General features: G+C 34.6%; 43 protein-coding genes and 3 tRNA genes (1 of these 46 running past the window's edge). 26 read left to right on the forward strand and 20 right to left on the reverse strand.

Annotation, left to right across the window (positions count from 1 at the left end):
* Window positions 1-294: 294 nt before the first annotated feature.
* The 8 genes from PMI10_RS10325 to PMI10_RS10360 form a co-directional block, all read right to left on the reverse strand.
* Window positions 295-1,170 (reverse strand): macro domain-containing protein, encoded by an 876-nt coding sequence (locus PMI10_RS10325; RefSeq protein WP_007807461.1) that lies wholly within the window; start codon window positions 1,168-1,170, stop codon window positions 295-297.
* A gap of 3 nt (window positions 1,171-1,173) precedes the next feature.
* Window positions 1,174-1,674, reverse strand: a complete 501-nt coding sequence (locus PMI10_RS10330) for a TIR domain-containing protein (protein WP_007807462.1) — start codon at window positions 1,672-1,674, stop codon at window positions 1,174-1,176.
* 106 nt (window positions 1,675-1,780) lie between these two features.
* Window positions 1,781-3,541, reverse strand: a complete 1,761-nt coding sequence (locus PMI10_RS10335; protein WP_007807463.1) for a UvrD-helicase domain-containing protein — start codon at window positions 3,539-3,541, stop codon at window positions 1,781-1,783.
* Window positions 3,542-3,545: 4 nt separating this feature from the next.
* Window positions 3,546-5,588 (reverse strand): ATP-dependent nuclease, encoded by a 2,043-nt coding sequence (locus PMI10_RS10340; protein WP_007807464.1) that lies wholly within the window; start codon window positions 5,586-5,588, stop codon window positions 3,546-3,548.
* Between the two features lie 131 nt (window positions 5,589-5,719).
* Window positions 5,720-7,429 (reverse strand): DNA recombination protein RmuC, encoded by a 1,710-nt coding sequence (gene rmuC, locus PMI10_RS21960; RefSeq protein ID WP_007807465.1) that lies wholly within the window; start codon window positions 7,427-7,429, stop codon window positions 5,720-5,722.
* Between the two features lie 582 nt (window positions 7,430-8,011).
* Window positions 8,012-8,085: transfer RNA gene (locus PMI10_RS10350), tRNA-Arg, on the reverse strand.
* 29 nt (window positions 8,086-8,114) lie between these two features.
* Window positions 8,115-8,192: transfer RNA gene (locus tag PMI10_RS10355), tRNA-Pro, on the reverse strand.
* Between the two features lie 15 nt (window positions 8,193-8,207).
* Window positions 8,208-8,294 (reverse strand) — tRNA-Ser (locus PMI10_RS10360).
* A gap of 241 nt (window positions 8,295-8,535) precedes the next feature.
* Here PMI10_RS10360 and PMI10_RS10365 point away from each other — a divergent pair.
* From PMI10_RS10365 to PMI10_RS10375, 3 genes are all read left to right on the forward strand, one after another.
* Window positions 8,536-9,714, forward strand: coding sequence for an acetyl-CoA C-acyltransferase (locus PMI10_RS10365; protein ID WP_007807467.1), 1,179 nt, complete (start codon window positions 8,536-8,538; stop codon window positions 9,712-9,714).
* A 67-nt stretch (window positions 9,715-9,781) separates the two neighbouring features.
* Entirely contained in the window at window positions 9,782-10,543 is a 762-nt protein-coding gene (locus PMI10_RS10370; RefSeq protein WP_007807469.1) for a C40 family peptidase, read from the forward strand.
* A gap of 144 nt (window positions 10,544-10,687) precedes the next feature.
* Window positions 10,688-10,966 carry a putative quinol monooxygenase gene (locus PMI10_RS10375; RefSeq protein ID WP_007807473.1) on the forward strand — a complete coding sequence of 93 codons (279 nt, stop codon included), beginning with the start codon at window positions 10,688-10,690 and terminating at the stop codon, window positions 10,964-10,966.
* A gap of 97 nt (window positions 10,967-11,063) precedes the next feature.
* On the opposite strand, the gene PMI10_RS10380 is transcribed toward PMI10_RS10375, so the two are convergent.
* Window positions 11,064-11,771, reverse strand: coding sequence for a class I SAM-dependent methyltransferase (locus PMI10_RS10380; RefSeq protein ID WP_007807474.1), 708 nt, complete (start codon window positions 11,769-11,771; stop codon window positions 11,064-11,066).
* 206 nt (window positions 11,772-11,977) lie between these two features.
* On the opposite strand from PMI10_RS10380, the gene PMI10_RS10385 reads away from it, so the two are divergent.
* The 3 genes from PMI10_RS10385 to PMI10_RS10395 all read left to right on the forward strand — a co-directional run bounded on the left by PMI10_RS10385 (window position 11,978) and on the right by PMI10_RS10395 (window position 15,308).
* Window positions 11,978-12,862, forward strand: a complete 885-nt coding sequence (locus PMI10_RS10385; RefSeq protein WP_007807476.1) for a LysR family transcriptional regulator — start codon at window positions 11,978-11,980, stop codon at window positions 12,860-12,862.
* A gap of 210 nt (window positions 12,863-13,072) precedes the next feature.
* A complete protein-coding gene (locus PMI10_RS10390) occupies window positions 13,073-14,350 on the forward strand; it encodes a DUF2130 domain-containing protein (RefSeq protein ID WP_007807478.1) in 1,278 nt (425 codons plus the stop codon).
* Between the two features lie 361 nt (window positions 14,351-14,711).
* Window positions 14,712-15,308, forward strand: a complete 597-nt coding sequence (locus PMI10_RS10395) for a hypothetical protein (protein WP_007807480.1) — start codon at window positions 14,712-14,714, stop codon at window positions 15,306-15,308.
* Between the two features lie 158 nt (window positions 15,309-15,466).
* Here PMI10_RS10395 and moaA read toward each other — a convergent pair whose 3' ends face one another.
* From moaA to glp, 9 genes are all read right to left on the reverse strand, one after another.
* Window positions 15,467-16,474: a GTP 3',8-cyclase MoaA gene (gene moaA, locus PMI10_RS10400; RefSeq protein ID WP_007807482.1), complete on the reverse strand. Its 1,008-nt coding sequence runs from the start codon at window positions 16,472-16,474 to the stop codon at window positions 15,467-15,469.
* Window positions 16,461-17,375 carry a bifunctional molybdenum cofactor biosynthesis protein MoaC/MoaB gene (gene moaCB, locus PMI10_RS10405; protein ID WP_007807484.1) on the reverse strand — a complete coding sequence of 305 codons (915 nt, stop codon included), beginning with the start codon at window positions 17,373-17,375 and terminating at the stop codon, window positions 16,461-16,463. The genes moaA and moaCB overlap by 14 nt, the downstream gene beginning before the upstream one ends.
* A gap of 1 nt (window position 17,376) precedes the next feature.
* The gene (locus PMI10_RS10410) at window positions 17,377-17,808 is read right to left on the reverse strand and encodes a molybdenum cofactor biosynthesis protein MoaE (RefSeq protein WP_007807486.1); all 432 of its coding nucleotides are present in this window, start codon (window positions 17,806-17,808) and stop codon (window positions 17,377-17,379) included.
* A gap of 237 nt (window positions 17,809-18,045) precedes the next feature.
* Window positions 18,046-19,119 (reverse strand): HesA/MoeB/ThiF family protein, encoded by a 1,074-nt coding sequence (gene moeB, locus PMI10_RS10415; RefSeq protein ID WP_035631706.1) that lies wholly within the window; start codon window positions 19,117-19,119, stop codon window positions 18,046-18,048.
* Window positions 19,120-19,129: 10 nt separating this feature from the next.
* Window positions 19,130-19,366, reverse strand: coding sequence for a MoaD/ThiS family protein (locus tag PMI10_RS10420; protein ID WP_007807489.1), 237 nt, complete (start codon window positions 19,364-19,366; stop codon window positions 19,130-19,132).
* Window positions 19,367-19,633: 267 nt separating this feature from the next.
* A complete protein-coding gene (cobA, locus tag PMI10_RS10425) occupies window positions 19,634-20,422 on the reverse strand; it encodes a uroporphyrinogen-III C-methyltransferase (RefSeq protein ID WP_007807490.1) in 789 nt (262 codons plus the stop codon).
* Between the two features lie 6 nt (window positions 20,423-20,428).
* Window positions 20,429-21,001, reverse strand: coding sequence for a molybdenum cofactor guanylyltransferase (locus tag PMI10_RS10430; protein WP_007807492.1), 573 nt, complete (start codon window positions 20,999-21,001; stop codon window positions 20,429-20,431).
* A 175-nt stretch (window positions 21,002-21,176) separates the two neighbouring features.
* Window positions 21,177-21,923, reverse strand: a complete 747-nt coding sequence (locus tag PMI10_RS10435; RefSeq protein WP_007807494.1) for a sulfite exporter TauE/SafE family protein — start codon at window positions 21,921-21,923, stop codon at window positions 21,177-21,179.
* Between the two features lie 168 nt (window positions 21,924-22,091).
* On the reverse strand, window positions 22,092-23,264 hold the full coding sequence (glp, locus tag PMI10_RS10440; protein WP_007807495.1) for a molybdopterin molybdotransferase MoeA: 1,173 nt from the start codon (window positions 23,262-23,264) through the stop codon (window positions 22,092-22,094).
* Window positions 23,265-24,198: 934 nt separating this feature from the next.
* On the opposite strand from glp, the gene PMI10_RS10450 reads away from it, so the two are divergent.
* The 14 genes from PMI10_RS10450 to PMI10_RS10515 all read left to right on the forward strand — a co-directional run bounded on the left by PMI10_RS10450 (window position 24,199) and on the right by PMI10_RS10515 (window position 48,311).
* Window positions 24,199-27,324: a SusC/RagA family TonB-linked outer membrane protein gene (locus tag PMI10_RS10450; protein ID WP_007807496.1), complete on the forward strand. Its 3,126-nt coding sequence runs from the start codon at window positions 24,199-24,201 to the stop codon at window positions 27,322-27,324.
* A gap of 18 nt (window positions 27,325-27,342) precedes the next feature.
* Complete coding sequence (locus tag PMI10_RS10455; RefSeq protein WP_007807497.1) at window positions 27,343-28,815, forward strand: RagB/SusD family nutrient uptake outer membrane protein; 1,473 nt, start codon at window positions 27,343-27,345, stop codon at window positions 28,813-28,815.
* Window positions 28,816-28,842: 27 nt separating this feature from the next.
* Window positions 28,843-30,411, forward strand: coding sequence for an arylsulfatase (locus tag PMI10_RS10460; RefSeq protein WP_007807498.1), 1,569 nt, complete (start codon window positions 28,843-28,845; stop codon window positions 30,409-30,411).
* A 136-nt stretch (window positions 30,412-30,547) separates the two neighbouring features.
* Entirely contained in the window at window positions 30,548-32,464 is a 1,917-nt protein-coding gene (locus PMI10_RS10465; RefSeq protein WP_007807499.1) for an arylsulfatase, read from the forward strand.
* Between the two features lie 320 nt (window positions 32,465-32,784).
* On the forward strand, window positions 32,785-33,858 hold the full coding sequence (locus PMI10_RS10470; protein WP_007807501.1) for a sterol desaturase family protein: 1,074 nt from the start codon (window positions 32,785-32,787) through the stop codon (window positions 33,856-33,858).
* A 6-nt stretch (window positions 33,859-33,864) separates the two neighbouring features.
* Window positions 33,865-34,584 carry a thioredoxin domain-containing protein gene (locus PMI10_RS10475; protein ID WP_007807502.1) on the forward strand — a complete coding sequence of 240 codons (720 nt, stop codon included), beginning with the start codon at window positions 33,865-33,867 and terminating at the stop codon, window positions 34,582-34,584.
* Window positions 34,585-34,846: 262 nt separating this feature from the next.
* A complete protein-coding gene (locus PMI10_RS10480; protein ID WP_007807503.1) occupies window positions 34,847-36,109 on the forward strand; it encodes a YeiH family protein in 1,263 nt (420 codons plus the stop codon).
* A gap of 599 nt (window positions 36,110-36,708) precedes the next feature.
* Window positions 36,709-38,349, forward strand: coding sequence for an arylsulfatase (locus PMI10_RS10485; RefSeq protein ID WP_007807504.1), 1,641 nt, complete (start codon window positions 36,709-36,711; stop codon window positions 38,347-38,349).
* 219 nt (window positions 38,350-38,568) lie between these two features.
* Window positions 38,569-39,393 (forward strand): serine O-acetyltransferase EpsC, encoded by an 825-nt coding sequence (gene epsC, locus PMI10_RS10490; RefSeq protein WP_007807506.1) that lies wholly within the window; start codon window positions 38,569-38,571, stop codon window positions 39,391-39,393.
* A 298-nt stretch (window positions 39,394-39,691) separates the two neighbouring features.
* Entirely contained in the window at window positions 39,692-40,600 is a 909-nt protein-coding gene (cysK, locus tag PMI10_RS10495; RefSeq protein WP_007807507.1) for a cysteine synthase A, read from the forward strand.
* Between the two features lie 175 nt (window positions 40,601-40,775).
* On the forward strand, window positions 40,776-41,696 hold the full coding sequence (locus PMI10_RS10500) for a family 2A encapsulin nanocompartment shell protein (RefSeq protein WP_007807509.1): 921 nt from the start codon (window positions 40,776-40,778) through the stop codon (window positions 41,694-41,696).
* Window positions 41,680-43,581: a family 2A encapsulin nanocompartment cargo protein cysteine desulfurase gene (locus PMI10_RS10505; protein WP_007807511.1), complete on the forward strand. Its 1,902-nt coding sequence runs from the start codon at window positions 41,680-41,682 to the stop codon at window positions 43,579-43,581. The genes PMI10_RS10500 and PMI10_RS10505 overlap by 17 nt, the downstream gene beginning before the upstream one ends.
* 342 nt (window positions 43,582-43,923) lie before the next feature.
* On the forward strand, window positions 43,924-46,908 hold the full coding sequence (locus tag PMI10_RS10510) for a SusC/RagA family TonB-linked outer membrane protein (RefSeq protein WP_007807514.1): 2,985 nt from the start codon (window positions 43,924-43,926) through the stop codon (window positions 46,906-46,908).
* An 11-nt stretch (window positions 46,909-46,919) separates the two neighbouring features.
* A complete protein-coding gene (locus tag PMI10_RS10515; RefSeq protein ID WP_007807516.1) occupies window positions 46,920-48,311 on the forward strand; it encodes a RagB/SusD family nutrient uptake outer membrane protein in 1,392 nt (463 codons plus the stop codon).
* A gap of 300 nt (window positions 48,312-48,611) precedes the next feature.
* On the opposite strand, the gene rocD is transcribed toward PMI10_RS10515, so the two are convergent.
* Complete coding sequence (gene rocD / locus PMI10_RS10520) at window positions 48,612-49,865, reverse strand: ornithine--oxo-acid transaminase (RefSeq protein ID WP_007807518.1); 1,254 nt, start codon at window positions 49,863-49,865, stop codon at window positions 48,612-48,614.
* 200 nt (window positions 49,866-50,065) lie between these two features.
* On the opposite strand from rocD, the gene PMI10_RS10525 reads away from it, so the two are divergent.
* From PMI10_RS10525 to PMI10_RS10550, 6 genes are all read left to right on the forward strand, one after another.
* Entirely contained in the window at window positions 50,066-50,518 is a 453-nt protein-coding gene (locus tag PMI10_RS10525) for an Lrp/AsnC family transcriptional regulator (RefSeq protein WP_007807520.1), read from the forward strand.
* Window positions 50,519-50,552: 34 nt separating this feature from the next.
* Complete coding sequence (locus PMI10_RS10530) at window positions 50,553-51,416, forward strand: cyanophycinase (protein WP_007807521.1); 864 nt, start codon at window positions 50,553-50,555, stop codon at window positions 51,414-51,416.
* A 2-nt stretch (window positions 51,417-51,418) separates the two neighbouring features.
* On the forward strand, window positions 51,419-53,620 hold the full coding sequence (locus PMI10_RS10535; RefSeq protein ID WP_007807523.1) for a penicillin acylase family protein: 2,202 nt from the start codon (window positions 51,419-51,421) through the stop codon (window positions 53,618-53,620).
* Between the two features lie 102 nt (window positions 53,621-53,722).
* A complete protein-coding gene (locus PMI10_RS10540; RefSeq protein WP_007807525.1) occupies window positions 53,723-54,496 on the forward strand; it encodes a dienelactone hydrolase family protein in 774 nt (257 codons plus the stop codon).
* Window positions 54,497-54,536: 40 nt separating this feature from the next.
* Window positions 54,537-55,508, forward strand: a complete 972-nt coding sequence (locus PMI10_RS10545; protein ID WP_007807527.1) for a DUF3667 domain-containing protein — start codon at window positions 54,537-54,539, stop codon at window positions 55,506-55,508.
* 7 nt (window positions 55,509-55,515) lie between these two features.
* On the forward strand, window positions 55,516-56,532 hold the full coding sequence (locus tag PMI10_RS10550) for a M28 family peptidase (protein WP_007807529.1): 1,017 nt from the start codon (window positions 55,516-55,518) through the stop codon (window positions 56,530-56,532).
* A gap of 147 nt (window positions 56,533-56,679) precedes the next feature.
* Here the strand turns inward: PMI10_RS10550 and rho are convergent, their stop codons facing one another.
* On the reverse strand, window positions 56,680-57,671 hold the 3' portion of the coding sequence (gene rho / locus PMI10_RS10555; protein ID WP_007807531.1) for a transcription termination factor Rho. It continues 802 nt past the right edge of the window; the window shows 992 of its 1,794 coding nt (coding positions 803-1,794); its start codon lies beyond the right edge, outside the window — the gene reads right to left on this strand; its stop codon occupies window positions 56,680-56,682.

A 57,671-nucleotide genomic window follows, 5' to 3' on the forward strand; every position in this document is an offset into this window, starting at 1 on the left:
ATAACCCGAAACTGAGACCAATAAAAAAGGGGATAATCAAAATTGATCATCCCCTTAAGTGAACGCAGAAGGAGCGAATATGAACCTTTATTCGAAGATTTAAAACTTTTAGCCGACTCTTTTGAGGAGGCTTTGTAATTCAAAAGTATTATACCACTTTCCATTTATCAATATTAGGTAAAAACATGTTTGAATATGCAAATAAAAAATGGAGTAAAAGTTAAGACAATTTTTCCTCCTTTCTAAGCCTGTATTTTTGTTTGCATATCCAACTAACCGCTGAATAAAAATTCGCTATGGCAGATAATGATTAAGTAAATCTTTAACTTCAAATAGATTTAAATTTGCTTTATCAACATCACTTGGGTGAATTACAATTATAAGCTTGTTTGAAAAAATATTATCTTCAGATGCATTTAGAAATGATTGTGCAATAATCGCTATCAATTTTTTACGTCCTATTGAAAGTCTCCCAAGTCCCGAGCCTATTAAGGGAATTACAATATCCTGTTTTTCACCCTTAGTCTCAATAAACTCCCAAAGACCATCTAATGCCTGATGAACATTTTTCAAAGTTGTTTTAGCATTATTACTATAATTTAAATCAGACATGGCAAACCAATAAAAAAATTGGTCTGCATATCGTAATTTAACAGTGGTTCCAAAATCATATCGTTTTGTCTTACCTGCCTGTTTCTGTATAGCTGTAAATGAATAACCTGCTAAACCGTCCTCAATTTCTTTATCCAATTTAGGAACGTCCCCCGGATAATATTTTTGCGTGAATTGACCCTGCAAACTTTTTTTAGAAATAATTCCGCTTGCCATATCTGTATCAAAGGTCGTGTTTGTACTAATTACTTTCTGACCATTGACTGTAAACAAATCATCTATACATACTTCTATGGTTAGATCTTGTCCTGGATATTTATATTTTATTTTTTTTACCGGTCTTCTTGTAAAAATAACAACTATTAAGCCTGATAAAAAAAGACATACTAAAAACCAAAATGGTAATTTTTCCTTATTGACAAAATGCCAAGAACTTAAAATATCCACCAATGACCAGGCTCCGCCCACTACTGCAATAAAAGTTGTCATTGAATCAATACTTAAGAGTGCATAAATCCAGTAAGATTTTGTCCGAAGTGATTTTAAATAATAATTCATAATTTAATAGCCAAGCTGTGAGTAAACTGAGTCATTATAACGATAACTGCCCGAAATACGCTGGGATTTGTAATCTCTATGGGAATACGGCCAGTTAGTAATTGCATAATTTACTATATCCGGGCTGAAGGGAACATGAACCGCTAAGGCATCTCTTAAAATCGGAGGACATAAATCATTATTTATTGTTCTCCTGCCATCTAAGTTTATTGCAATTATTGGCAAATTCATATCAATTGCAACTTCAATTTCCCATCGCACAAATTTGTAAAGATATTTGGTACTTTTCCCAATTAAAACCACAAAGACATCACTTGCGTTTAACCGTCTTCGTAAGCTGCGCTTAATTGTCTCTTCAGTACTAGTATCACGCACCTGTTCTAAATCATGAACATTGTCGAACGTAAAATTAAATTTTCCATTTTTATGCCATGCTTTCATTAAATTATAGCAATTCATATCAGTATCACCGTCAAAACAAGTATAACAAGCAGTATAAGCCATTTTTTATTTTTTTTAAAGGTTAATTTTTCTTTATAAAATGATATTTAGTTTTGGTTCTTTGTTTCTAAGATTAATTCAGCAACAATAATTCATATTTGTTTCTTGTTTAGGTACATGCTTCCTTAACAACATTTCCAAACAGCTTATTCAGACTTTGAAATGCATTTTCGGTAAGCTCCTGAGTAAAAAGCAGGCATAATCTCTTTTGCGGCCTTGAACATGCTACATAAAATAGATTTCTATTCCGTTCAAATGAATCCTGCTTATCAGCTGGAACCTTTACTGAATCCATCCATTCTAAAAATTGATTCCAATTATATTGATTCCACCCTCTACCTAAAACTATAATTACATTTTCAAATTCAGCACCTTTTACACCATGCTTTGTTGAATACAACGTTTTGTCATCAATGTAGTTTGATACATTTGCAATTTCAGAATATGGAATTGATCTTATTGATTTGATTTTCGAAGCAAAACTCTTATCTTCTTCCTCCCTATCTTTTTCCTCAACAGCTTCAATTTGTGTAAAACGCTGTTCTTTCTCTTCAATTTTCCTTGGTATTTTTGGTTTATTTGTTGTCTTTAATAAATCTAATACTTCCCCAACAGTTCCGACTTGGCAAAGTGCGAGAAGTTTAGTCATGTCATCAAACCAGACTTTTTTATCTGCATGCTTTCGGATCTTGGGTGCTCCCACATTAAAAGCTTGAATCATTTCTCCATATTTTTTATTTAGGAATGCTTCACAGCCTATTTCTACCGTATCCATAAGAAATGCCATATAATCATTATTCTTTTTTAGATAATCGTCATTATCAGAAAATGTATTTGCAACATTCTGATATCCTTGCTCAGAAGCCAGGACATTATTGGTAAGCATTAGAATTTTTGTAGTTTCGGTACTAATATCCCAATGGTTCTTATTTAATTCTTCCTTAGTCCATTCTAAATAATCATGTGCAACAGCTTCTGGAAGATCACCATTCCAATGAGCACCAGTTCTTCGCTCACCTTTCCAGTTGTTACTGTGAAAAACTACTATTTCACCTGCAGATTCAGGATCGTACTCAAACTGCTCTAATTCGGGTCTCATCTTATTTAAAACTGAGACAATATTTTTATCAGAACGAAAATTGGCCTGTTTACCAATAATTTCCATCTTTCCCTCAGTCGTCTCAATAAAACCGCAAGACTCCGTACCATAAATTTTCTGCCAGTGATCCCCAAAAAAACCTAAAATTATATTGGATTTTTCCTCAATAAAATTAGCGACTAATGCATCCGCCAAACCTCTATTTGTGTCTTGATATTCATCAATTAGAATTATCGGATACCTGATTGTAAATATCTTTTTAAACTTATTATCATATAGAAGAGATGTAAACAATTTTATAACATCATTGTGATGTAAAAATATTTCTTCGGCTGTTATTTTCGGATATCCTAAACTATATATGACCTTTTGTGATCTAATTCCCCCGGCCTCCGCAATCCTTTCCTGCCATCTATCACCCAATTCTATCATCCGATCACGAAGTCCTTTTTGAAAATTCTGTATCGCTTCCCATGCAAAAGCATGTATGGTGTCAGCCAATACAATAGGATGATTATCTGTTCTTGATCGAATTTCATCTTTTGCCACATTTGTATATGTAATGCAAGCAATTTTTCTGCTCGTTTTAAAATACTCAGCATCATATTTATCTATTAAATGTTTTAAAGCTTTAATTAATGTATAAGTTTTTCCTGCGCCTGCACCGGCTTCAACAAGAAAGTGTTTTTTTTCATCAATAGCTTTAAATACTTTTTCTAAACATTCAATCGATGCATTTTCTGCAGGACTTATTTCTAAATTTTCCGCCATGACTCTATTCTGTTGGTTCTTTAACATCTTCTACAGGATCTATAACTGCCGGTACAGGCTTGATTGCTAACCATTCAAGGCCTTCAAGGATATATTTTGGAACATTCCATTTGGTTTCTTCAAGGGAATATTTCAAAGCAAATTCAGTTTTTTTCTTATTCTCAGGAGCATGAGTTTCAGCGCTTGCTTCGACATCATCCTCTTCAATTTCTGAAATTCCAAAATGTTCTCTATTCGCCAATATAAATGCTTCTTCAAAGCTTCTACCAATTGCCACCTTACCATCTTCGGCAATTTGAAAAGCAATTCTTCTAGACCCGGAAACTTTATTGTCAGCTGTAAGAACAAGACAATCTGCCAGCGGATAATGCCCGACAGAATCTTTGGCAAACCAGTTTTTTATTCCCGCATTTGAAGTATGCGAACCATTTTTTACAAATGAACCTGGATAAGTAATCTTTTCTCCTTTTGTCATAAGTACCGAATCTAAATCCGTAATAACCAAACATTGTAATTCAAGAAAATCTAAAAATTTGTAAAAATGATGTGCATATGCACCGCCTACCTCGATTGTTGTTACATATTGCAAGCCGAGCTGCGCTTTAGTTAAATCTAACTCATCTCGTTTTGCTATAAGCAACGGCATCATTAATCTTTCGGCCGGGCCTTCAATAAGTATGGCTTTATCAGCAAAATATAGGTCACACTTCGTTAGAGTCAAATACTTATGCAAAAATTCTTTATCTTGTTTCAGATCAGCAGCCTTGAATTCTTTTCTCAAATCCTTTACTATAGTTTCTCTTGCCACCCCATTTGAAGTTAAAAAATATCGAATTGCTTCAAACTCGGCTTCATTAGCCATGTGTGTAGAATGTGTTGTAACAACAAATTGAACAGGCCAGGCCTTACCATCATTTAAAGTCTTTGAAAACTCATTAGCAATCTCATACAATTTTCGAATAAAAATCTGCTGCATTTGCGGATGCAGATGCGCTTCGGGTTCTTCTATAAAAATAATATCCAAACTATTCGAAACCTGCCTGCTTTGATATCTGCGAAAAAACTCAAAAAGCTGGAACAAAATATAAATCAAATTTCTTGACCCTAATCCATTATATGTTTCCGGCAGAAAAAGATTATTTCCTTGTCCATATCTAATTTTTGTATGACTCTCTAAAATATTAGATATATCTATTGTGGTTTCAGTACTCAAGTTAGGATCTGAAAGTCCCGGATAACCAAACAAACCAAGAGCAGGTAAAAGTTTATTTAATTGAGTATTAAAATCAGTATCTACCTTGCTTTGAATATCATCAACAACAACCTTCAAAGCTGCTGAACTGCTTTTCATATCATCAGGCGCAGCATTTGACTGGGATGTTTTAAAAAGCTGTGCCAATACTTTTCCTAACACATCTTTTTCAGAATGCGTAACATCATCAAGTCCTCTTTGCGCATTTATAAAACTGGCTCCCAATACAGACCTGAATTTTGAATATTCAATTAGCGCAGTATTTTCAGGATCTGTGGGGTCGACAGCTGTTATATGAGTTTCAAAAAGACTAGGAATTCTTTCTTTAAGTGACTTCATAAAGCTCTTTATGCTCTCTTCCCCCATATCAGCTACACCCTCAAAAAGAGAATCAATTCTACCATTTTTTAAAGAGTATTTAACAGCTATGATCACTATATTGCTTGCAGGGTCAAGATCTATTATAAAATCTCCTAATATTCCCAGATCCTCAAGATCAACTGGATATTCAATGGTGATTCGAATTTCAATATAAGGAATTTCTTCTCTTATATCATCATCCTTACCTTCCAATTTAGAATGCAATGCCTTAATAAAACCATCCATTGCAGAAATGCTAAAATCATAAATTGAAAATGATGGGTTTTTATCCCCAATAAGCCTACGAAAAATTTCAGTTAATGAGGTTTTACCTGAATTATTTCTTCCAACGATAACTGTTGTGTGGTCTTCCAAAGAAAGGACTACATGTTTTAATAATCTAAAATTTGTTATTTCAAGAGTTTTAATTTTCATTTCGGTTTGATTTTAATTACTATCGTTGAAAATATTTTAGTGATGGAATCACTAAAAATTATTCCGTCTATAAATGGAAGCGGAATAAATCCGCTTTTTTATTTCAAAATATATAAAAGCTTAATATTACTCTAATCGCCTTCATTAAATGAATTATCTTTCGCTTCTTCTAAAATATCTTCAATATCCAATTTAAGAGCATCGCCAATTAATTCAACTGCTTCGTTCTGCGGCAATAATTCTACTTTTCTTAAATGTCTTTCTATTGCTCTTGATCTAGTTCCTGCTGAATCGATTGTATTCGTTGCTTCCTGTAATTTCTTTTTAGTCTTATCCAGCATAGTTCCAAATTTTCCAAACTCAGTTTTTACTGCTCCTAAGATCTGCCAAACTTCGCTTGATCTTTTCTGAATTGCTAAAGTCCTGAAGCCCATATTTAAGCTGCTTAAAAAAGCAACAAGATTTGTCGGACCAACAACAATTATTTTAAATTCCCTTTGCAGTTTTTCGAATAAACCAGTTCTTCTTAGTACTTCTGCATACAACCCTTCGGTGGGAACAAACATAATTGCAAAATCAGTTGTGACTGGAGGATTAATATATTTATCACTTATATCTTTTGCATTCTTTTTAATAGCATTTTCAAACTGTCTGTTTATAATTTCAAGATCCTTTGCATCAATTGTTCCTACACTATCATATGCTTCTAATAATCTCTGATAATCTTCATTTGGAAATTTTGAATCAATAGGTAAATATAAAGGCGTATTGTCTTCATTTTGACCTGGTAATTTAACAACGTATTCAACTCTTTCCTGAGTGCCATTTTTCACAATTTTATTATGTTCAAACTGCTCTGGCGATAAAATTTGTTCTAATATCGCTCCCAATTGGATCTCACCGAAATTACCTCTGGTTTTAACATTGGTAAGCACTTTTTTCAAGTCCCCCACGCCAACTGCAAGTGTCTGCATTTCCCCTAGTCCTTTATGTACTAACTCCAGCCTATCACTAATAATTTTAAATGATGCATCAAATCTTTTTTCAACAGTAACCTGCAGTTTCTCATCAACAGTATTACGCATTTCTTCAAGTTTTTTCCCGTTTTCATCCTGAAGTGTTTGAAGTTTTTGTTCAACAGTTTCTCTTATCTTTTCTAACTTTAATTCTGTTTCTGATTTTAATTGCTCTTGTTTTATAATTAGTTCATCAAACTTTTGCTTTTGCAATTCATTAAAATCTTTTACGTTTTGAGTAAATTTTTCCTCAAAAGATTTCAATGATTTGACCTGTTCATCTCTATTTTCTTTTGCAGAAGCATTAAGCTGATCATTAAGTTCTTTAGTTTTTTGATCAAAAGATACAAGCAGTTTATCTGTTTTTTCTTCGTTGGTTTTCAATGACGCTGCCAATTCCTCTTTTGTTGTCTTTGAAGACTTTATAAATTGTTCCGTAAACTCGGTCTGTTTTTTCTCATTTGATAAAATCAGTTTTTCAATTCTATCTTCGTTATTTTTTGTTAAAGCTTGAAGCTGTTCAGAGAAGTTTCCAAACTGATCCTTCTGCAGAGTAGAGAGATCCGTAATATTTTTTGTTAAAGTTTCTCCAAATGTTTTAAATGAGTTTGCCAACTCTTCCCTAGTTTCTCTAGAATTTTTCTGTGCTTCATCTCTATTCGTTGAAAATTCAGAACGAATAAGCTGATCAATCTTACCAAATTCCAGAGCATACTTTGCTAATTCATCTTTGAAGTCATTATTTTGATTGGGCTTCTTAAATACTGCTAAAGAAATATTAATGATTAGTAAGACTATAATTATTATTAAGAGTGCTAAATTCATTTTTATATTGTTTTAAATTATTTGTTGTATCGATATATTTTATTACCAGCAAATAACATTAATAATTCCAGAATTTCATTACGGAAAACCATAACAAATAAATGATTTTCAATTTTATAAACAATACGTATTTATACTCCTTTTTTGGATTTCAGAAATTTTTTAGTTTTAATAAAAAAATCATAAGTTTAGATTAAATCTAATTTACAAAGCTATGAACTAAGAAGACTAAAGAGCAGATCTATAAGTTATAGTTTTTGTTTGCATATCCAGAAATCAGCAATATTCATATAACTATCTAATATCCAATTAACAATTATATAAAAATTACTGTTTTAGTAAATTCATAATAAGCAATTGAGATATCTATAAACACTCTTTGCTAAAAAAATCTAAAAGAAATCACTATATTTTTTTGCTATGGAAAATGCTTATTTATTATGTCAGAGTAAGTACTGACTAACAAAAAAAAGTTTTCTTCTCTGATTGAACAGGAATATCCCACTCAATCCAGCTCAGTCTGCACTCAAAAACCAATTTAATACAAAACAAAAAAGCCACTCGATTGAGTGGCTTTTGATGTGAACGCAGAAGGATTCGAACCTTCGACCGCCTGCTTAGAAGGCAGGTGCTCTATCCAGCTGAGCTATGCGTCCATTTGTTTTAAAACTTTATGGCAAAGTTTTGGTCGGGGTGGCAGGATTCGAACCTGCGGCCTCCTGCTCCCAAAGCAGGCGCGATAACCGGGCTACGCTACACCCCGTAAGCAAATTGGAAGCGGAGAGTAAGGGATTCGAACCCTTGGTACAGTTCCCCATACGCTTGTTTAGCAAACAAGTCCTTTCGGCCACTCAGGCAACTCTCCAAGCTCAAGGAACATGCCCTATTTTGCGGTTGCAAATGTAACACAACATTATATTTCTCACAACTATTTTTGTGCTTTTTTTAATCTTTTTGCAATCTTTTTTTTAAAACACTTCACAATCAAATGAATAGAATTAACAAAAAATTGATCTTAAATTTAAAATTCAATCGAATTGATTCAAAATTTGAATTTGTACAAATAAAGATTAAATTTGCTTGAATAACTAATAGTATACAGAACAATGAACAAAAGAGTTGTTATCGTTTCTGCCGTTAGAACACCTATCGGAAGTTTCATGGGAGGTTTATCTACCGTACCCGCACCAAAATTAGGTGCTGCTGCCATAAAAGGAGCACTTCAAAAAATTAACCTCGATCCTAAATTAGTTGATGAAGTTTTCATGGGCAATGTAGTGCAGGCAGGAGTTGGTCAGGCACCGGCACGCCAGGCAGCACTTTTTGCCGGATTATCTGAAAACGTTGCATGTACAACCGTAAACAAAGTCTGCGCTTCCGGGATGAAAGCTGTAATGTTCGCTGCTCAGGCTATTGCCTGCGGAGATGCAGAAATTGTAGTTGCCGGAGGAATGGAAAACATGAGCCTTATTCCGCATTACGTACAAATGCGTAACGGAAACAAATTTGGTCCTGCAACAATGTTGGACGGAATGCAAAAAGATGGTTTAACAGATGCTTACGATAACAACGCAATGGGAGTTTGCGCTGATTTATGTGCATCAGAGTATAAAATTACTCGCGAAGAACAGGATAATTTTGCCATTCAATCCTACGAAAGAAGTGCAAAAGCATGGGATGCCGGAAAATTCGACAACGAAATCATCCCTGTTGAAGTACCACAAAGACGCGGTGAACCAATTATCTTTTCAAAAGATGAGGAATACACAAACGTTAAACTGGACAAAATTCCTTCATTAGCTGCCGTCTTCACAAAAGACGGAACTGTTACTGCAGCAAATGCCTCAACTATTAATGATGGAGCTGCAGCTTTAGTTCTAATGTCAGAAGAAAAAGCAGCCGCACTTGGATTAAAACCTTTAGCCTACATAAAAAGTTATGCTGATGCTGCTCAGGAACCAAAATGGTTTACAACGAGCCCGGCAAAAGCATTACCAAAAGCTCTTGATAAGGCAGGAATTGCAATTGGTGATGTTGATTATTTTGAATTCAACGAAGCTTTTGCTGTTGTTGGATTAGCCAATTCAAAAATCCTTGGGCTTGATAATGATAAAGTAAATGTAAATGGCGGAGCAGTTTCATTAGGACATCCACTTGGTTGTTCGGGAGCGAGAATTATCGTAACTTTATTAAATGTCTTAGAACAAAACAATGCTAAAACCGGTGCTGCAGCAATTTGCAACGGTGGTGGCGGTGCTTCGGCAATTGTTATCGAAAGAGCTTAAAAATATTACATTAGGAGTTATTTCATTTGTAAATAACTCCTAATTTTAAACTTATAAATTACCCTAAATGTTCGGAATTTGCAATCTTGCCATAGTACCCGTTCGATCTGAACCGAGTGACAGAAGTGAAATCGTTACACAGCTTTTGTTTGGCGAGCACATCGAGATATTAGAACGCCAAAATCAATGGTCCCGAATAAAAATTCAATTTGATGATTACGAAGGTTGGGTAGATTCAAAACAATACCAGGAAATTTCAGAAGCAAATTTCAATCAGTTAAGCAATGAAGCTATTATTTTAAATGCCGATCTGATTGATTATATCACGTCTCCAGACAATTTATTGCTGCCGATTCCTCTTGGAGCTTCTTTATCATTTTTAAATAATAACGAAATAAACATTTCAAACTTTGATTTCGAAGGAACAAGAACCAGCGGTATAAAACCTAAAAGCGCTTTAATAAATACAGCTTTTATGTATTTGAACGCTCCCTATCTTTGGGGCGGAAAAACGCCTTTTGGAATCGATTGTTCCGGTTTTACACAAATGGTTTATAAATTAAATGGTTACAAAATACATCGCGATGCATCGCAACAAGCTCATGAAGGAGAGCCTTTGAGTTTTATAGAAGAAAGCGAAGCAGGAGATTTGGCTTTTTTTGATAATGAAGAAGGAAACATCATTCACGTAGGTATAATTATGGACAACAATTACATCATTCACGCCAGTGGAAAAGTCCGTATTGACCGTCTGGACCATTTAGGAATTTACAATCCTGAATTGAACAAGCACACACATAAACTACGTGTAATTAAGAAGATTATATAAAGTAACACAAATTTCACAGATTAGCACAAATTAAAAATCTATTTAATCCATTAATCTGTGGCTAAAAAATGACTTTCATCGGTAAACCAAATTCAGATGCAGATTACACAACTCATTTAAAAAAAAAATTAAAACTTTATAATCATGATATCCATTACCGCTATTATCAAAAGTAAACAGGAAAATATAGAACAAGTTCGAAACATGGTACATCATTTGGTTACCGAAACCAGAAAAGAAGATGCCTGTATACGTTATGACCTTCATACAGCAGAAAATGTATTCATCATTTGGGAAGAATGGAAAGATCAGGCCGGTCTTGATATACACAATAATCAATCGTACTTACAGGATTTTATTACTAAAAGTGAAACTTTAACCGCCTCTCCTATTCAGGTTTATAAAACGATTCAGTCATTGTAAGGACATTTTTTCACCCCGAACGATAGTGAACTGGCAGCAATTTCACGAATAAAAAATCAGTGCAAATTAGTGTAATTCGTGGCGAACTTTTTTTAAATCATTTAATCCCGCCAAAAGCACCAAAACACATGTTTTTGTGTAAAATCTCGACACTTAAAAAACCAACTTTTTTCATTAAATCCAATTGATAATTCATTGATCTGGGTGAATCTTCTTTTTCAATATAGTCCAAAACTTTTTGACGATATTCCGCACCGCCAATTCCTTCTAAATATTCCCCATAACGCTGCCAGGTATATTCGTTTAATAATTCCGTATCCTGCGTAATCAAGTCCGAAACCATGAAGCAACCGCCCGGTTTTAATAATTTAAATATTTTAGCAAAAGTCGTTTCCCAATCTTCATCATCCCTTAAATGATGTAAAACGGCTCCGGCCAAAATAATATCAAAGTGATTTTCCGGCAAATCAACTTCACGAATATCACCTTGCTTGACTTCTACTTTTCCGTTTGTTTCTTTTGATACCCTTTCAAAAGCCCTTTCCAACATCGGTAAACTCAAATCGACCAAAGTGCAATTTAAATTTGGCAACTTAGACAACATTTTCAAAGCGTAATTTCCGGCACCACAGCCAATATCCAAAACATTTACAGCATTTGGAACAATTCGTTTAGAAGCTTCCGTAATTAATTCCAAAGAAATGGTAGCATCTATTGTTGCAACTTGCCCGGTTTCTAAATTTGAAAATCGTTCAACATCATTGTCAAAACGTTCCCTGATTTCTTTTGTAGTTGATTTTTTCATAGTTTTTTTTGTTTTTCACGCAGATTTAGCAGATAAGGCAGATTATCTATGCTGGAAATAAAATCAGTATAATCTTTTTAATCTGTGATAAAAAAATCTGCCTTATCTGCTAAATCTGCGTGAAACTTTTTTTTTGTAAAAGTATCTCTTTGATATATACTTCAAAAATACTTATTTTGTCAATTATCAATACTTAACAGGTATTTATGGAATTACGTCACTTAAAATATTTTTTGGCTGTGGCCGAAGAATTAAACTTCACTAAAGCTTCTGAAAAACTTTGTATTTCACAGCCACCATTAAGCCGTCAGATCATCGAACTGGAAAACGAAATTCAGGCACGTTTGTTCATCAGAAATAATAAAAAAGTAGAACTTACCGAAGCCGGAAAATACTTCGAAAAAGAAGTAAAAGATCTTTTTCAGAACTTGGAACATATAACTGTCAAAACAAAAAAAATAGCTGAGAATGTTTCCGGTGAATTCAGAATCGCTTACATCAGTTCTATTTATTCCTCCGAAATTTCAGAACTTATAAAATATCTTAGAGAGCAATTCCCTTATGTAAATTTCAAGCTTTTTGAAATATCTACAACCAAACAGATTTCGGCTTTAGAACAAGGAAAAATTGATTTAGGAATTATTCGTTCACCCATAAAATCTCCAAAAATAAAATCTCAATTATGGTTTCGGGACGGTTTTTCGGTAGTCTATAATAAAAGTTTAATTCAAATTAAATTCGAAGAAGAAATTCCAAATCTAAAAGATGAAATTTTTGTATTTTTTAATAAAGACTATGCTCCGTATTACCATGAAGTTTTGCTGGAACTTTGTGCTTTCTATGGTTTTATACCAAAAGTCGTTCACGAATCCAATAATATAAATTCGATAGTACAATTGGTAAAAAACGGGTTAGGAATTTCTATTGTTCCATCGAATATCGCAAAAAACAATCAGGATACTGAAATTGGTTTTATCGAATTAAAAAAAGTAAATTTATTTACTGATGTTTCGTTAATTACTTCAAAAGAAGATGATTCTGAAATCACAAAATCGGCAGTTGATTTTTTACTGAATTTTTCTAAAAAATAAAGTTTACTACTAATTTCACGAATTAATCTAAAATGATGGTAATCCGTAAAAATTAGTAACAAAAAGCATTTAAATTGCAAACTTTAAAACTGAATTTCAAAAAACTAAACGCAAAGCAATTAGTGAAAATTCGTGAAATTCGTGGCAAAAAACCCTCAACTTTTAAATATCTTAGCATAAAATTACGTTATCTAAATAAAATCAATAAAAATGGCTGAGCAATCTTCAATTCAGTGCCCAAACTGCGGAACAACTATCGATGTAAATGATATTCTGAAACATCAGTTAGAAGACAGCATCCGTAAAGAATTTCAGCAAAAAGCCAATGCTCAATCCAGAGAATTAGAGCTTAAAAACGAGCAATTCGAAAAAGCCAAGTTAGAATTTGAAGCCAAAAAGAAACAGGAAAATGAGCTTTTCGCGGAACGTTTGGAGCGTGAGAAAAAAGTAGCCGAAAAAGAAATTACCGAAAAACTAAAAACCAAACTCGGCGAAGAAAACAAAGATCGTTTGCTTTCGATGGAAAAAGAACTTTCTGAAAAATCAGAGAAACTTCGCGAACTTAATAAAATGGAGGGCGAAATTGCTAAACTTCAACGTGAAAAACTGGAAATGAAAGAAGCAATCGAAGCCGAAGCACAAAAGCAGCTCAACGCCACTTTGGTTTTGGAGCGTGATAAAATCCGTAAACAGGAAGAAGAAAAAAACGAACTAAAAATTAAAGAATACCAAAAACAATCTGACGACCAGAAAAAACTGATCGAAGAAATGAAACGCAAGCAGGAACAAGGTTCTATGCAATTACAAGGCGAAGTAATGGAATTGGCTATTGAGGAATGGCTGGCAAATAATTTTCCGTTAGACAGCATCGACGAAGTTAAAAAAGGTGCAAACGGAGCAGATTGTCTTCAGATTGTGAATACACGCGAATTGCAAAATTGCGGTTCTATTTATTACGAAAGCAAACGTACAAAAGCGTTTCAGCCTGCCTGGATTGAAAAATTCAAAAATGATATCCGAACCAAAAGAGCCAATATTGGTGTTTTGGTTACCGAAGTTATGCCTGCCGGAATGGACCGAATGGGTATGCGTGATGGAATCTGGATTTGTACTTACGAAGAATTTAAAGGTTTAAGTGCCGTTTTGCGTCAGTCATTGATTCAGGTAAGTCAGGCCGTTCAGGCACAGGAAAACAAAGGCGATAAAATGTCGATGCTGTATGATTTTCTAACCAGCAACGAATTCCGTTTGCAGATTGAAGGAATCGTGGAAGGTTTTACGCAAATGCAAGGTGATCTTGATGCTGAAAAAAGGGCAATGCAGCGTATCTGGAAACAACGCGAAAAACAAATCGAAAAAGTAGTTCACAATACTTTAGGGATGTACGGATCTATTCGCGGTATCGCCGGAAATGCTGTGCAGACAGTAAGAGCTTTAGAGCTTGATTTTATTGAAGATGACAATGAAGACCCTAAAGAGTTAGAATAGTTTACTTATAAACATCAGGAGCTTATTCCAGCTGTACACTATATCTTTTATGGCGAACCCCGCCATAAAAGGATGCCGTTTCCATCTGGGCTATCACGGCGGTTTCTAATACGTTTTTAGATAATTTCAGAAGTATTATTTCTAAAGTAAATTACCTCATTTTCCATGTAGAATTGTTAAGAAATTTTGATTTTTATTTTTAGCAATAAAACCAAACAATTCATTTTTAGCAATTTACCCTTATTTTTTACCAAAAAACTTAACATTGGGACGCTTGTTTTATAATTATCTTTACTTAACTGTGAGTTAACAATTTATTTACATTTATAAAGATAATCATCATCTAAATGCGCCTATAATTATGGAAAACAAAACCGAAGAAACAAATCCTGAGAAAATTGATTCTCCAAAAACGGAAGCTGTACAACCTGTTACAGAACCAGCAAAAGCTGAAAATACACCTGTAAAAAAAGCACCTGTCCGTAAAACTACATCAGTCAAAACTCAAGCTGCAAAGCCTGAAACTGCAACTGTAAAACCTTTGGCAACGACAACACCAAAACCTGCAGCAATAAGAACCCCTGTGAAAAAAGTAGTAACACCAGTTGCAAAACCAAAGGAAACTACAACAGTTACCGAAACTGCTGTTACTGAATCAAATATTAAAGCCAACTACGAAGCTGTTGCAATCGTAGAAAATTCTAAAGATAAATCTAAAAACAAAAAGAAGAAAAAAATGAAAGACAAAGACAAGGAAAAAGAAAAAAAGAAACTAGCTAAGAAAAAAGATAAAGATAAAAAGGACAAAAAGAAAGAAAAGGCTAAAAAAGCAAAACTAAAAGCTGCAGCTAAGAAAAAAGAAAAAGCCAAAAAAGCAAAGGATAAAGCGAAAGCTAAAAAAATAGCAAAAAAGAAAGCTAAGTCTCAAAAAAAGGCAAAAGCGAAAAAGAAAAAATAATATTAGAAAGGTTTGACTTTAATAAAGTTGAGCCTTTTTTTTGTTGCCTTCCTACAAGTCATTGCGAGGTACAAAGCAAACACATTCAGTATCCACAACAGTTGCCAATGTTAGTGAGATTGCTTCGTACCTCGCAAAGACAAAATCATCATAAAAACTCACCCGCCAATCGTAATCATACTGCGATTGTCAAAATGCAAAGCAGGATCATCCATTTCAGCAACCGTAACCATTCCGGCCCTTACTTTTTTCTTATTTTTGATGGAAGTATAAATTAATTCGGTAATAGATTCTCCGTTTCTAAAAGCCGTAAGTAAATCGGTTTCCGAGTTAGAGAAAAGACAATTTTTGATTTTACCGTTTGCTGTCAGACGGATTCTGTTGCAGCCATCACAAAACGGATTGGTTATAGAACTTATGATTCCAAAATTACCCTGAAAACCCTTGATTTTATAAGTTCTGGCTGTGAAGTTTTTTTCATCTTCCAGTTTTTGAATATTGTCTACAGCAAAAGATGCTTCAACCTGCGATAAAATCTCATTTTGCGAGACCATTTTGCTCCTGTCCCACTCGTTTCCTGCAAAAGGCATAAATTCTATGAACCGGATGGAAACCGGCAAAAATTCAGTTAATTTAATAAAATCTATGATTTCATTTTCATTGAAGCCTTTCATCAGAACTACATTTACTTTTACCTGAAAATCATTATTCAAAAGCAAGTGCAGATTATCAATTACCTTTTCAAACTGATTTCTAAGCGTTACGGAATGAAATTTAGAAGAAACTAAAGTATCTAAACTTAAATTGATTTTTTTTACTTTAAATTGCTTTAAAACATCTATATGACGGTCTATTAAAATTCCGTTAGTAGTAATAGATAACGAAACTTCTAAATTTGCCAGTTTTGAAATTATCTCAGGGAAATCTTTTCTTAATAACGGTTCTCCTCCGGTTAATCTAATTTTATCAACACCATTTTCCACAAAAGTTTGAGCAATGGAAAAAATCTCATCAGCCGTCATTAAACTGGCTTTTGGAGACAATACGATTCCGTCTGCAGGCATGCAATACGTACAACGCAAATTGCATTTCTCCAGCAGCGAAATACGCAAATAATTGTGTTTTCGCCCAAAATCATCCGTTAAAATGGTTTTAGAGGGTATCATGATTTTTTCCTTTTAAAATATGAAAAACATGCATCACATGTGGAAATACGGCATCCATAGATTCTCTTGCCCCGTTGGTTGAACCCGGCAAAGCCAAAATTAAACTTTTACCCAAAGTTCCCGCAACCGTTCGCGATAACATCGCATAAGGCATGCGCTGCTGCCCATAATTGCGAATCGCTTCTTCTATTCCCGGAATTCTGCTTTCCAATAATGGCGACAATGCTTCCGGTGTTACATCTCTCGGTGATAATCCCGTTCCTCCGGTAAAAATCACTAATTGACATTCTTTTGCAAAAGTTTTAGTCCTGTCCTGAATCATATCAATTTCGTCCGGAATGATCTCGTAATGTGTTGTTTCAACACCATAAGAATCAAGTTTTTCAACGATGATTTTTCCGGAACGATCTTGCTTATCTCCCGCAAAAATTGAATCAGAACAAACAAAAACTGCTGCTTTAATTACGTTTGGAAATTTATTTCTGAAAGATGATTTACCGCCTTCTTTATTAATTAACTTAATGGTCGAAATTTCTATTTCCTTATCAATTGGTTTCAGCATGTCGTACATTGTCAATGCCACAATCGAAGCGCCATGCATTGCCTCTACCTCTACTCCGGTTTTGTAAACAGTTTTTACATTGAAGACAATCTGAATCTCCAAACCTTCAATTTTATATTCCACCGAAGTAAATTCAATTGGAATCGGATGACAATCCGGAATCGATAAATGGGTATTTTTTACAGCAAACAATCCTGCCGTTTTCGCCATTTCGAGTACATTTCCTTTTGGCACCAGATTATTCACAACGGCATCAATCGTTTCCTGTTTGCTGACTTTGACAATTGCTGTGGCTGTTGCGACTCTTAATGTGCTTATTTTATGCGTAATATCTACCATTTTAGGTGTTTTGTTTCCAGGTGAATGTATCGTTTTCAAACATTTCCTTGCCAAAAATAGGCACATCGGTTTTAATCCAGTTGACAATTGCTTCAGTCGCTTCATAAACCTGCTTGCGTCTTGTTGCCGAAACAAAAACGAACAAGCAAATTTCACCAGCTTTCACAACACCCAAACTGTGATAAATGTGCATACATGTCAAATCGAATTTAGCGAAAGCTTTTTCTCTTATTGTATGTAATGCTTCGTTTGCCATATCCGTATATGCCGAATAATCAATCGCTACAACCGTATTATCATGAATCACATCTGCACGAACCTGTCCTAAAAAAATATTATGCGCACCAATTGTATGTTTGGATTGGTGTTTGGCGATTGACTCGGCAATAAACTCAGGAGAAATTGGCCCTTCTACAAATACATTTTTACTCATTATATTTCTTTTTAAACACGAATTGCACTAATTCGCACTAATTAAATTTTGTGTTTTTTTGCCACAGATTTCACTGATTAAAATGATTTTTTCTTTTGCTACGAATTTTTACGAATTGTTTCTTTTAATATTTAATAATTATTGAAAATAAAAATCAGTAAAATTTGTCTAATTCGTGGCAAATAAATCTGCTCTATCTGCAAAATCTGCGTGAAACAATTTAACATTAATCTGTCGCTATATTTTTATTTCTTCTAATAATTGTTTCATTGCTAAAGCTCCGCCGGAAATACTTTTTACATTTTTGAATGCCTTTTTCTGAAGTAATTCAGCAGCTATTTTACTTCTGATTCCGGATTGGCAATAAACAAAAATGGTTTTATTTGGATTCAGTTTCCCTAATTCATTTTCTAAGTTCATTAACGGAATCTGAATTCCATTTTTAAAATTAATTTTCGGAAGTTCATCTACATTTCGAACATCTAAAAACAGAACTTCTTCAGAATCTATTTTACTTAAAACTGATTCAGGAGTAACTTCTTCAACTACATTCTCGTCAGCTTTATATTTTTCTTCAAAAGTAATTCTGTCTATCAAAAAAAGATTATTCTTTTCAAAGTCATACTTTTGCTGTTCGTTATTTAAAATATTATACACCAGTATCTTACCACTCAAAACCTCACCTATTCCTAGAATCATTTTTATGACTTCGTTTGCCTGCAGCATACCAATAATACCAACTGAAATTCCGATGACTCCGGCGTCTGTACAATTAACAGATGAGCTATTTTCGTCCGGATACAAACATCTGTAGGTTGGACCATTTTGATAATTAAAAACCGAAACCTGTCCCTGAAACCTAAAAATAGATCCATAAATCATTGGCTTATTTGTTACCAGGCAAGCATCATTTATCAAATATTTTATTTGTAAATTATCTGTAGCATCGACAATAATGTCATATTTTTTGAATAATGAAAGCGCATTTTTACCTGATAATTTCTCTGCAATTGCATTAACTTTCACTAATGGATTCAATTCTGCAATCATCGCTTTGGCTTCCTCAACCTTGTATTTTCCAACCGATGAACTTTTATAAATCACCTGACGCTGTAAATTTGAAAGTTCGATAATATCATCATCAACAATTCCTATTTCACCAACACCTGCAGCTGCCAAATAAGGCAATATTGCTGTACCCAAACCTCCTGCTCCAATAATTAAAACGCTGGATTCCAGTAATTTATACTGACCTTCTTCACCTAATTCAGGAAGAATAATTTGTCGGTTATATCGAGCTGTTGTATTCATAAAATTTAATTTATCCGCCGGCAAATGGAGGCAATAAAGCGACAACATCTCTGGTTTTCAAAGAATAATCTGTTGCCTTTGATACTATTTTCTGATTAACCGCAACACTAAAAGATAACGATTCGAACTGGTATTTCTCATCTAAATCCTGCAATAAATCCTGCAAAGATATTTCAGTAGAAATCACATTTTCAAATGAACATTTTGTTTTTTCGGCAACAGCTCCAAAATACTTAATTTCAATCATTATTATAGATTTAAAAACGAATTTATGTTAAAAACATGTTATACCAATATGACCCGAGCCTAAGGCTCTGTACCGGATTCACATTTTATCATTTGGACGAATTAAAATTCATCCCTACAATATTTCTTCGAGCCTACAGCTCTTTCACAACTTAATCCCAACGGGACGATTTATTTTGCAGCGACGGAATTTCATTCCGTTGTATTAATTTGAAAGTAATACAAAGTTCCGTAGGAACGATTCATATTCAGATTACTTCAATCATTATTATAGATTTAAATTCTGAAATATAAACTCATCTTCAAAATGCTCCTGGAAATACGAAGTTAATTTTGAAGTATTTTTCACCACTTCACCAATCACAATAATTGCCGGTGATGAAATATTTTTTTCAGCGACTAATTTAGTAATTGAACTAATGTTTCCTACTACTTTTTGCTCTGAATTTTTAGTTCCGTTCTGAATAATTGCAATGGGCAGATCATCTGTACGATTTTCTTTATAAATTGCAATAATTTCCTCTAATTTGTGCATTCCCATCAAAATCACAACTGTTGCTGCTGATTTTGAAGCCAAACGTACATCTTTTGATAATTCATGACTGGAAGTTGTACCGGTAATTACCCAGAAACTTTCGGCTACTTTACGCTGCGTCAGACTAATTCCTACTGACGCAGGAACACCTAACGCAGATGAAATTCCGGGAACAACGGCGGTTTCCAATCCAAATTTTTCTGAATATTCGATTTCCTCGCTTCCACGTCCAAAAATAAACGGATCTCCACCTTTTAAACGCACTACATGTCCGTAACGATTTGCCATAGAAACAATCAATTCGTTAATTTGGTCCTGTGTGTAAGCATGGCATCCTAAACGCTTGCCTACAAAAACAATCTCTGCTTTGGCGGCATATTGCAATAATTCTTCATTGACCAGGGCATCATACAAAACTACATCGGCATTTTCTAACGCTTTTATTGCTTTTAGCGTAATCAATTCAACATCTCCCGGCCCTGCGCCTACTACTGTTAATTTTGGTGTTCTTAAGTTTTGCATAATCTATTAACTTAAATTGATATTCAGGTCGTTTAATTCGTCAACCGAATTAATATTGGTAAGAGGAAAGTTTTCACTTTCTTCTATTTTTATAATTTGATGAGGCACTTTCGATAGAAAATCCATCATTTTTAATTCATTTGTATCAATCGCTTCTTTTATAACAGGGACTATTTTTTTCGAATAAATTCCGATTAAAGGATGTATTCTGCTTTCTGTAGCAAAAACAGTAATTTGAGCTTCCTGATTGTGTTTTGAAATTAATTCAGACAACAATTCAGACGAAATTAACGGAATATCACAACTCAAAATCATATTAAATTCGGTTTCAGAATTCGTCAACGCTGTATAAATTCCGCCCAAAGGCCCTTTATCCTTAACGATATCAGCTATTTTTTGATAAGGCAAATAATCATATTCTTTAGTATTCGTTATTAACTGAATAGTTGACGTAAGAGGCAAAATAGCCTGAATAATATGTTCTATAAACGGTTTTCCCTGAAACAAAACCAATCCTTTCTCTGATTGCATTCGGGAACTTTTTCCTCCGCAAAGAATAAATGCTGTTAATGCTTCCATGATTAAACTATTTATATTAAAATCTACTTTTTTTTCTTAACAATACTGCTGCTGTAAAAAGGTGTTTCACTTTGCATGAATCCACATTAGCTATGCGTGATGATAATATATTATCTTATTTACTCTTTTTAAAATTTAAAAATCTATGTTTCTATGTGTTAGATAATTTTTTAATTTATGGAAAAATCAACTTAACACTCGCCATTAAAATCACTGTTCCTAAAACTATTTTTAAGGTTTTGTTTGAAAAATAACCGCTTCCGTAAAATCCTCCCAAAACTCCTCCGACAACTGCGATTGGAACCAAATAAAAACTTTCCATCGGAATTATTTTTCCTCCCAAAAGAAATCCCAGCATTCCCGCAAATGAATTTACAAATATGAACAGACTGGAAATAGCCGCCGATTCTTTTACTGAAGCCCATCCTAAAAACAATAAAATAGGGCTCAAAATTATACCGCCTCCTATACCCAGCATTCCAGATAACAAACCAATTACAAATCCGATTGCTAATGCGAAAGGCAATTTTATCTGAACTGCTTCTTTTTCCTTAAAATTGAATATTCCGAACAGTCTCAATGCTGCAAAAACCAATACAATTCCCAAAATAATTTTATAAACCGCATTATCTAAAGTAACAAAACCACCAATAAAAGCGGCGGGAATTGAAGCAATTGCAAACGGATAAAAGAGTTTTGGCCTGAAATAATTCATTCGATAATAAAAGAAGAATGAAATACTGGAAACAAATAAATTCAACAACAAAGCTGAAGGTTTCATTATGGCTACCGGAAAAGCAAAAATAGTCATTAGTGCCAAATAACCTGATGCCCCGCCATGTCCTACACTCGAGTACAGGAAAGCTATCACGATTAATGCAAAGCTGAATAAGATTATATTTTCGGAAGTAAGTAACTGCATTTTATTGTTTATTGTTTATTGTTTATTGTTTATTGTTTATTGTTTATTGTTTATTGTTTATTGTTTATTGTTTTATATGCTATATGTTTTTATTTATATACTGCTTTTCAATATTTTACATAAAAATCTTATTCTTTACTCTTTATTCTATTTTCTAAAATTAAAACTCTAATCAATCGGCAACAAAGTTACAAATTGATCTTTTTTAAGTGTTTTTACATCATCCGGAACGATTAACAAGCAATTTGCTGTTGCAAAAGTGTTAAGCATTGCTGAACTCTGACCATCTAAAACCGTTACATGGGTTTCATCATATAAGGCTTTTAAGAACAATGTTTTTCCTGAGCTGTTTGTAATGCCTGCATTTAGCTTTCGAACTAATTTTGGCAGATGAATATCTGAGAATCCCATTCGGTTTTTGATTGCCGGATAAACATAAATATAAAAATTAGTAAGTGATGATGCCGGATTTCCTGGCAAAGCAAAAACTAAAGTTTCATTTTTAGATCCAAAGAACATTGGTTTACCCGGTTTTTGATTGATTTTATAAAAAAGTTCTTCAACTCCATTTTCTAGCAAAGCTTCTTTTACAAAATCATAATCCCCTACTGAAATTCCGCCGGAAATTAAAACCACATCAAATTTTGCCAATATTTTTTTTAATGCTTTTTTTGTTGCTTTAAGATTGTCTTTTACTTTGTATACTTTCGTTTTTTTAATTCCGATTGTTTGAAGTGCAGCCTGCAGCATCACCGAATTACTTTCGTAAATTTTTCCTTTTTTTAATTTTTTACCGGGTTCTGTTAATTCATTTCCGGTAACTAAAATTGCCACTTTGGGCTTTTTATAAACCGTTATTTCTGTAATACCCAAACATGCTAAAAAACCAATTGCAGCCGGCGTAATCAAAATATTGGCTTCAAAAACTATACCTTCTCTTTCTATTTGTTCTCCTTTGACACGGACATTAGCAAACTTCTCGGGCATTGTTGCAATCAAAATTGAATTTTCATTAGCCATAACATGCTCCTGCATAACTACGGTATCTGCATCATCCGGAACGTAAGCACCAGTAAAAATACGGATAGCTTCATTATCTTTTAATTTTATATTAGAATGATCTCCCGCTTGTGAACTGCTGATAACATCATACTGCTGTCTTTCACTAAAATTAAAAGCATAACCATCCATTGCTGATTGACGAAATGGCGGCATTGAAATCGGTGAATATACTGTTCCTGCCAAAACATATCCCAATGCTTTACTTACAGGCATTTTTTGTGTTGACATCTTAGTGCTATTCCCAGCAACAATCGTTAGAGCTTCATTAACTTGTATCATTTTAAAAAATATAAAACTAAGTATAAATACTTATCACAAATATAAGTATTTATTACTAGTATGGTTAAAAAAATTAAATTTATTTTTCTTCCTATAAAATTACTCTAATTTATTCAGAATGCTTCTTTAAATTGATACTACTTTACTTCAAAATGTGATATTTAGGGTTTAAATAATGCTTTTACAGACGTTTTAATCAGCAAATCTGATTTTAACAACAGTCATAAAGTCTTAAAAAAGTGACAAAAAATATTGATTTAAAATTTTAGTTTAAAAATATTTTTAACATTTAAAAATGAAAAATAATCTTATAATTTATTGATTTTAAATAACTTAAAAATAAAATTCATTTTAATAAAAAAATATTTTTGTTTATTTTTCATAAAATAATTTAATTTTTTTTTGGTTATTATTATATTAAAATTAACTTTGTCTATAGAATTAGTAGAGTTTAAATCATATTTAAAACCATAAAGAACTATATTTTGAAAACAACCGAAAGCATATCGTATTACATTCTTCCAAAAAAATATACTTATAACACCTTTTGTTATATGTGCTTCTGTTGCTAATCCTCTCAGCAATTCTTTCGTTTGTATTCGATTATTCAATTTAACAGATCGAATTACAACAAATCTTTTAAAATTTCACCCCAAGATTACCTGTAAGAATTACAAAATCTGGTTTATACATTAATTTGTATCGAAAAGATTCTTGAAACCATACCTATAAATAAAAAAAAATGACGAATTAAAAACTAAAAAACAAAATGAAAAAGATGCACTACTGCTGTTGTAAATAAAAAAAGCCATTTCTGCGGCAACAGAAATGGCAAGGCTTAAAGAATATTTATCGCTAAATAAAAGGAAATAATAGAGAGTTGAAAATTCAACTTTCAGGGTTCCTTGTTAATTACTTAAACCAATACAAAGAAATGAAAAAAAATATAAATCTCATTTTATGGGTAACAATATTGTTGATATCCCTGCAAATTCAGGCGCAGGATACAACACCACTTATTCAATCTAAACTCGACGGAACAGTAGTCGATGATATTACAAATCAGCCAATTATTGGTGCTTCAATAAATATTAAAGGTACAACGCACGGAGTTGTAACAGATGCTGAAGGGAAATTTTATTTTCAGACCGGTCAAAAACTTCCTTACACATTAATAGTAACTTACATCGGATACAAAAAAGCCGAAGTTGTAGTTGGAAAGAATCCGGTTATTATTCATTTAAAAGAAGAAAGACAAGAATTAGATGAATTGGTAGTCGTGGGATACGGAACTCAAAAGAGAAAAGACATTACCGGTTCTGTAGCTTCTGTTCCAAAAGCCAATTTATCTCAGGTAACCTCATCGGCAGATAATTTATTGAGAGGTGCTGTTGCCGGAGTTGTAGTTACGCAAAGTTCAGGACGTCCGGGCGCATCTTCAAGCGTTCGTATTAGAGGAGGAAACTCAATTACTGCGGGTAACGAGCCTTTGTATGTTGTAGACGGAATTTTGATTTACAATGATAACTCCAACAGTTCGGCAGGGGTTTCTTATGCCGGTGCAAGCCTAAATGTTTTATCAACTATAAACCCATCTGATATTGAATCGATTGAAGTTTTAAAAGATGCTTCAGCCACTGCAATATACGGTTCACGTGGTGCTAATGGTGTTGTAATTATTACAACTAAAAAAGGTACAAAAGGGCAAGATAATATCTCGTATCAGGGTTATTTTGGATTTCAAAATATCTCCAAAAAACTTAATTTAATGAATGCCAGCCAATGGGCGAGATTGCGAAATGATGTTCAGACAAGTATTGGGCAGGCTCCATCTTTCTCTGATGCGCAAATCGAGGCTTTTAAAACATCCGGAAACTACGACTGGCAGTCTACTGCTTTTAGAACCGCTGCTCCGGTACAAAACCATCAATTATCTTTTTCAGGCGGAGATGAAAGATCGAGATATTCGATTTCTGCCGGGTATTTTGATCAGGAAGGTATTGTTCTTGGATCTGATTTTAAAAGAATTTCACTTCGTGCGAATTACGAAAAAAATTACTCTCAAAATTTTAAATTCGGTGTAAATGCTAATTATAGTAACTCAGTCGCAAATGGCGTTGGAACTAACGGAAGTGGCGGAAGAACTCCAAACCCTTTAGTTAGTGCGGTATTAACCGCACCAGTTGTTCCGATTAAAAATGCTGATGGAAGTTATAATGTAACCAATAATATTTATGCAACTTCAGTAAATGGCTATGTTCCGAATCCTATTAATGATTTAGAAAATACTATTAACGAAACTAAAATCAACAGAATCCTGACAAGTTTATTTGGTGAGTATAAAATAACCAAAAAACTTACCGCTAAAGTTGCTGTAAGTGGTGACGTAATTAATACGAAACAAAACTATTATGCACCTGCAAATACAACAAACGGTGCAGGAACCAAAGGATTAGCTTCTGTTGGTGACAGATTAGTGAGTTCAGTATTGAATGAAAACACCTTGAATTACAACACTAATTTTGGTGAGAATCATAAATTTTCTGCCTTAGGAGGTTATACACTTCAATATACACAAGGCGAAGTCGTTAATGCAGGAGCCAATACTTTTGTGAATGATGCCAATACTTATAATGCACTCCAGGATGGAGTTGCGGTAAAACCGTATAGCGAAGCATTCGAAAGTGTCCTAAAATCATGGCTTATGAGAGTAAATTATTCTTATAAGGGAAAATACAACTTTACACTTTCTGCCCGTGCGGATGGTTCTTCAAGATTTGGTTCTGAATCACTTTGGGGATATTTTCCATCAGCCGGATTCTCGTGGAATATTACTGATGAAGAATTTGCAAATAATATTAAAGGCGTAACCGAAGCTAAACTTAGAATTACTGCCGGAACAACAGGAAACCAGGAAATTGGAAATTACCTTTCGTTAGCTTCAATCGGTTCTGTTAATTATTCTTTTGGAGGAACATTATACACCGGTTTAACCCCTACCCGATTGGCAAATCCGGATTTGAGATGGGAGAAAACAAATCAATATAATGTTGGTTTAGACTTATCATTATTGGACAGAAAAATCAATTTTGTTTTTGATGTGTACTACAAAAAAACAAAAGATTTACTTATAAATGTTCCGGTCCCGCTTACATCAGGATATGCGACTGTTCTTCAAAATATTGGAGGTGTTGAAAATAAAGGTATTGAAATTGGCTTAACCACCGAAAATTTAAAAACAGAAAACTTCTCCTGGAACTCAAATATTGTATTTTCTGCTAACAGAAATAAAGTAGTTGCTATTGGAAATGGAGTTGATCAGTTTTTCCCGGTTGTACCAAATGGTTCTTTATTACAACAACAGCCTGTAACGGTAAAAGTTGGATTGCCATTAGGAACTTTCTGGGGATACAAAACCAACGGAATTTTCCAGACTCAGGAAGAAATTAATACACAGCCAAAAATAAACAGTTTGGCCAATACAAAAGTGGGCGACAGAAAATATGTTGACACTAATGGAGATGGAGTAATTACCGCTCTTGATAAAGGAAGCCTGGGCAGTTCCCAACCAAAATTTGTTGGTAGTTTCAGCAACACGGTTTCTTATAATGACTTCGATTTGAACTTCTCTTTTCAGGGATCTTACGGCGGAAAAATATTCAATGCTTTGAATCAACAACTAGAGATTTCTACTCTTGGAACCAATGCAGCTTCAACTCTTGAAGACCGCTGGACAACAACAAACCCAAGTAATGAAATTCCGAGAGCATCAAGTTCTCCGTTAGGAATAGTTTCCGAGCGTTACGTGGAAGATGCTTCATTCTTAAGATTAAAATTAATCACGCTTGGCTATACCTTACCAAAAAGTGTTTCTAAAAAACTGGGTGCAAAGAGCGTAAAATTTTATGTCTCTGCCGAAAACTTAATTACATGGACAAAATACACAGGATATGATCCGGAAGTAAGTTCATACGAACAAAACAACTTATATCCGGGAATTGATTTTGGTTCTTATCCAAACTCTAAGACATTCATCTCGGGCCTGAACGTAACTTTCTAAGTAAAAAAATATAAAACGATGAAAAAGATTATTATAACATTGCTATTAAGTGCCACGATATTTGTATCGTGCACAGAATTAGAGACAACACCAACCTCTTTTGTAACCGAAGATAACTATTTTAATACCCAGGATGATGCTGTGGCGAGCGTAACTGCAGTTTATGCTTCGTTAAGCCTTGATCCGGGTGAGCAGAGTTTATTCGGGAGAAACCTTTATTTCTTAACCGATATGGCTTCTGATTATGCTGCTGCGGGAGTTTCTGCAACAAACCCACAGGTTAGGGCTTTGAGCAGTTTGACTCATGATGCGACTTCAGACCGTGTTCAGGTTGCGTGGAGGCAAATTTATGCCGGAATTAACAGAGCGAATGTTTCTATTGATAACATTCCGAAAGTATCCGGTTCAGACATTGTTAAAACCAGATTGATCAATGAAGCTAAATTTATCAGAGGGTTACTTTACTTTCAGGCTGTTCGTCTTTGGGGCGGAGTTCCAATCGTTTTGCACGAACCTACTTCTATCCAATTAGAAAGCTTAAAATCAAAAAGAGCAACTGTAGATGAAGTTTACGCTCAGATAATTTCAGATTTGACAGCTGCAGAAAGCTTACCTGCTACTTATTCTGCTGCCGATGCCGGACGTGCAACTTCGGGAGCTGCAAAAGCTATTTTAGCTAAAGTTTATTTGACCCGAAAAGACTGGCCAAACGCCATTTTAAAAGCTAAAGAAGTAATAAACGGCGGTTATGGATATGCTTTGTTCGAAAACTTCCAGGATATATTTACTAAAACAAAAAAGAACGGAAAAGAACATATTTTCTCTGTTCAGTTTGAGCCAAATCAGGCAGGAAACGGATCTAGCGGAAGCACTTTTCAGGCAACATCTTTTACCGGATTTACGGCTACGGAACCTGCGGATATTATTTCAGATGTAGCTTTGTTTTATAACATTTATGCTGCAGGAGATACCAGAAGGGATGTTAGTTATAAAAAACAATTATTAAACCCGGCCACCGGAACGTTGTATACTTTTCCGAAGCCAATTTTTAGCAAATACCTTGATTTAAGCAATTTAGCAACACCATCAAATGTGGCTATTAATTTTCCTGTAATTCGTTATGCTGATATTTTATTGTCTTTGGCAGAAGCGATAAATGAGCAGGGAGCACCAACAGCTGAAGCTTATGAGGCTATCAATCAGGTAAGAAGAAGAGCTTTTGGCAAACCAATCAATACACCGGATGCAACAGTAGATTTATCAGGATTAGATCAGGCGGCTTTTAGAGCAGCAATTCAGGAAGAGCGTAAAAAAGAATTCGTTCAGGAAGGACAAAGATGGTTTGATTTAGTGCGTTGGGGAACTTTGGTTACCGAAATTAAAAAAGTAACGGCAAAAAACTCTGTTTCAGAACGAAATACTTTATACCCGATTCCGCAAAGCGAAAGAAATATTGACCCTGTAGGGTTGCCACAAAATCCAGGCTATTAATAAACGGCTTACTTACGAATAAATAAAATGATTAAAAAACTGTTCATTCTTGCCCTATTGGTTGTAGCACAATTTCAGCTATTTGCACAGAAAAAGCAACCTAACATCATCGTCATTTTGGCGGATGATTTAGGTTTCTCAGATATTGGTGCTTTTGGCTCAGAAATTAAAACCCCAAACTTGAACAAACTCGCTAAAAACGGGCTGATTCTAAAGCAGTTTTATAATGCAGGGCGTTGCTGTCCTTCCCGGGCTTCATTACTCACGGGTTTGTATCCACACCAGGCAGGTGTTGGAGACATGGTTCAGGACAAGGGGTTTCCTGCCTATCAGGGATATTTAAACGAGCATTGCATCACGATTGGGCAAGCACTCAAACAGGCAGGATACAACACTATTGTTTCCGGAAAATGGCACGTTGGTTTAGTACCATCAGCCTGGGCGGTTAATCGGGGGTTTGATGAGTCCTTTACTTTACAAAACAACGGGAGCAGTTATTTTAACTCGGAACCTTTGTATAACGACGGAAGAAAAGTTACTTTTTTGAAAGGAGATAAAGAAGTTATTCGCACGGATACTTCTACTTATTTGACTCAGGAGATTACCAATTTTGCTATTAGTTCTTTAGAAAAACAGCGAAATCAGGAACATCCTTTTTTTCTTTATGTTGCTTATAATGCCCCGCATTGGCCCATTCAGGCATTGCCGGAAGATATTGCAAAATACAAAGGCAAATACCTGGAAGGATGGGATAAACTGAGAGCAAGACGTTTTAAAAAATTAAAAGAACAAGGAATCATTGATGAAAATTGGGACTTATCAAATCGTTTTGAAAAAGTTCCGGATTGGGAAAAACTAAGTGCCGAAGAAAAAGAGAAATGGGATACCCGGATGGCAATTTACGCCGCCATGATCGACCGAATGGACGCTGGAATTGGAGAAATCCTGCAGAAAATCAAGTCTTTGGGAGAAGAAGAAAATACCCTTGTTCTTTTTCTTTCGGATAATGGCGGAAGTGCCGATGATGTAAAAAACTGGAATTATGTTACACAAAAAAATGGAACACCAGGTTCGGTTGCGTCGATTGACAGTTACGAAAGTCCGTGGGGAAATGTGAGCAACACGCCTTTTCAATTATTCAAAAAGAACACCCACGAAGGCGGTATAGCTTCTCCTTTTATTGCTTATTATCCAAAGCATATTAAGGCAGGTACACTAAGCAACAGGGTAAGCCATTTGATTGATATTTTTCCAACTTGTCTGGAGTTTGCCGGTTTTCAATATCCCGATTTTTTTCAGGAAAAAAAACTCATACCCTTAGAAGGTATTAGTCTAAAAAAAGAATTTGAAGGACAACAATCTGATGCGCATGAAGCCTTGTTTTGGGAACATGAAGGCAGCAAAGCAGTAAGAAAAGATAATTGGAAAGCGGTAGCTGAAAATAATCAGCCCTGGGAATTGTACAATCTTGCGACAGACCGGACAGAAACAAAAAACCTGGCAAAATCAGAACCAAAACTGCTCCAGACTCTGATTGAATTGCATCAGCAATGGTCAGTAAAAGTAGGTGTAGAAGATTGGAATAAAATAAAATAGTAGTAAAAACACTGATTGCGTGTTAAACAAATACAAATTAAAATTATACTAAATCTATAGAATTAGATGATTTAAATAAATAAAACACTGACCTGAAAGAGGGTGTGTTGTTAATTAACTATAAAAATAACTGGAAATGAAAAAATTTAAATTTAACTCAAAGCTTAAGAGTCCGCAAAAAGGACTTTTAATTACCGCATTGCTAATTGCTCAATTTGGTTTTGCGCAAAACGAACAAGGTTCCAATTTCAAAGGTGTAATTGGCAAAACATTGGCAGAATCAAAAGAATATTGGCCAGAACCTGTAAAAGCTCCTGCCGGTGCTCCAAATATTGTTTGGATTTTACTGGATGATGTAGGATTTGGAGCCTCAAGTGCTTTTGGAGGTTTGATCAGCACACCTACTTTTGATAATTTGGCAAATAATGGTCTGAGGTATACCAACTTTCATACAACGGCAATTTGTGCTCCTACCCGTGCGGCATTATTAACCGGTAGAAATTCCGGACGAGTTCATGAAAGCGGTTTTTCACACACTATTTTATCAGCAGGATTTCCTGGCTGGGACGGAAGAATTCCATCAGACAAAGGAACAATAGCTGAGATTTTAAGAGACAAGGGATACAACACTTTTGCTGTGGGTAAATATGGATTGACTCCTGATGAAGAGGCTACCGATGCCGGACCTTTTGACAGATGGCCAACAGGTAAGGGATTTGAACACTTTTTTGGTTTCTTAGGATCACAAACCGACCAGTACAAACCTGATTTAGTAGAAGACAATGCACATGTAACACCTGATGGACGACATTTAACCGATCAGATTACTGATAAAGCCATTAGTTATATTACCAAGCAGCATAAAGCAGCTCCGGATAAACCATTCTTTTTGTACTATGCACCGGGAGCTGTTCATGCACCTCATCAGGTAGATGCTTCGTGGAGCAATCTATATAAAGGAAAATTTGATGAAGGCTGGGATGCTTATCGTGAAAAAGTATTGGCGAATCAAAAAAAACTGGGTGTAATTCCTGCCAATGCTGTATTACCGGAACGCAATCCGCTTATTACAGACTGGAAAAAACTAAGTCCGGATCAAAAGAAAGTATATGCCAGATTTATGGAAGTATATGCGGGATACCTTACTTATACGGATCACGAAATTGGAAGAGTAATCAATTATTTAAAGGAGAGCAATCAATTAGACAATACCTTGATTTTTATTGCAATTGGTGATAATGGTGCCAGTAAAGAAGGTACTTTACAGGGTACAATAAACCAAAAGCTTTTTTCGCAAATCGCTGATGAAAAAAATCTTCAGGATAATTTAAATAATATCGGAGAAATTGGAACTCCACAAGGCTTAAATACAAATTATCCATTAGGCTGGGCTCAGGCAACCAACTCCCCTTTTAAAAATTGGAAACAAGACGCACATTCAGAAGGAGGGACCCGTAATCCGCTGATTGTTTTTTATCCGAAGGGAATTAAAGAAAAAGGAGGAATCAGAAATCAATACAGTCATGTAACTGACTTACTTCCGACAACATTGGATATTGCAGGAATTAAAGCTCCGGAATATATCAGAGAAATTAAGCAGGATAAAATCCAGGGTTCCTCATTTCAGGCTTCTTTAGATAATCCAAAAGCAGAATCATTGCATAAAGTACAATACTATTACATTTTTGGAAACAGGGCCATTTACAAAGATGGATGGAAAGCCGCTGCGGCTCATTTACCTGATTCTTTTGCTGTGAAAAACAGTTTGGGTAAAAATGAAAAACCTGCACCGAGTAATTTTGATACGGATGTTTGGGAATTATACAACCTAAACGAAGATTTTAACGAGCGTAATGACCTGGCAAAAAAACATCCTGAAAAATTGGCCGAGCTTAAAAAACTATTTGATGAGCAAGCCAAAGAGAATAACCTTTATCCGCTAATTGACTGGCAGGATGTATACAACAGAAGAATACATAATACCGGAGCAGATAAAGATAAAACTGTTCAGGATTTGATTGAGAAGGCAACCAAACCAGGCGGTACTAATTAATAATAACCCGGTAGAGTCTAATTCAAAAATTGGTGTCAGGCTGAGCGGAGTCGAAGTCCTTTCTATGCAAGAAGCCTTCGACTCCGCTCAGGATGACAAATGATTTCTGGAAATATTAAAGAATTTTAATAATAATATTAAGAATACAGATCCTTTAATCCTCTAAAGACCTGATTCTTTTAAATCAAATTATCATGAAACGAACAGACTATGAAATTATAGGAAAGAAGATTGTCGTTGGAACAATCCTGTTTTTAGTACCACTGGTTATTTTGGCCGGAGGTTTGGCATTAATTAATCAATTTTTAAAATAAGAAATTATGGCAACAGATCACAATTCAAAAAGCAAACTGACGAGAGATTTAAGCATCAGTCTTTTATTATACACATTGCCTGTATTGGCAATTTATCTATATTTTAAATTAAGTAATGGTGTTGTAAGCGAATCACACATTTCATTGCCCTCATTTTTAGAATTTACAAAACCGGCTTTCGAGAACATCCGCACCTGGGGATTAACAGTTTTTATGCTTGTTTTAGGAATCATCGAATTTGGAGCAGGCTTATATGATGATCAATGGACCGGCGAAGAGCGCAAAATAGATATTGTTAGTTTTTTAGCCCCAAAATTGATTTTGCCTCCGGTAATTGCTTTTTTCAGCTTAACGGTTTTACCTAATTTAATTCCAGGTTTGGAAAACACACTTTCATGGGTTCCGTTTTGGGGAGGTTTTTTCCTGATTGCTGTAGCAGATGATCTTACTCAGTATTGGTACCACCGTTTGCATCATCAGGTTCCGTTTTTATGGCGTTTTCACAGAACGCATCATTCGGCTCCATACATGGGAATGGCGATGCTTTCGAGACAAAACTTTATTTACACGGTGTTTTTCTCTCAGATTTACTTAACAGCAACTTTAACCTTTCTAGGTTTGGGGTTACCTGCTTTGTTTGTATTGGTTATAAAAAGCATCATTACATTAACAGCACATTCCAGTATTGCCTGGGATAAACCTTTTTACAAATACAAAGTACTTCATCCTGCTGCCTGGGTTTTAGAACGTTTAATTTCAACTCCGGCCACACATCACGCACATCATGCGGATACAAGTGGAGACGGTGTTGGGCATTTTAAAGGAAACTTCGGAAATATGTTTTTCATTTGGGATGTGATTTTCGGGACAGGTTTAATCACCCGCCAATTCCCAAAATCATACGGAATGAAATCATACAAACAGGAAGAATGGTACGCACAATTTCTTTGGCCGATATTCAAATCTAAAAAAGAAGGAAGTGCCCTGGCCGAAGGAGTTCTTTCTGTACCATTAACACAGAAAGCAAATGTTGTTTCTCAGAATCCGAGTTATTTGGAGCAGGTTCAATCTCAATCCTAAAAAAACATGAAAAATAGAATCATTAAACACAGCATAGCAGCAATTGTATTTCTAATTACAATTGCTGGCTTTTCCCAAAATGAAAACAGTAATACTTTGCCTTTAGATTCGTTTTACACAAAAATAAAAAGTCAGCAAAAACCACAAATCATTGATGCGCGAGCTCCGGAAGAATTTGCTTTAAATCATATCGAAGGTGCCATCAATTTTAATCTGCAGTCGAAAGATTATGATAAATATATTGCAAAATTAGACAAATCAAGGCCTGTATTTATCTATTCAATTGCAGCTGGCAGAAGCGTGCAGCTGGAAAAAGAATTATTAAAAACCGGTTTTAAGGAAGCTTATAGTTTAGAAGGTGGTATTGCGAATTGGATTGGAGGTGGAAAACCCTTTTATGCCAATTCAAAAAGCAAATTATCAATAGCTGAATACAACAAAATCATTGCTGATAACAATACTGTTTTGGTTGACATCGGATCTGTATATTGTGGTGCCTGCAAAAAAGTAAAGCCTGTTTTAGAGACTATTAGGGCTCAATACGGAGATAATTTAAAAATTGTAGAAATAGATTTAGAAGATAACCCACAAGTCATAGCAGATCTGAAAACAGTAAAAGTTTTTCCGACCTTGATTTTGTATCAAAAGGGAAAAATCACTTTCAAAAAAGATGGATTGGGTGATTTGAAAAAAGATGTTGATTTCGCTTTGGCTCAAAATAATTAATAAAATCATTTCTGATCAATTTAGGGGGAATTAATCAGGAATACTATAAAACATATTAAGTGGTTAAGTTTGTTTGTTTTGTTTTTTGCTATCCTGCAAGTCTCTAAAAACTTGCAGGTTATCAATTTAAAATCATAAATATCAAGCCAAAAGTTTTATTCGGCTAAAGCCAATTTCAATCGCAAATTAGTTTCTCCAGCTAAAGCAGGAAACTATTCAACACTAAATTTTAAAGAAAATACTTTAAATCATTCAACTAAAAATGTCAAATAATACAAAACAATTTACCCTTCACGAAGACTGGACAGTCGTACTTCTGGGATTTCTAATAATTGGAATTTCTCTTTTTATATTTCTTCCTGAAGTTCCGGTATTCAAATGGTCCAACGGAACCGATTTACTGAAGGATGTATTTTCCATCGGAAATTTGCAAATTCTGTTAGTTCAATTTATTTACCTGATTGTTATAGGAAGCATAGCTGCATTTTTAATAGGGAAATCAGTAAAAAACTTTTTATTGGGTTTTCCAATCGTATACCTGTTGACTGTTTTTGCTTTGGTTATTGCAGGAAATACAACCATTAAAGGACTCAATTTAGAAGCCGTAATTTTTAGTTTGATTATTGGTCTGGCAATAGGGAATTTTTTCAGGCTTCCTGAATGGTTTCGCTCTGCCTTATCTACAGAAACTTTCGTAAAAATCGGTTTGGTTTTATTGGGAACCAGTGTGATTTTTTCAGACATTTTGAAAGCAGGTTCTTTAGGATTAATTCAGGCTTTGATTGTGGTTTTATCGGTTTGGTATTTTGCCTTTTGGATGTGTAAGAAGCTAAAAGTCGATGATGAATTAACGATGATGATTTCGAGTGCTGTTTCTATCTGCGGGGTTTCGGCAGCAATTGCAACCTCGGGCGCGATCAAAGGAGATTCAAAAAAGCTGTCGTATGTAATTTCTATGGTATTGGTAACCGCCATCCCGATGATGATTTTCATGCCAATCATTGCCAAATATTTTAATTTCCCTGAAGAAGTTACCGGAGCCTGGCTAGGCGGCAGTATTGATACTTCCGGGGCTGTTGTGGCATCTGGTTCTTTGGTAGGAGAAACTGCTTTGAAAATTAGTACCATTGTCAAATTTTCACAAAATGTTTTACTGGGATTAGCCGCTTTTGCAATTTCTGTTTATTGGACATACACGCACAATAAATCTTCTGAAGCTGTTGCATCAAAACCTACGTTAGGTGTTATTTGGGAGCGTTTTCCAAAGTTTGTCCTTGGTTTTATTATAGCCTCATTAGTGTTCTCTTTCTTATTAACTTCTGAAACAAGAGATACGGTAAAAGACAGTTTGAAAAATCTGCAGGGAATTTGGTTTGCTTTGGCTTTTACCAGTATTGGATTAGAAACCAACTTTAAGGATTTATTCAGCAACAATAGTAAAAAGCCTTTGTATGCATTTTTGATTGCTCAGTTTTTTAATGTGATTATTACGCTGATTATTGCCTTTTTATTATTTGGTCAATAATTTTAAATTTTAAAAAATTATAATTCTTTTCGCTTAAAACATCATTTTTTTGGTTTTCAAAAGTTTGAAAATGTAAAAAAGAGGTCTAAAACACTAAAAATATAGTATTTTAGACTCCTTTTTCTGCTTTTATACCAGCAGAACAATACCTCCATATAATACTAAAAATCAATATTTTATAACTATATTATTCCTCTTATAAAAAGCTTCTGCCCTACTATTTTAAAAAATAATTGAATATTTTTTTGGATATCAATATAATAAATTTAACTTTGTCTATAGAATTAGTAGAGTTTAAAATCATATTTAAATCAAAAAAACTACATTTTGAAAACAACAGAAAGCATATCATCTTACATTCTTCCTAAAAAATACACCTATAACACTTTTTGTTATATGTGCTTCTGTTGCTAAATTTTTCGTGGTTAATCCGTTACAATCGATTTTATTTTATCGAATCTAACATAAAAACGAATCTTTTAAAATCCATAAAAATTTCTTACTATATAATTCAACTTTCTGTTTGCTGCAATAATTTGTATCAAATGGCATATCAAAGTATATCCAAAAGTTAAAAAATTAAAAAATATCAAATTAAAATGAAGAAAACATTTATTACCATCAACCTGATATTCACATTCGGCTTTTTTAGTCAGGCACAGACTGCGGCTTCAAAACCCAATATTATTCTGATTATGGTTGATGACATGGGCTACTCTGATTTAGGTAATTATGGTTCAGAAATTAAAACTCCTAATCTGGATAAACTCGCTGCTGAAGGTACACGATTACGTGAATTTTACAATAACTCCATTTGCGCACCAACGAGAGCTTCTCTATTAACAGGACAATATCAGCACAAAGCAGGTGTTGGTTATTTTGATGTTAACTTAGGATTGCCTGCTTATCAGGGATATTTAAACAAAGAATCTTTGACTTTGGGAGAAGTATTCCGCTCGGGAGGTTACAGCACAATCCTGTCCGGAAAATGGCACGTAGGTTCTGAAGACAAATCGCAATGGCCAAATCAAAGAGGTTTCGATAAATTTTACGGAATCTTAAAAGGTGCTTCCAATTATTTTGACACCAAACCTTTACCTTTCGGAAAAACACCTTATCCGGTAAGTTTAATCAGAAATAATGAAGTATTGCACCCTAAAGATGACTCCTATTATTTTACAGACGAGATTGGAAATAATGCTGTTACTTTCTTAGAGGAACAAAATAAAGAAAATAAACCTTTCTTTTTATATCTGGCATTTACAGCTCCGCATTGGCCATTACAGGCAAAACCTGTCGACATTGCCAAATACAGAGGAAAATTTGATGAAGGCTGGGATGTTTTAAGGGAAAAAAGAATTCAAAGATTAAAAGAAAATGGCATTTTACTATCTGGTCAAACTGTTGCACCAAGAGATCCTGAAGTACCGGAATGGAATAAATTGACGTATGACGAAAAACAATTCTGGAAAGCCAAAATGGAAGTATATGCCGCAATGGTCGACAACATGGACCAAAATGTTGGGAAAGTCTTGGAAAAAATAAAAGCCTTGAAAAAGGATAAAAATACACTAATCATTTTTATTTCAGACAATGGTGCACAAGGTGGCTTTAATACTTATAATCCACTGGGAAGAGGACTTGTTAGAAATGATGGGCCAATAGGAACTTCAGGATCATTTGATTATCAGGAACAAAACTGGGCTTATTTGTCAAATACTCCTTTACAACAATATAAAAATAACATGCACGAAGGTGGTTTTAGCTCTCCTTTCATTGCCTGGTTTCCATCAAAAATAAAAGCCGGACGAATTGACAAAGGTACGGGACATATTATTGACCTTGCCCCTACTTTTTATGATCTTGCCGGAATACAATATCCTCAAGAATACAATGGTGTAAAAACAAATGCATTGGCCGGAAAAAGTTTATTGCCTGTTTTATTTGATGGTGCCACAGAAGTAAACAGAGGTACACCATTATTTTGGGAAAGAGCCGGAAACAGAGCTGCGAGGGATGGCAAATGGAAATTGGTTTCGACATATCCTTCTTATGAGTGGGAGCTTTATAATATAGAAACCGACAGAGGGGAAACAACCAATGTTGCACAACAAAATCCCGGAATAGTAAATCAGTTATCTGCTAAATATTTTGAATGGGCTGATCAGACAGGAGTGGTAGAATATAGCAAATTCAAACTAAAAAATGAACTTATTCCGGGCGCTGCGGCTAAGAAATAACACGTTTTTATTTAACACATAGATACATAGGTTTCAAGCATAAAAAAGAATATCAAAAAGAAATACATTTCTTCCACATAGCTATGTGTGTTTTAAAAAAAGTGAAACACCTATTTTGAGTTTACAAAAACTATGTTTCCAGCCTGCACTGAGCGGAGTCGAAGTGTGTTAAAATAATTTACACAACAGAAAAAAAATTAATGCAAAAAACAATTCCATATGAATTCATTTTATCAGGAAATAGCTAAACAGCATCAAAACTTATTAATTCTACCTCCCAAAAAATTAATACATCATTTTATTGATGAATTGTTTTGCGTTCTTTTTTCAACTACGTCAAAAACCTTGGGAAATGCAACTATTATTGAAGGTAAATTCACTGAATTAGAAATACAATTTAACGAATTAGTATTGGATTTTGCTCCTCAAAGCGACAAGAGTAATCAACAGACCGAAACGTTTTTTGAAGCACTGCCAAACCTGCATAAAAAAGTACTAAATGATGCCCAGACCATTTTTGCAAAAGATCCGGCAGCAAAAACATTAGAAGAAGTTTTGTATTCCTATCCGGGCTTTTTTGCTATTGCAATTTATCGTTTTTCACATCAGTTGTGGGAGCAGGATTTAAAACTTCTTGCCCGTACGATTTCGGAATACGCACATATCAAAACCAGTATCGAAATTCATCCGGGAGCGCAAATAGGAAATGATTTTGCTATCGATCACGGAACCGGAATTGTAATTGGCGAAACGGCTATTATCGGAAATAATGTGCAGATCTATCAAGGCGTGACTCTTGGTGCTTTGAGTGTAAAAAAAGAGGAAGCTTTTATAAAAAGACATCCAACAATAGAAGACAATGTTATTATTTATGCCAATAGCACCATTCTTGGTGGACAGACAACCGTAGGCAGGGATTCCATAATCGGAGGAAACGTCTGGCTTACCTATACAGTTCCGTCAAATTCGGTAGTATATCACAAAAATGAAATGAAAATTAAGGACAATAATCCGTTTCCGGAACCTATTTTTTATTCGATTTAAAATTTTTAAAACCATATAAGTGATATAAGTTCATTTAAAAGTAATGCCGAAAATTTGTGAAATAATCTAACACACTTCGACTCCGCTCAGTGCAGGCTAGAAGCATAGATTAAATTTTTAAAAGTTTTGTTTCACGCAGATTTGGCAGATTTAATTTTAGATTATCTGTTATGAAAATTATCTGCATAAATCTTTTTAAAATCTGCGTGAAAAAATATTTAAAAATTACACAACAGACTAAAAACTAAGATGAACTTATATCACTTATATAGTGGAAAAACAACCAAAAACCAGTATCATGAAATATCAAAATATATTAGAAACCATAGGCAATACGCCACACGTAAGGCTCAACAAACTTTTTAAAAATCATCAGGTTTGGATTAAACTGGAAAAAACAAATCCGGGTTCGAGCATCAAAGACCGAATCGCTTTGGCAATGATTGAAGATGCTGAGAAAAAAGGGCTTTTAAACCCTGATTCGGTTATTATAGAACCTACTTCGGGAAATACCGGAATTGGACTTGCCCTGGTCGCCGCAGTAAAAGGATACAAAGTGATTTTGGTGATGCCGGAATCAATGAGTTTAGAACGAAGAAAAATAATGAATGCCTATGGTGCCGAATTCGTTTTGACGCCAAGAGAGAAAGGTACTTCGGGTGCTGTAGAAAAGGCACATGAACTGGCTGCAGAAACACCAAATTCATTTATCCCCTTACAATTTGAAAATCCGGCTAATGTTGAAGTGCATGAAAGAACAACTGCTCAGGAAATTATAAAAGATTTTCCGGATGGTATCGATTACTTAATTACAGGCGTTGGAACGGGCGGACATATTACGGGAGTTTCCAAAATATTAAAACAGCATTTTCCAAATTTGAAAACCTATGCTGTAGAACCTGCCCTTTCGCCAGTTTTGAGCGGAGGTCAGCCTTCTCCTCATCCTTTACAAGGAATTGGGGCAGGATTTATTCCGGGAGTCTTTAACGGCAAATACATTGACGAAATTATTACTGTAGAAAAAGATGCTGCATTTGCTTACGCGAAAAAAATAACCCGTGAAGAAGGAATTTTTGCAGGTATTTCTACCGGAGCTGCACTGTCAGCTGTTTCACAAAAACTGAAAAACATTCCTGAAAATGCCGTAATTATGACTTTTAATTATGATACAGGTGAAAGGTATCTTTCGATCGACGAGTTATATTAAACAATTTTATAATACTCTAATTGAAAATTTCACAAACCAATTAAGTAAATTTAATGAATTATTTATTTTTTGGCATATCATTTTTAACACATCAGTTTACCTATAGATATATTAAAAATCTATAAGACCTGACTTAACGAATCAATTAACTATAAATAAATTAAAAATTAGCAAAATGGCAGAATTAAAAAAACAACAGACCGCATTAGGAGATGTAGCAGCAAGACAATTAGCAATTGCTACACGTTCGGTTCCTCAAATTGGAACTATTAGCCCACGATGGTTAACACATTTATTGCATTGGACACCGGTAGAATCAGGTGTATACCGCCTGAATAAGGTAAAAGACGGAAGTCATATCGAAGTTGACTGTTCAGCAAGGGACGAAAGGATTTTACCAAATACTTTTGTGGATTATATCGATAATCCTCGTGAATATAATCTTGCAGCTGTTCAGACAATTGTAGAGGTACACACACGTGTTTCTGATTTATACAGCAAGCCTTATAATCAAATTACAGAACAATTGCGTCTGGCAATTGAAACAATAAAAGAACGTCAGGAAAGCGAATTAATCAATAATAAAGATTATGGTTTATTGAGTAATGTTGCACCTTCGCAAATTATCAAAACCAGAACCGGCGCACCAACTCCTGATGATTTAGACGAATTATTAACAAAAGTATGGAAAGAACCTGGATTCTTCTTATTGCATCCATTAGCTATCGCTGCTTTTGGCCGCGAGTGTACACGTCGTGGTGTTCCACCTCCTACTACATCATTATTTGGATCTCAATTTTTGACATGGAGGGGCATTCCGCTAATCCCTTCTGATAAATTACCTATAAAAAACGGTAAATCAAAAATCATTTTGTTACGCACAGGCGAAAGCCGCCAAGGAGTAATCGGATTGATTCAGCCTGGATTACAAGGAGAACAATCACCTGGATTATCAGTTCGCTTCATGGGAATAAACGAAAAAGCAATTGCTTCTTATTTAGTATCGCTTTATTGCTCATTGGCTATATTGGTAGATGACGCTATTGCAGTTTTAGAAGATGTAGAAATAGGAAAGTATCATGAGTACAAATACTAACAACAACGGTTTGTATAACATAGACGATTTACAACACATAGCCAACGAGTTGTTTAAGACCCTGCCAAATGAGTTTCCAAAAGAAATTTCTTTGAGCCCGGACCTTAATGATCATCCAAAAGCTACAAAAGTTGTTGAAACGCTATTGAGTGCAGGAAATCTGGCAGATTTTACGCCGAATACCAGTTTGCAAAATCCAACAACAGCATATCCTTCTCATTCTCCTGTGAGCGGTTTTGGAGGATCGTCATCTGTTGGAAACTATGCAAATACCGGTGTTACAAGCTTATATCCAAATACAGATTTGGGTACCGCTTACCCAAATGATAAAGATTTTAACATCAATAATCCTATTACGGGTTTTAATGATGTTAATCTTAAAAATGGGAGCAGCCATGATAATAATGTTTTTTCTTCTTTTCTTTTAAATGATAATTATCTGCCTTTTCAAACGCAGGGTTCTTCATTTGAAAGTGAATTAAAAGAAGCCTTGGCAAGTGTTAATACAGCGTTTGGAATTCCATCTGGTTTAGTATCAAACCCGGCAGAAATTCAAAATTCGTATTATTTCCTTGAGAATAATCCTTTTGCTTTTGATAGAAAAAACCCGTTTCCGGCAACGGCCAGCAGGAATTCGTTTCATGAATTTAACCAATTGGAAAACGCTCCTTTTGATGCCAATTTAATTAAAAAAGATTTTCCAATTCTAAGTGAAAAAGTAAACGGAAAACCTCTGATTTGGTTTGACAATGCCGCAACGACTCAAAAACCAAAATCGGTAATTGAACGAATTGCTTATTTTTATGAACACGAAAACTCAAACATCCACCGTGCGGCACACGAATTGGCTGCAAGAGCTTCAGATGCGTACGAAGCTGCCCGTGAAAAGGTAAAAGTATTTTTGAATGCAGGTTCTGTTAATGAAATTGTATTTGTTCGCGGCGCTACAGAAGGTATTAATCTTGTGGCACAAAGCTGGGGTGACAATAATTTAGTGGCAGGCGATGAAATTGTTGTGAGCAACCTGGAACACCACGCCAATATCGTTCCGTGGAAACGTCTGGCTGATAAAAAAGGCTTGAAACTACGTGTAATTCCGGTTGATGACGATGGACAAATTCTGTTGGATGAATATGCCAAATTGCTGAATTCAAAAACAAAAATTGTAGCTTTTACACAAGTTTCAAACGCACTTGGAACCGTAACACCTGCCAAGAAAATGGTCGAAATGGCACATGCCGTTGGAGCTAAAGTTTTATTGGACGGAGCACAATCGGTTTCTCATATGAAAGTAGATGTTCAGGATTTAAATGCCGATTGGCTAGTTTTTTCAGGACATAAACTTTTTGGGCCAACCGGAATTGGTGTTTTGTATGGAAAAGAAGATTTGCTAAACGATATGCAGCCTTACCAATCAGGTGGAAACATGATTCAGGATGTAACTTTTGAGGAGATAAAATACCACAAAGCACCCAATCGTTTCGAAGCCGGAACGGGAAATATCGCTGATGCCATAGGTCTTGGTGCTGCTATTGATTATGTTACAAAAATTGGTATCAATGCGATCGGGCAATACGAACACTATTTGTTGGATTATGCGACGAAACTGATCAAAGAAATTCCGGGTGTTCGGTTAATAGGAACTGCAGCCAATAAAGCCAGCGTATTATCTTTTAATTTACAAGGCTACTCAAATGAAGAAGTGGGTCAGGCTTTAAACAAAGAAGGAATCGCTGTCAGAACCGGTCATCATTGCGCCCAGCCTATTTTACGCAGATTGGGTGTCGAGACTACTGTTCGGCCTTCATTGGCTTTTTACAACACCACACAGGATGTCGATAAATTTATAGAGACTTTGTGGAAACTTAAAAAAGTCAAATTTTAATAATACAGGGTTGATGAAACAAGCAACTCAACCTAATAATTGCTTTTTTTGATATTTTAAGCAATTATAAACAGAAGACGATTGATAAAACAATCGTCTTTTTGTGTTTTAATTCAAAAAAATTAAAATATTTTTTCAGGCTGTAATAACAAAGAGTATCAAATATTGATGATATAAAAAGCAATTAATAGCCTTTATTATTACAAATAACCAATTATTCTACGGTAATGTTGTAAATATTATAAAAGTACCATTTGATGTTATCTTTAATGTTAAAAAACACCCAAAAATTAACGTTTATTTAAGATATTTGTAAAACATTAACCCAAAACATGATAAAACATGAAAATTAATTATAAGCATTTTTTGGCAATGTTATTTGTATTTTTTATTCAAATAGCGGTTGCCCAGGAAATTAAAGTAACCGGAGTAGTTACAGACAAAAAAGGACTTCCTATACCTGGGGCAAATATTATTGTTCAGGGAGCAAAAGAAGGCACACAAACTAACTTTGATGGAGAATTTACAATCAATGTACAAACAGGTCAGCAATTAGTAATTTCATATTTAGGAATGAAAAGTATAGTTGTACCTGCAAAAACTTCAATGAAAATTACACTTGAAGATGCACCAAATGAACTGGAAGCCGTTTTAGTTGTTGGTTATGGTACCCAGACAAAAAGGAAATCTACTGATAATATTGCCCGAGTGACAGCAAAAGACATTCAACAAATACCGGTTGCCAATGTTCAAAATGCCTTGGTTGGTAAACTGGCCGGTGTACAAATTACACAAACCAATGGTAAAGTCGACGGGGGAATAAATATTAGAGTTAGAGGTGCTGCCAGCATTAGTGCGGGCACAGAACCATTATATGTTTTGGATGGAATTCCGTTAGTTACATCAGATGAATCAACTAATGGAGCGGCTACCAATCCTTTATTAACATTAAGTCCAAATGAGATTGAATCTATCGATGTACTGAAAGATGCTTCATCAGCTGCCATTTATGGAGCTCGTGGTGCAAATGGAGTTATTATTATTACAACTAAAAAAGGAAAAGACGGAAAAGGAACTTTTTCTATTAATATGTCTCAGGGTATTAGCGAAGCTACTCACAAAAAGAAATGGCTGAATGCCGATCAGTACATCAAATTATTTACTGAAGCATCAATTAATGGAACAGGGGACGCTTCTGAGGCAGAGAGTACTTTTGACTTTCTTGCACAGGGAACCGACTGGAGAAACAGAGCTGTAAATACAGATTGGCAGGATCTTGCCTTTCAAACCGGTCTTACTACTGATGTAGATTTTTCAGTTTCCGGAGGTGATGCCAAAACAAAATATTTCTTTTCCGGTGCTTACAATAACACCACAGGTATTATTGATAAAAATGAATTAGAGAGAGTTACGGCAAGATCAAATGTATCGCATAAAGTTTCAGATAATTTTAATATCGGAATGAATTTAAGCTTTTCAAGATCTGTAATCGATCGTGTTCAGGATGATAACTCTTTTACAACACCGCTTCAGGCTGTGGCACAATCGCCATTATCGCCTGCCCGTCTGGAAGATGGAACCGCAAACCCAAACACTTTATATGCCAACTATTTATTAGCGGCTGACAATTCGTTTTGGAAGACAATCATGAGAAGAGTTACAGGAAAAGTTTTTGCAGAATATCAAATCATTCCTTCTTTAAAAATAAACTCTGATTTTGCATACGATCTTTTATCTCAAACAGAAGATTACTGGCAGGGTAAAAATGCTCCATTTATGGCGACAGACGGAGAAGCTTATGCAACATCTGTAAACAACGAAACATACATATGGAGTAACTATCTTACGTATGATAAAACATTTGCCGAAAAGCATAATGTAAATGTTGTTGCCGGTATGGAATTTAACAAATACAACCGCAGATATCAATCTGTTACAAGTATTTATTTTCCGGATGATTCTTTCCAGACTGTTGACGGAGGTGCCGAAGTTAATGCCGGGGCCGGAAATGAAACTAACTACACTTTTGTATCGCAATTTGGAAGATTAAATTATTCATACAATAATAAATACCTGTTTAAAGCCAGTATTCGTCGTGACGGTTCTTCACGTTTTGGGAAAAATGAGCGATTTGGAGTTTTCCCTGCTTTCTCTGCCGGATGGATTGTTTCTGAAGAAAGCTTCTTAAAAGACAATAAAGTTTTATCTTTCTTAAAACTAAAAGGAAGCTGGGGAAAATTAGGAAATGCTGAAATCGGTAACTTTGCTTCACGCCAGTTATATGCTGCAAATCCTTATAACCTAAAATCAGGTCTTACTTTTAATCAGGCAGGAAATGATAATTTAACCTGGGAAAAATCTACTCAAGTAGATTATGGTATCGAATTTGGCTTATTCAGCCGTATAAGTATTGAAGCCGATTATTACAACAAAACTACAGATGGTTTACTTTTTGAAGTTCCTTTGGCTATAAGCTCCGGAGCTGCAACAATCAATCAAAATATTGGTAAAGTAAGAAGTAGTGGTTTGGAGTTTACAGTTAATACCAAAAATATTGAAAATGACAATTTCAAATGGAATACCAGTTTTAATATAACAACAAATAAATCTGAAGTTTTATCAATGCCAAATGGTAAAGATATTGTTACATCATATACAATCAACAGGGTTGGCGAAAATATTTCATCATTCTATTTAGTAGAATATGCCGGTGTTGATCCTGCTAACGGAGATGCATTATATGTAAAAAACACTGCTAATGCTGATGGTACATTAGACAAATCAACTACTAATGATTACAGCGAAGCTAAAAGAACCATTGCCGGAAATCCTTTTCCTGAATTAATGGCCGGTTTAACCAATACAATAAATTATAAAGGAATCGATTTTTCATTTACTTTTCAGGGAGAATGGGGAGCAAGTATTTATAACGCTGCAGGACAATACCAATCGACAGCTGCAGATTATTTTGACAATCAGACTACAGATCAGTTAAACCGTTGGCAAAATCCCGGTGATATTACGAATGTTCCACAAGCAAGATTATACGGAAGTAACGGAACTGGTGCATCTACAAGATATCTTGACAAATCTGACTTTGTTCGTTTAAGAAATTTAACAATTGGTTATACTTTACCAAAAACTACATTAAAAGATGCAGGAATAAGCAGTGTTCGTTTTTATGCAACGGGTGTAAATCTTTTAACCTTTACAAATTATACAGGTTATGATCCTGAAGCCAGAAGAGATGATGCTGGTATCGGAGAAGAATTTTATTCTGCTCCTCCTGCCAGAACAATTGCTTTAGGGGTAAATATTAATTTTTAAAAATATCAAAAATGAAATCATATAAATACATCTTATTTATTCTTTTTACCACCTTACTGGTAAGTTGTGAAAAAGAATTAGAAATTGATCCAAAACAAAATCAGGATGCTGATGTTACTTTAAGTACTGAAACTGGTATAACAAATATCTTAAACGGGGCTTACGCTCTTGCCGCTGACGCTGATGTGTACGGTGGAAGGAGTTTAGTTGCCGGTGATTTAATGGCACAAACCGGACTAACAAGTACAACAGATTTTAGATGGAGAGGAACTTATGCAGACTTTAGACAAATGTATACCAAAACTATTGTTGTTGATAACGTTTTTGCGAGACAAATCTATGCCCGCAACTACGAAATCATCAATGCTGCAAATACAGTTATCGAAAATATTGACAAAGTAGCAGATCCTGATAAAAGAACAAGAATGGTAGCGGAGGCTAACTTTTTGAAAGGATTAGCTTATTTTGACCTGGTTCGATTTTTTGCATTGCCATACGAAGCCGGTAAACAAAACACACAGTTAGGTGTAATCATCAGACCAAATGCAATTTATGATTTTACTGCCGACTTATCTAAAGAAAGAAGCAGCGTTGAAGAAGTTTATACTTTAATTCTTCAATATCTAAATGATGCATATGATGGACTTCCTGAAGAAAACAGTTTCTATGCTGATAAATATGCTGCCAAAGCTTTATTGGCAAGAGTGTATTTACAGCAGCAAAATTATCCGGCAGCCCGTGATGCGGCAAACGAAGTAATTGAAAATAGCGGCAGAGCTCTGTCAACCACTTATGCAAATGCATTTAACCATGATGAAAATCAAATTGAAGATATTTTTGCGATTCAGATTACCAAACAAACAGGAGAAAATGAAATCGTTGTAATGTATGCCTCAGAAGGAAATGGCGGTCGTGGCGGTGATATTGAAATAAGAGGAACGTATTTGAATAAATTTACAGATCCTGATGATGCCAGAGCTAATTTTAATTACGTTAACGACGACAACGGAAGATTATTAACTTCAAAATATACCAATCAATATGGTAATGTAGGTATAATTCGTTTAGCTGAAATGTACTTAATAAGAGCAGAAACAAACTTTAGATTAAATACTGCAGTTGGAGATACAGCTTTAAACGATATTAATTTAATAAGAACCAGGGCTAATGCCGAAAACTTTACGGCATTAACTCTCGCTACTATTTTAAGAGAGCGTGAATTAGAACTGGCTATGGAAGGTTTCGCCATTCATGACTTAAAAAGAACAAAAGCATCAATTGATGTTAATGGTGATGGTTCAGAATTAATTCCTTACGATGATCCTGCATTAGTTTTTCCAATTCCTTTAAGAGAAATGGATACAAATAATAAAATCACCCAAAACCCTGGTTACGGTAGTTAATACCAAACTTTTTTAAACCAAAAAACCATTCGTTGAAACGAATGGTTTTTTTATGCTTTTAATCCATTGACTGTAGATTAAAACTCTTATTTGATATAAAACAAATAAATCAAAAAGTATAAATTTGAGTAAAACATCTTTCTTCATACTTTAAGAAATCACTGTCATCCTGGGTCCATTCGGCTTCGCTCAGGATAAACTTAGTCGAAGGCTTTTTACATGCAAAGGGCTTCGAGTCCGCTCAGCCTGACACCTGTTTTTAATTACACCCAACGAGTTATTCTTAATTCAAAAAGATTATTAATCTCTAAAATCATTAAGAGATTTCTCGATAATTTCAAGACACTCCTGAATTTGAGTTTCAGTCATTACCAATGGCGGTGCCAATCTGATTTTATTACCGTGAGTTGGTTTAGCCAACAATCCGTTATCTCTGAATTTCAAACAAATTTCCCAAGCCAGATCAGAATCTTCACTACAGTTAATTACTATTGCATTTAATAAACCTTTTCCACGAACCAAAGTAATTAAGTCATTACGCTCTGCAATTTCATTTAATCCTTTTCTAAGAATAATTCCTAAACGCTCAGCATTTTCAGCTAACTTTTCATCTCTGACAACTTCAAGCGCAGCAATTGCTACAGCTGCTGCAACAGGATTCCCTCCAAAAGTAGATCCGTGCTGTCCCGGTTTGATCACATTCATGATTTCGTTATTCGCCAAGACTGCAGAAACCGGATAAACTCCACCAGAAATAGCTTTTCCTAAAATTAAAATATCAGGTTGTACATTTTCATGATGAACGGCCAATAATTTTCCTGTGCGTGCAATTCCGGTCTGAACTTCATCCGCAATAAACAAAACATTATGTTTCTCACAAAGTGCTTTTGCTTTCGCCAAATAACCTTCAGAAGGAACATATACTCCTGCTTCACCCTGGATTGGTTCAACAAGAAAACCGGCAATATTTTTTGATGATTCTAAAGTTTTTTCAAGAGCTTCTAAATTATCATATTCAATTTTTATAAATCCATCTGTAAAAGGTCCAAAGTTTTTACGGGCATTTTCATCATTCGAGAAAGAAATAATCGTTGTGGTTCTTCCATGAAAATTATTCTCACAAACAATAATCTGTGCAAGGTCCTCATGAATTCCTTTTACTTCATAAGCCCATTTTCTACATAGTTTCAGAGCAGTTTCAACCGCTTCAGCACCAGTATTCATTGGTAATACTTTATCAAAACCAAAATAATTTGTTATAAATTCTTCGTAATTTCCTAATTTATCATTGTAAAAAGCACGAGAAGTCAAAGTCAGTTTTTGAGCCTGATCTGTCATCGCTTTTACAATTACAGGATGACAATGCCCTTGATTCACGGCAGAATAAGCCGATAAAAAGTCATAATATTTTTTTCCGTCTACATCCCATACATATACCCCTTCTCCTTTTTCCAAAACAACCGGAAGCGGATGGTAATTATGTGCCCCATATTTATTTTCTTTTTCAATCAAAACTTCCGATTTCGATGAAAGAATTTCCTGCTTATGTCCCATGATAATTTGTTTTTAATAAAACAAAAATATAAAAATTATTTATTCATTGCGATTAAATGATTATTTTTAACTTAAAATTACTTTTAAAAAATCAAAATAACTTATTTTAACACAAATATAAGTCATTTTAAAATTTCGCTTTTAATAAAGCAAATCAGACTTATTTTTATCTTTACATAAATTAAAAGAAAAGAGGCTGCATGGATATCCTGGATGAATTTGACATAAAAATTATAAAAGAATTAGAAAAAGACGGAAGAATTGCATATTCGACCATTGCAACTAATTTGAAAATTTCAAATACAATGGTGCATCAGCGCATTAACCGTTTATTTGAGCAAGGCATAATTACCGGCATCAAACCCATCTTAAACGAAAAGCAAATTGGCTATGATTGGGCTTCTTTTACCGGAATTACACTCAATAAAGATTCTGATTCTGATCGAATTATCGAAGCATTAAAAAAGATTCCCGAAATTACGGAATGTTATTATGTAACCGGATCGTTTACACTGTACCTAAAAATTACAGCAAAAAACCATGAACACATGCGTAAAATATTATATGAAAAAATCGACAACATTCCCGGGATCGCAAAAACAGATTCAATGATCGAATTAGGCTGCGCTTTTAAACGAAATATTAGCTTGTAATAAAAAGAGCCTTAATCAAACAAAATTACCATCTATGAAAAACCTTTTTCCTTTTAGATTTTCTTTGAATAAATTTATGGCTATTCTGCTCCTGTTTACCGGTAATTTTCTACAGGCACAAACATCAAAGGGAAAATTATTTATAATTGGAGGCGGTAACCGGTCTGATGATCTGATGAAACAATTATTAGGTATCGCAGAACTGGGCCCAAAAGATTATATAGTGGTATTGCCAATGTCAAGCGAAGAACCTGACAGCTCTTTTATCTTTTTTAAAACGCAAATGGTAAAACTAACATCAAATCCAATTATAATGCTGAATTTCAATAAAGAAACAGCACAAAACAAAACACTTACAGATTCTGTTCAAAAAGCAAAATTGATTTTTATAAGTGGCGGGGACCAAACCCGTTTTATGAAAATTGTCCAAAATACACCAATAAAAACAGCTATACAAAAAGCTTACGAAAATGGGAGCACAATTTCCGGAACAAGTGCCGGAGCAGCTGTAATGTCTGAAAAAATGATTACCGGAAATCAAAAATTAGAAAAAGAATATTCCGGAACTTTTGATAATATCAGATATGATAATTTAGAAACTGCAGAAGGTTTAGGTTTACTGAAAACGGCTGTAATTGACCAGCATTTTTTGAAGAGAAACCGTTACAATCGTTTACTTTCAGGTTTGGTTGAATTTCCTGATTTAACCGGAATTGGAATTGACGAAGCGACTGCAATTATTGTACGGAATAATCAGGTTGAAGTTGCCGGAGAAAGTGAAGTTATTGTAGTCCGAAAACCAAAAGGAATTTTGAAATCTAAAAAAGGCAATCTGATTTCGATTGAAAAACTGGAAATGAGTATTTACAACGCCGGACAAAAATTTAATATTAAATAATAATGTTTAATTATTCTGAAATCTTAAAAATAACCTTTACTATTTTTTGCATTAGTTTTCAGCTTACAGCGCAAAAAATCAATCCAAAAGAAGTTTTACGTCTTGAAAAAGCTGCACAGCAGGTAAACATAATTCGGGACAATTGGGGAATTCCGCATATTTACGGAAAAACGGATGCAGATGCCGTTTTTGGTCTGCTGTATGCGCAATGTGAAGATGATTTTAAACGGATTGAAATGAATTATATCGAAAAACTGGGCCGTCTTTCAGAAATTAAAGGACAATCAGTTTTGTACAACGATTTGGAAATTCGCTTATTAATTGATGCTGAAGAAGCAAAATCAGACTACAAAAAAGCACCGCTTTGGCTTAAAAAACTATTAAACAGCTATGCTGATGCGATTAATTTTTATTTATACAAACATCCTGAAATTAAACCCGCGCTTTTAACTCATTTTGAACCCTGGTTTCCGCTTTTATGGACCGACGGAAGTATTGGTGCCATCAGCACTGCAGATCTTTCTACAGGAGAGCTCAAAACTTTTTATTCCGGTAACAATGATAAAGTAGCTTACACAGAAAGAGAAAAAAATGTGCAGACCGGTTCAAATGGATTTGCTTTTGCCCCATCAAAAACCGCTGACGGAAATTCGATTTTATATATTAATCCGCATACAACTTTCTATTTCAGGCCCGAAGTTCAGGTTACAAGCGAGGAAGGTCTGAATGCTTACGGAGCCGTTACCTGGGGACAATTTTTTATTTATCAGGGATTCAATGAAAATTGTGGCTGGATGCATACTTCCTCAAATGTTGATGTTGCCGATATGTATGCAGAAAAAATCAGCAATAAAAAAGGAAAATTATTCTATGAATTCGATAACAAACTTCTACCGGTAATCGAAAAAGAAATCACAATAAACTATACGGAGAACGGAAAATTAATTCTAAAAAAATTCAAAACTTATTTTACCAACAACGGTCCGATTATGGCCAAACGTGACGGAAAATGGATTAGTCTAAAATCGATGAACCGCTCGATGAATAGTTTGATTCAGAGTTGGGTAAGAACAAAATCAAAGAGTTTTGATGATTATAAAAAAGCAATGGATTTGAAAGCCAATACTTCAAACAATACGGTTTATGGTGATAACAAAGGTAATATTGCGTACTGGCATGGTAATTTTATTCCGATAAGGGATAAAACTTTCAATTGGTCAAAAGTTGTTGACGGATCAATATCTTCAACTCAATGGAAGGGTTTGCATGAAGTTGATGAAACTGTTCATCTATACAATCCTGTAAATGGCTGGCTTCAGAATTGCAATTCAACTCCTTACAGCGTTGCAGGCGAAAACAGCCCGAAAGAGGAAAATTACATTCCTTACATGGCACCGGACGGAGAAAATTTCAGAGGTATAAATGCCGTTCGAATTTTCAGCAAAGATGAAAAATATACTTTAGACAAAGTAATTGCTGACGGCTATGATTCTAAATTATCCATTTTTGAAATTCTGATTCCGGGTTTAATTTCTATTTTTGAAAAAAATATAAAACCCACAGATCCTGAATATACTGATTTGATTGAGCCTGTTACACTTTTAAAAAATTGGGATTATTATGCTAAAGAAAATTCAGTTGCTACTACATTAGCCGTTGAATGGGCTTATAAACTAGATCCGATTATTCAAAAAACATATATTGATGAAGGCGAACTTGATCAGGTAGAAAACACAAAACTTTTCGCTAAAAATGCAACGCCAAATCAAGTTATTCCACAATTGCAGACAGTCATAAAAGAATTAAAATCAAAATGGGGAACCTGGCAGGTAGCCTGGGGTGATGTAAATCGTTTTCAGCGTTCGAGTGGTGATATTGATTTAAAATACGATGATAATAAAACCAGTTTACCAATCGGTTTTGGTCCGGGTTCATGGGGAAGTCTTCCGTCTTTTAAAAGCAATTATCAAAATAATTCTAAAAAACGTTATGGCTATAATGGCAATAGTTTTGTCTGTGCCGTTGAGTTTGGTCCAAGAATCAAAGCTAAGTCATTATTAGCCGGAGGAAATAGCGGTAACGTAAATTCGAAACACTTTTATGATCAGGCTGAAATTTATCAAAAAGGCCAATTTAAAGATGTTTTATTTTACAAAGAAGATGTCATAAAAAATGCCGAACGAACTTATCATCCCGGCGAATAATTTATTAACCTATAACATCCAAAATTTAAACCTCAGAAGAAATATCTTTTGAGGTTTTTTTGTAACATAATATTTCTGATATTTGTGTAAAATCGTCAAATTATGAAAAAATCAACATTCTTATTTTTAGCTATCATCTTATTTTACAGCAACATGAATGCACAATTAAAACCCGTAAAATACAATGATGGAAATCAGATTTTAAATGGACTATCGATAAAAGCTTCCAAAAAAAGCAATCACAATCCCGGGATTTTAATGCTTCCTGCCTGGAAAGGAATCGATAATGCTTCTAAAGAAATTGCCCAGAATTTATCAAAATTGGGCTATACCGTTTTCATAGCTGATATATATGGTGAAGGAAATTATCCAAAAGACAATGCAGAAGCAGGAAAACAAGCAGGTTTCTATAAAAAAAATTATGAAGCTTATCAGAAACGAATCAATTTAGCCCTGCAGGAATTAATTAAATCAGGTGCAAATGCTGATAATATTGTTGCTATAGGATATTGTTTTGGAGGAACGGGAGTTTTAGAAGCTGCACGCGGACATTTGAATGTGAAAGGAGTAGTTTCTTTTCATGGAGGTTTAGGCAAAGATGCTTCACGTTCAACTGAACCTATTACAGCTAAAGTTTTAATTTGTCACGGAGCTGATGATCCAAATGTAAAAGCTGAAGAAATTACTGCTTTTCAGCAGGAAATGAGAGATACTAAAGCAGATTGGCAAATGATTTATTATGCAAATGCCGTACATTCTTTTACTAACCCTGAAGCAGGAAATGACAACTCAAAAGGAGCTGCTTATAATCCGGTAGCTGCAAAAAGATCATTCGAACACCTACAGCTTTTTCTGAGTGAAGTATTAAAAAAATAAAATCTAAAACAAACTAAACCAAAATCAACCAAAATTACAGATGTCAAAAAGTACGATTAGAAAAGATAAAACGTGCCTGAATTGCCGGCATGTTGTTGATCAAAAATTTTGCCCAAATTGTGGGCAGGAAAACACAGACACCCGGAAAACGTTTCATCATTTATTTATTCATTTCTTTGAAGATTTGACGCATTACGAAAATGCCTTCTGGAAAACCATTCGAAATCTGCTTTTTAGGCCTGCTGCACTAACCAAAGAATATCTTTCAGGAAAAAGATTATCTTACCTTGCTCCTGTTCGCCTTTATATTTTTATAAGTTTTGTTACTTTTCTTTTAATTACTTTGTTCCCTGATAAAGTAAATGAAAACCTCGATAAGGCCGATAAAAAAATTTCTTCTAAATTCGAAAAAAAAGATAAAAAGGTACATAAAGCTTTTAACCCCAATAAGCATTTTGAATTGACTCCGATGAAAGAAATCGACTCGATTCAGAAATATGGCAAGGAAGAGGACAAATTTTCAGGATTTGAATATTGGTTTTACGAAAAGGCTGTACATGTTACCGAGCATAATACTCAAAAAGAAATTATAGTAAAATTCATTGAATCCTTTATTCATAATATTCCCAAAATACTTTTCATCATAATGCCTTTCTTTGCCTTCTTTTTATGGATTTTTCATAACAAAAAGAAATGGTATTATTTTGATCACGGAATTTTTACGCTCCATTATTTTTCATTTTTACTTTTAATATTTCTCATCTTATTCATTACCAACAAAGTAATTGGATTATTTGGAGAAGACAGTCCAATTGCATTTATTGCAGACTTATCTACTTTTGTTGGAATGATTTGGATGTTCTATTATTTTTATCCTGCGCATCACCGTTTTTATGGAGAGACCAGATTTGTTTCATTTGTTAAAAGTGTAATATTGTTCTTTATAAACTCCTTTTTTATTCTATTTTTACTTATACTTTATGTTCTGTACATATTCATCAATTTACACTAATTAAAGAATGAAAAAAATTATTATTCTATTACTAATTGTTTCTGCATTTTCATGTAAAAACACACAGTCGGCTGCTTCAAAAGATAATTCAGATCCAACTAAATACATGAAGATCATTACTGCTGAAGATTTAAAAACGATGCTTTATGTTGTTGCTTCAGATGAAATGGAAGGTCGGGAAACTGGCTCAAAAGGACAGAAAAAAGCAGGACTTTATATGATTGAACAATACAAAAAAAATGATGTTGCATTTCCTAAAGGAGCAACAGATTATTACCAACATATTCCTGCAGCTTTTTTAAATGCAAGACGCAATGAAAACCTTCCTGATTCAGAAAATATCTGGGCTTATATTGAAGGTTCGGAAAAACCGGATGAAGTTTTGGTAATCTCTGCACATTATGATCACGTAGGAATAAAAAATGGAGAAGTTTATAACGGAGCTGACGATGATGGTTCTGGAACAGTAGCTGTATTAGAAATAGCAAAAGCATTCGCAAAAGCAAAAAAAGACGGACACGGGCCTAAACGCTCTATCCTGTTTCTGCATGTTACCGGTGAAGAGCATGGCTTACACGGATCCCGTTATTATTCTGAAAATCCATTATTTCCAATTGCAAATACAATCACTGATATCAATATCGACATGATTGGCCGTCGTGATGTTGAACATGCTAAAACAAACAATTATGTTTATGTAATTGGAGCTAACCGATTATCGACTGATTTACATAATGCAGTTGTCGCACAAAACGAAAAATATACCAAATTAGATTTAGATTTTAAATTTAATGATCCCAAAGATCCGAATCATTTTTACGAGCGTTCTGATCATTATAACTTCGCAAAAAATGGTATTCCAGCTGTTTTCTTTTTTAATGGTGTTCACGAAGATTACCACGGAAAGGGTGATGAACCTCAAAAAATTGAATATGATGCTTTAACAAAAAGAGCGCAGCTTGCTTTTGTTGTTGCCTGGGATTTGGCAAACAGAGAGAACAGACCTGTGGTTGATAAAAAATAGAGACTCTAAGTTGCTAAGATTCTAAGCTACTAAGTTTAAAAAAAGTAAAAAGGGATGAGTTAAAAAACTATCCCTTTTATATTTATAGTAAACAATCTCAAAAATAAGATCCTTATACTTAGTGTCTCAGCGACTTAGAACCTTCCTTTAGTCATTCATAGAAATCAAAAACTCTTCGTTATTTCTGGTTTTTTTGAAACGATCATTTACAAAATCCATTGATTCTACCGGATTCATATCTGATAAATATTTACGCATAATCCACATTCTTTGTAACGTTTTCTCATCCAGTAATAAATCATCACGACGTGTACTTGATGACGTAAGATCGATTGCAGGGAAAATACGTTTGTTTGCAATTTTACGATCCAATTGTAACTCCATATTACCGGTACCTTTAAACTCTTCAAAGATAACTTCGTCCATTTTAGAACCTGTTTCTGTCAATGCCGTTGCGATGATACTTAATGAACCTCCATTTTCTACATTTCTTGCAGCTCCAAAGAAACGTTTTGGTTTTTGTAATGCATTCGCATCAACACCTCCACTTAAAACTTTACCGGAAGCAGGCTGAACCGTATTGTAAGCTCTTGCCAAACGTGTAATGGAGTCTAATAAGATAACAACATCGTGTCCGCACTCTACTAAACGTTTTGCTTTTTCAAGTACAATATTGGCAATTTTTACGTGTTCTTGCGGCTCTCTGTCAAATGTCGAAGCAATAACTTCTCCTCTTACACTACGCTGCATATCTGTAACCTCTTCTGGACGTTCATCAATCAAAAGAACAATTAAATAAACTTCAGGATGGTTGGCTGCTATAGCATTGGCAATGTCTTTTAGCAACATTGTTTTACCCGTTTTAGGCTGAGCGACAATCATACCACGCTGGCCTTTCCCTATCGGAGAAAATAAATCGATAATACGTGTTGAAACTGAACTGCCTTTTTCGGCTAATTTGAATTTTTCAGAAGGAAAAACCGGTGTTAAATGTTCGAAAGAAACTCTGTCACGAACTACTTGCGGATCGTGACCATTAATTTTCAATACACGAACCAAAGGGAAAAATTTCTCGCCTTCTTTAGGAGGACGAACTACTCCTTTTACAGTGTCTCCTGTTTTTAAACCAAATAATCTGA

The organism is Flavobacterium sp. CF136 (assembly GCF_000282055.1).
In the GTDB taxonomy this organism is placed as follows: domain Bacteria; phylum Bacteroidota; class Bacteroidia; order Flavobacteriales; family Flavobacteriaceae; genus Flavobacterium.

What these genes read in the sequence shown, in the direction of transcription:
- rmuC (WP_007807465.1), bottom strand. Translation starts at nt 7,429, where the DNA reads ATGAATTTAGCACTCTTAATAATAATTATAGTCTTACTAATCATTAAT.
- PMI10_RS10410 (WP_007807486.1), bottom strand. Translation starts at nt 17,808, where the DNA reads ATGAGTAAAAATGTATTTGTAGAAGGGCCAATTTCTCCTGAGTTTATT.
- PMI10_RS10330 (WP_007807462.1), bottom strand. Translation starts at nt 1,674, where the DNA reads ATGGCTTATACTGCTTGTTATACTTGTTTTGACGGTGATACTGATATG.
- PMI10_RS10510 (WP_007807514.1), top strand. Translation starts at nt 43,924, where the DNA reads ATGAAAATTAATTATAAGCATTTTTTGGCAATGTTATTTGTATTTTTT.
- PMI10_RS10430 (WP_007807492.1), bottom strand. Translation starts at nt 21,001, where the DNA reads ATGGAAGCATTAACAGCATTTATTCTTTGCGGAGGAAAAAGTTCCCGA.
- PMI10_RS10385 (WP_007807476.1), top strand. Translation starts at nt 11,978, where the DNA reads ATGGAATTACGTCACTTAAAATATTTTTTGGCTGTGGCCGAAGAATTA.
- PMI10_RS10535 (WP_007807523.1), top strand. Translation starts at nt 51,419, where the DNA reads ATGTTTAATTATTCTGAAATCTTAAAAATAACCTTTACTATTTTTTGC.
- PMI10_RS10465 (WP_007807499.1), top strand. Translation starts at nt 30,548, where the DNA reads ATGAAAAAATTTAAATTTAACTCAAAGCTTAAGAGTCCGCAAAAAGGA.
- rocD (WP_007807518.1), bottom strand. Translation starts at nt 49,865, where the DNA reads ATGGGACATAAGCAGGAAATTCTTTCATCGAAATCGGAAGTTTTGATT.
- PMI10_RS10390 (WP_007807478.1), top strand. Translation starts at nt 13,073, where the DNA reads ATGGCTGAGCAATCTTCAATTCAGTGCCCAAACTGCGGAACAACTATC.
- PMI10_RS10460 (WP_007807498.1), top strand. Translation starts at nt 28,843, where the DNA reads ATGATTAAAAAACTGTTCATTCTTGCCCTATTGGTTGTAGCACAATTT.
- PMI10_RS10525 (WP_007807520.1), top strand. Translation starts at nt 50,066, where the DNA reads ATGGATATCCTGGATGAATTTGACATAAAAATTATAAAAGAATTAGAA.
- PMI10_RS10450 (WP_007807496.1), top strand. Translation starts at nt 24,199, where the DNA reads ATGAAAAAAAATATAAATCTCATTTTATGGGTAACAATATTGTTGATA.
- PMI10_RS10530 (WP_007807521.1), top strand. Translation starts at nt 50,553, where the DNA reads ATGAAAAACCTTTTTCCTTTTAGATTTTCTTTGAATAAATTTATGGCT.
- PMI10_RS10370 (WP_007807469.1), top strand. Translation starts at nt 9,782, where the DNA reads ATGTTCGGAATTTGCAATCTTGCCATAGTACCCGTTCGATCTGAACCG.
- PMI10_RS10380 (WP_007807474.1), bottom strand. Translation starts at nt 11,771, where the DNA reads ATGAAAAAATCAACTACAAAAGAAATCAGGGAACGTTTTGACAATGAT.
- PMI10_RS10480 (WP_007807503.1), top strand. Translation starts at nt 34,847, where the DNA reads ATGTCAAATAATACAAAACAATTTACCCTTCACGAAGACTGGACAGTC.
- epsC (WP_007807506.1), top strand. Translation starts at nt 38,569, where the DNA reads ATGAATTCATTTTATCAGGAAATAGCTAAACAGCATCAAAACTTATTA.
- PMI10_RS10540 (WP_007807525.1), top strand. Translation starts at nt 53,723, where the DNA reads ATGAAAAAATCAACATTCTTATTTTTAGCTATCATCTTATTTTACAGC.
- cobA (WP_007807490.1), bottom strand. Translation starts at nt 20,422, where the DNA reads ATGCAAAACTTAAGAACACCAAAATTAACAGTAGTAGGCGCAGGGCCG.
- PMI10_RS10470 (WP_007807501.1), top strand. Translation starts at nt 32,785, where the DNA reads ATGGCAACAGATCACAATTCAAAAAGCAAACTGACGAGAGATTTAAGC.
- PMI10_RS10500 (WP_007807509.1), top strand. Translation starts at nt 40,776, where the DNA reads ATGGCAGAATTAAAAAAACAACAGACCGCATTAGGAGATGTAGCAGCA.
- PMI10_RS10365 (WP_007807467.1), top strand. Translation starts at nt 8,536, where the DNA reads ATGAACAAAAGAGTTGTTATCGTTTCTGCCGTTAGAACACCTATCGGA.
- PMI10_RS10515 (WP_007807516.1), top strand. Translation starts at nt 46,920, where the DNA reads ATGAAATCATATAAATACATCTTATTTATTCTTTTTACCACCTTACTG.
- PMI10_RS10375 (WP_007807473.1), top strand. Translation starts at nt 10,688, where the DNA reads ATGATATCCATTACCGCTATTATCAAAAGTAAACAGGAAAATATAGAA.
- PMI10_RS10395 (WP_007807480.1), top strand. Translation starts at nt 14,712, where the DNA reads ATGGAAAACAAAACCGAAGAAACAAATCCTGAGAAAATTGATTCTCCA.
- PMI10_RS10340 (WP_007807464.1), bottom strand. Translation starts at nt 5,588, where the DNA reads ATGAAAATTAAAACTCTTGAAATAACAAATTTTAGATTATTAAAACAT.
- PMI10_RS10475 (WP_007807502.1), top strand. Translation starts at nt 33,865, where the DNA reads ATGAAAAATAGAATCATTAAACACAGCATAGCAGCAATTGTATTTCTA.
- PMI10_RS10435 (WP_007807494.1), bottom strand. Translation starts at nt 21,923, where the DNA reads ATGCAGTTACTTACTTCCGAAAATATAATCTTATTCAGCTTTGCATTA.
- glp (WP_007807495.1), bottom strand. Translation starts at nt 23,264, where the DNA reads ATGATACAAGTTAATGAAGCTCTAACGATTGTTGCTGGGAATAGCACT.
- PMI10_RS10550 (WP_007807529.1), top strand. Translation starts at nt 55,516, where the DNA reads ATGAAAAAAATTATTATTCTATTACTAATTGTTTCTGCATTTTCATGT.
- PMI10_RS10335 (WP_007807463.1), bottom strand. Translation starts at nt 3,541, where the DNA reads ATGGCGGAAAATTTAGAAATAAGTCCTGCAGAAAATGCATCGATTGAA.
- moaCB (WP_007807484.1), bottom strand. Translation starts at nt 17,375, where the DNA reads ATGGTAGATATTACGCATAAAATAAGCACATTAAGAGTCGCAACAGCC.
- moeB (WP_035631706.1), bottom strand. Translation starts at nt 19,119, where the DNA reads ATGAATACAACAGCTCGATATAACCGACAAATTATTCTTCCTGAATTA.
- PMI10_RS10455 (WP_007807497.1), top strand. Translation starts at nt 27,343, where the DNA reads ATGAAAAAGATTATTATAACATTGCTATTAAGTGCCACGATATTTGTA.
- PMI10_RS10325 (WP_007807461.1), bottom strand. Translation starts at nt 1,170, where the DNA reads ATGAATTATTATTTAAAATCACTTCGGACAAAATCTTACTGGATTTAT.
- PMI10_RS10545 (WP_007807527.1), top strand. Translation starts at nt 54,537, where the DNA reads ATGTCAAAAAGTACGATTAGAAAAGATAAAACGTGCCTGAATTGCCGG.
- cysK (WP_007807507.1), top strand. Translation starts at nt 39,692, where the DNA reads ATGAAATATCAAAATATATTAGAAACCATAGGCAATACGCCACACGTA.
- PMI10_RS10505 (WP_007807511.1), top strand. Translation starts at nt 41,680, where the DNA reads ATGAGTACAAATACTAACAACAACGGTTTGTATAACATAGACGATTTA.
- moaA (WP_007807482.1), bottom strand. Translation starts at nt 16,474, where the DNA reads ATGATACCCTCTAAAACCATTTTAACGGATGATTTTGGGCGAAAACAC.
- PMI10_RS10485 (WP_007807504.1), top strand. Translation starts at nt 36,709, where the DNA reads ATGAAGAAAACATTTATTACCATCAACCTGATATTCACATTCGGCTTT.
- PMI10_RS10420 (WP_007807489.1), bottom strand. Translation starts at nt 19,366, where the DNA reads ATGATTGAAATTAAGTATTTTGGAGCTGTTGCCGAAAAAACAAAATGT.